The sequence below is a fragment of the Rhodovulum sp. BSW8 genome (assembly GCF_003314725.1).
Classification (GTDB): domain Bacteria; phylum Pseudomonadota; class Alphaproteobacteria; order Rhodobacterales; family Rhodobacteraceae; genus Rhodovulum; species Rhodovulum visakhapatnamense.
Window position 1 is genome coordinate 112,215 of sequence record NZ_QNVX01000049.1, and the last position, 41,965, is coordinate 154,179.

The window sequence follows — 41,965 nt, forward strand, 5'->3', positions numbered from 1 at the left end:
ATCGCCGCGCGCCGGCGTCTGAAGGCCTAGGGGCATGTCCGATATCCTGATGCAGGACCGCGCCGGGCCGGAGGGCGCCGCGCTTGACGCGATCGACCCCCGTGCGCGGCTGATCGGGGCGGCGGGGTTTGCCTGTGTGACCGTCGCCTGTTCCTGGTTGCCGCTGCTGCTGGCCGCGCTGATCCTTGCCATTGCCGTGATGGTGCTGTCGGGGCGGGCTGTCGGCCCGACGCTTCGACGGATGGCGGCGATGGACGGGTTCATCTTCCTGCTGATCGCCATGCTGCCCTTCACCACGCCCGGCGATCCTGTCTTCACGCTTTGGGGATTTGCCGCCTCGCGCGAGGGGATTGTCCATTCGGCCGAGATCCTCTTGACCGCCAACGCCGTGGTGCTGGCGCTCCTGTCGCTGGCGGGCACGCTGGAACCGGCGGTGATGGGGCAGGCGCTGCACCGGCTGGGCACGCCAGAGAGGCTGGTGCATCTGCTGCTGTTCACCATCCGCTATATCGAGGTGCTGCGCGCCGAACACCTGCGGCTGCGCCGGGCGATGAAGGTCCGGGGCTTCCGGCCGGGCACGTCCTGGCACACCTATCGCAGCTTGGGCTATCTGGTCGGCATGTTGCTGGTCCGCGCGGTCGAACGGTCCGAACGGGTGCTGGCGGCGATGAAATGCCGGGGCTTTTCAGGCCGGATGCCGGTCCTGTCCGCCTTCGCCTACGGCCCCCGCGATGCGGTCTTCGGCGCGGGGCTGGGGGCGGTGCTGATCGCGATGATTGCCGCCGAGGTCGCCCATGGCGCTTTTTGAACTCGACGGGCTCGTCTTCGGCTATTCCGGCCGGCCCGCGATTCTGCAGGGCGCCAGCCTGACGCTTGAGGCGGGCCAGCGGCTGTCGATCACGGGCGCGAACGGGTCGGGCAAGTCGACGCTTCTGCAGCTGATGGTGGGGCTTCTCGTCCCGCAATCGGGGCAGATCCGCGCCTTCGGGCAGGCGCGCCGGGCCGAGCCCGACTTCCACGAGGTGCGCCGCCGGGCGGGGCTGGTGTTCCAGGACCCCGACGACCAGCTGTTCTGCCCGACCGTGGCCGAGGACGTGGCTTTCGGCCCGCTCAATCTGGGGCTCGGGCGCGCGGCGGCGATGGAGCAGGTCGAGGCGGTGCTGACCCGGCTTGACCTCATGCACCTGAAGGACCGGGTCACCCACCGGCTGTCGGGCGGCGAAAAGCGGCTGGTGAGCCTTGCCGCCGTGCTGGCGATGGAGCCCGAGGTGCTGCTGCTCGACGAGCCGACCAATGCGCTGGATGAAGAGAATGCCGGGCGGCTGGTCGCGATCCTGCAAGGGTTGCCGCAGGCGATCCTGCTGGTGACGCATGACGCCGAGATGCGCGCGCAGGTCGCGCCTCAGGGGCTGGGGATGACGGCCGGGCGGCTGGTGCCCGCGTAAGCCGCCGGACCCCGCATCAGCGCTCCGCTCGCGCGTCAGCGGTCCGCCCCGGTGTCAGCCCTGCTTTTGACGTCGGCGCATCAGGTAGATGTCCATCAGCCAGCCATGCCGGGCGCGGGCCGCCTCGCGGGCTGTCAGGATCTCGGGTCCCGCCTCGGCCAGCGGCCCTGACAGGGCGATTTCCTCGGCCATGCCCAGATAGGCGCCCCACCAGATCCGGATACCCTCGGGGGCCAGGGTCTGGAAGGCGCAGCCGCCATCGAGCATCGCGACCACGGTATCGGCCCCTTCGGGCCAGCCATGGTCGCGGATCTGCCGCCCGGTGGTGATGACGACCGGCGCCCCGATCTCGTTCAGCGGAATGCGATGGGCGGCACAGAGCGCCTGGATCGCGGTGATGCCCGGAATGACGGTGATCCTTGGCGCAGGGACGAGCCGTGACGCGATCCTCAGCGAGCTGTCGTAAAGCGAGGGATCGCCCCAGATCAGCAGCGCCACCTTCTGCGGCGCGGGGCTGGCGGCGGCGACCGTCTCGGTCCAGACCCCGGCAATGGCATCGTGCCAGTCCAGAACGCCGGCGCGGTAATCGCCCGAGGCGTCACGGACGGGCAGGTCGAACTCGGCGATCCTGTCGCCTGCGTCCTCGCCCAGGACGCGCGCGCAGATCTGGCGGCGCAGGTCGGCGAGGTCGGCCTTGTCGGCCCCCTTGCGCGGGATCAGGATCAGATCGGCGCCCCGGATCGCCTCGGCGGCCTGAAAGGTGATGTGATCGGGGTTGCCGGTGCCGATGCCGATCAGGAACAGCTCATGCATCGGGGGCCTCCTCGACCAGCGGCCCGAACAGGATCAGCCCCGGCGCGGCCGAACCCGGGGCCTCGGCCAGACGTGCCGCCAGCGCCGCGACCGTGGTCCGGGTCAGCGCCTGATCGGGGGTGCCCACGCCCTCGGCCAGCAGCGCGGGCGTGGTTTCGGGCAGGCCGCGCGCGATCAGCGCCCCGGCCAGTGCGGGGAAGGTGCGCTTGCCCATGTAGACCACCGTCGTGGCATGTTCGTCGGCCAGCGCGGCCAGGTCGATGTCGCGGGGCAGATCGCCGGTCACGTCATGGCCGGTGACGAACTGCACCCGCCGCGCGGTCAGCCGCCGGGTCAGCGGAATGCCCGCCGCCGCCGCCGCCGCACAGGCCGAGGTGACGCCGGGGATGACCTCGTAGCCGATGCCCGCCGCCCGCAGCGCGGTGATTTCCTCTTCGAGCCGTCCGAAAAGGCCCGAGTCGCCCGATTTCAGCCGGACGACCCGTTGCCCCGAGGCGGCATAGTCCACCAGCAGGCGGCTGACATGGTCCTGTTTCGGCGAGGCCCGGCCCGCGCGCTTGCCGACGCCGACCAGATCGGCGCCCGGCCGCACGTGGCCGAGGATCGGCCCTGACGAGAGATCGTCGAAGAGAACCGCATCGGCCTTGGACAGCCGGTCGACCGCCTTCAGGGTCAGAAGCTCGGGATCGCCGGGGCCGGAACTGACGAAGCTCACGAAACCGCTCATCTTGGGTCCTCCGCGATCAGGTGAAAGAAGCTGCCCGTGACCGGGCCGCGCCGCGATCCGGTCTCGGCCACATCCGCGCCATTGGCATCGGTGACGCGGGCCAGCGCCGCGTCGGGCTGGGAAAGGATCGTCGAATAATGGAACTCATGGCCCCGCAGCCGGGTGCCGGGGGCATGGCCCGGCATCGGCGCCAGCAGTTCTGCCCGGCGATAACCCAGATGCAGGCGGCGGCTCTCGAAGCTGGTGACAAGGCCCAGAAGCCCCGCCATTGCGTGCGCCGTGCCGTCCTTGTCGATCAGGGTCTCGCCCAGCACCATGTAGCCGCCGCATTCGCCATGGATGGGGCCGGTTCTGGCATGGGCGCGGAGGCCCGCCAGAAACCGCGTGGCCCCGGCGATCCGGCCCGCATGCAGCTCGGGATAGCCGCCGGGCAGCCAGACCAGATCGGCGCCCTCGTCAGGCGCCTCGTCGGCCAGCGGCGAGAAGGGCAGGATCTCGGCCCCCGCGCGGCGCCAGCCCTCCAGCAGATGCGGATAGGCGAAGGAGAACGCCGCGTCGCGGGCAATGGCGATGCGCTGGGCCGGGGGGGCGGGCCAATTCCCGGCTGTGCCCGGAGCCCCGGGCCGGGCGGCGGCGCGGAGCGCGTCAAGGTCCACATGCCCGGCCACGAACCTGCCGATGGCGTCGATCCGCGCCTCCAGATCGGCCTGCTCGCCCGCCTGCACGAGGCCCAGATGGCGTTCGGGCAGCGTGAGGTCGGGGCGGCGGGGCAGGGCGCCGAGGGTCGCGATGCCGAGCCGGTCCATTTCGGGGCGGATCATCGCCGCGTGCCGCGCGCCCGCGACGCGGTTCAGGATCACGCCCGCAAGGGGGGGCGCGTCGGGATGGCTGGCAAAGCCATGGGCCACGGCCGCCGCCGATTGCGCCTGGCCCGAGACGTCGATCACCAGCACCACCGGCCAGCCGAAGCGCCGCGCCAGTTCGGCGCTGGTGCCGTGGCCCGCCACGCCACGCGTGAGGGTGCCGTCATAAAGCCCCATCGCGCCCTCGGCGATCACCAGATCTGCGCCTTGGGCCTCGGCCGCCAGCGTCGCCAGCAGGCCCTCGTCCATCGCCCAGGGGTCGAGATTGTAGGAGGCCCGTCCCGAGGCACGGGCATGGAAGGCCGGGTCGATGTAATCGGGGCCGTTCTTGAAAGGCTGCACGGCAACACCCGCCGCGCGGAAGGCCCGCAGGAGCCCCAGCGTGACGGTGGTCTTGCCGCTGCCCGAGGCGGGCGCCGCGATCACCAGACCCGGCGGTCTCTCAGCCATCGCTGCCCGACCGGGCAGAGCGCGGCCGGAACCGGCGGTCGTAATCGGGATCGTAAAGGCAGCTTTCGTCGAAGCCTTCGGCGCCGAGGCTGCGGCCGACAAGAATCAGCGCGGTGCGCTCGATCTCGTCGGGCAGGGCGGCTTCCAGCGTGGCAAGCGTGCCGCGCAGGATCTGCTGGTCGGGCCAGCTGGCGCGGTAGACGATGGCGGCGGGGCAGTCCGCGCCGTAATGCGGGGCAAGATCGGCGACCACCTTCGCGAGGTTGTGGATCGAGAGATGGATGGCCAGCGTCGCGCCGGTGGCGGCGAAATTGGCAAGGCTCTCGCCCTCGGGCATCGACGAGGCACGGCCGGGCGTCCGGGTCAGCACCACCGACTGCGCCAGGCCCGGCAGGGTCAGCTCGGTGCCGAGCGCCGCGGCGGCGGCGGCAAAGGAGGGCACGCCCGGGGTCACGCTGACCGGGATGCCTTCGGCCTTCAGGCGGCGGATCTGCTCGCCCATGGCCGACCAGACCGAAAGATCGCCCGAATGCAGCCGCGCCACGTCCTGCCCGGCCTCATGGGCGCGCTTGCATTCGGCGATGATGGCATCGAGATCCAGCGGCGCGGTGTTCACGATCCGCGCGCCCTCGGGGCAATGGCCGAGGATCTCTTCGGGGACCAGCGATCCGGCATAGAGACAGACCGGGCAGGCGGCGATCAGGTCGCGGCCGCGCAGGGTCAGAAGATCGGGGGCGCCGGGCCCGGCGCCGATGAAATGGACGGTCATGGCAGGTCTTTCGTTGCGATGGCGCAGGTGGACATCCGGTCGTTCGATACCCTGCGCGGGGTCAGAAGGCGAGCCCCCTCGCCGCAGGCGGCAAGGGCCGCGGCCTCGGCGACCGATCCGGTGCCGCGATGGGTAAGGCTTTGCGCCGATCGGGTCGCCGTGTCGGGGCGGTGCAGCGCGTCCGCGGTGACCGGGCATATGGGCAGGGCCAGCCGCGCGGCCAGTGCCGTCAGGCCGGGGGCAGAGGCCTTGTCGGCGGGGGCGGCCAGCGCCGTCAGCCCGGCCGGGCCTCCCGCGCGGTCCAGCGCGTCCGTCAGGCTCGCCTCGGTCGCGGCGGCGCGAAAGCCAAAGCCCGCGACCCTCACCGCCGGACTGTCCATTGCACGACCGGGAAGGCTGCGCGCCAGCCGCGCCTGCGGCCAAGCGGGCGGGCCTCGGCCAGTTCGATCCGGAGCAGCTCGCCACCATGGGCGGCGTGCCAGAGGGCCAGCAGCGATTCCGATTCGAGCGTGACCGCATTGGCGACGATCCGCGTGCCGGGGGCGAGCCGGTCCCACAGCGTCTGCAGCAGCTCTTGCGAGAGCCCGCCGCCGACGAAGACCGCATCGGGGGCGGCAAGCCCCTCCAGCGCCTCGGGCGCGCGGCCGGTGACGACGCGCAGCCGCTCGACCCCGAGGGCGGCGGCATTGGCGGCGATGCGTTCGGCGCGGACGGGCTCGGCCTCGATCACGCTGGCCTGCATTCTCGGATGACGGGCGAGCCATTCGATGGAAATCGAGCCCGACCCCCCGCCGATATCCCACAGATGCTCGCCCGGCAGCGGCGCCAGCGCCGAAAGCGTCAGCGCGCGGACGGGCCGCTTGGTGATCTGCCCGTCATTGTCGAAGTGGCTGTCGGGCCAGCCCGAGGCGGCGGGGATCGCGGGGCCGTCGCCTGCGGCCTCCAGCGCCACGGCGACGGGATGGGCGATGCCCTTCAGATCCATGGCGCGGGCGGTTGTTGCCCGGATGCGCTCGCGCGGCCCGCCAAGCGCCTCAAGCACGTGCAGGCGGCTGTCGCCGAAGCCCGCCCCGGTCAGGAAGGCCGCGAAATCCGCGACCGCGGCGCCGTCCCGAAGGGTCACGAGGGCGGTGAAGCCCGGCGCCAGCAGGGGACGCAGCCGGGCGAAGGGGGCGGCATGAAGCCCCGCGCAATGGGTGGCCTCCAGCGGCCAGCCGAGCCGCGCGGCGGCCAGCGAAAAGACCGAAGGGCCGGGCAGGGCACGCCACTCATGCGCGGCGAAGCTCCGAGCGATCACGCTGCCCGCGCCGAACCAGAACGGATCGCCCGAGGCCAGCACCGCGACCCGGCGCCCGCGCAAGCCCTGCAGGAGCGGCAGCCCGTCGGCGAAGGGCACGGGCCAGTCGATCTTGTCTGCCACCAGATCCGGCAGAAGCGCCAGATGCCGGGCCGGACCCATGACGATTTCGGCCTCTTCCAGCGCGGCACGGCTTGCGGGCGGCAGCCCGTCCGGGCCATCTTCGCCGAGCCCCACGATGGTCAGCCACGGAGTCTCAGCCATGCGTCCCACCCTTCTGATCCTTGGCGGCACCACCGAGGCCACGGCGCTGGCCGCGCGGCTGGCCGGCACCGGCCTCAAGGCCACGCTGTCGCTGGCAGGCCGGGTCGAGACGCCGAAGGCCCAGCCCATTCCGATGCGGGTCGGCGGCTTTGGCGGCGTGCCGGGCCTGATCGCCTATCTGCGCGCCGAGGGCGTGACCCATGTGATCGACGCGACCCATCCCTTTGCCGCGCAGATGAGCCGGAACGCGGTCGAGGCCTGCACGGCCCTCGGCCTGCCGCTGGTCGCGCTGACCCGTCCGGCCTGGATGGCCGGGCTGCTCGACACCTGGCGGCATGTGCCCGACATCGCGGCCGCGGTCGCGGCACTGTCCGGGCCGCCCCGGCGGGTGTTCCTGGCGGTGGGGCGGATGCATCTGGAGGCCTTCGCGGCCCAGCCCCAGCACCGCTATCTGCTGCGTCTGGTGGATGCGCCGAAGGGGCCTCTGCCCTTGCCGCAGGCCGATGTCGTCGTCTCGCGCGGGCCGTTCACCGAAGCGGGCGACCGGGCGCTGATGGAGGGGCATGGCACCGAGCTCGTCGTGTCGAAGAACGCGGGCGGGACGGGCGCGCGGGCCAAGATCGATGCGGCCCGGGCGCTGGGCCTGCCGGTCCTGATGATCGACCGTCCCGTCCTGCCCGCGCGGCGGGAACTGGCGCATCCCGACGGGGTTCTGGACTGGCTTGCTCATTCCGGGGCGGATCTGGGGGTGTAGACCAGCGGCCGGTCGCCCGCGCGCAGCACCCGGGTCAGCGAGGACCCGACCAGCACCACGGTGCGCATGTCGGCCATCTCGGGGCGGGCTTCGGTCAGGGGCACCACGGTCAGCTTTTCCTCGGGCGTCGAGACCGCGCGGGCGAAGATCACCGGGCGGTCGTCGCCGCAGGCCGCGCGCAGGACCTCCAGCACCCTGGCGAAGCCCTCGGGGCGGGCTTTCGAGCGCGGGTTGTAGAAGGCCATGGCGAAATCGGCCTCGGCCGCCAGCCTGAGGCGCTTCTCGATAAGGGCCCAGGGCTTGAGATTGTCCGACAGGTTGATCGCGCAGAAATCATGGCCCAGCGGCGCACCCGCGCGCGCGGCGGCGGCCAGCATCGCGGTGATGCCGGGCAGGACCCGGATGTCGAGATCGCGCCAGTCGGGCGCGCCGGCCTCCAGCGCCTCGAAGACCGCGGCGGCCATGGCGAAGACGCCCGGATCGCCGGACGAGACCACGACGACGCGGCGGCCCTCGGCGGCCATCTGCAATGCATGGCGGGCGCGGTCGACCTCGACCCGGTTATCCGAGGCATGGAGCGTCAGCCCCGGCCGGTCCGCGACCCGCGCCACATAGGGGATGTAGCCCACCACGTCGGTGGCGTCGGCGAGCGTCGCGGTGACCTCGGGTGTGACCAGAGCCTCGGCGCCCGGACCAAGGCCTGCGATGGCGACCCAGCCGGTCACGGCCGCCGCCCCCGCCCGTGGATCAGGGCAATCGAGAAATAGGGGGCCGAGGTGCCGGGATAGTCCTTGAGCCGGGTCACCGTCTGGCCTTTCATCGAGGCATATTCGACGATCCAGGCCTCGTCGGCCCGGCCCGCCATCAGCAGCGCGCGGCGGAGCTTGCCCAGATGGCGGCCCATCTTCATCACCACGACCGCATCGGCGGCGCGCAGGCCCCGGATCAGGTCCTCCTCGGGCAGGGTGCCGGGCAGCACCGACAGCACGTCGTCGCCCCAGGTGATCGGCGCGCCGGTCGCGGTCCAGGCCGCCGACATGCCGGTGATGCCGGGCACGACCTCGACCGGGACATCGTCCTTGAGGCGGGTGTAGAGATGCATGAAGGAGCCGTAGAAGAACGGGTCGCCCTCGCACAGCACGACCACGTCCTCGCCGGTCTCGGCCAGCGCCTTCAGATGCGCGGTGCAGTCGGCGTAGAAGCTTGCGAGGATCTCGTTGTAGCGCGGATTGTCGAAGGGGATCTCGGTCGTGACCGGGTATTCCATCGGGTGCTCGGCGGCGCCCTCGGGGATCAGGTCGGCGACGATGGACCGGGCCTGGCCCTCGCAGCCCGCCTTGCGGAAGAAGGCCACATGGCGCGCGCCCCGCAACAGTCGGTCGGCGCGGACGGTCATCAGATCGGGGTCGCCGGGGCCGAGGCCCAGGCCGTAGACGGTGCCCATGGTCATTCCTTGCGGCTGGCCATCGCGTTGATGGCGGCGACGGTGATGGCGCTGCCGCCCAGACGCCCCTCGACGATGCAGCAGGGCACCGGCTGGTCGGCCCAGAGCGCCTCCTTCGATTCGGCCGCGCCGACAAAGCCCACCGGGCAGCCGATGATGGCAGCGGGGCGCGGGCAGGCGGGGTCTTCGAGCATGTTCAGCAGATGGAACAGCGCGGTCGGCGCGTTGCCGATGGCGACCAGCGCGCCTGCGAGATGCGGGCGCCACAGTTCCAGCGCGGCGGCCGAGCGGGTATTGCCCATGGCGGCGGCGCGCTCGGCGATGCCCTCGGCCTGCAGGGTGCACAGGATCTCGTTCCCGGCGGGCAGGCGCTTGCGGGTGATCCCTTCGGACACCATCCGCGCATCGCAGAGGATCGGCGCGCCGCCTTCGAGGGCCGCGCGGGCGGTGGCCACCATGCCGGGCGAGAACCGGATATGCGGCGCCAGCTCGACCATGCCCGCGGCGTGGATCATCCGGACGGCCACCTGCTCCTCGTCGGCATCGAAACGTGCCAGATCGGCCTCGGCCCGGATCGTGGCGAAGGAGTGCAGGTAGATCGCCGCGCCGTCCTTTTCGTAGTCATGAGGCATTCGGTGTCTCCAGATCTGTCAGCGCGGCGGCGATCGAGTTGCGGCGGGTCTGCCAGAGCCCGTCCCGCGCCAGCGCCGCGAATTCGGCCCGCATCGCCGCGAGCGCCTGCGGGTTGGCCTCTTCGAGGAAGGCCGTCAAGCCCGGATCGGCCAGGGTGGCCTCGAAATAGAGGTCGAAAAGGTGATCGGGCACGACCCCCGCCAATCGGGCGAAGGCCGCCATGTGGTCGAGCGTCGCGGCGATCTCGGCCGCGCCGCGAAAGCCGTGCCTTTGCATCCCCGCCAGCCAGGCCGGGTGGGTGGCCCGGGCGCGGACGACGCGGGCGATCTCTTCGGTCAGGGTCCGGGTGCGGGGCCGGGCGGGGTCGGTATTGTCCAGATGGTAGATCGCGGCGCGGCCTCCGGTGACATCTTGCGCCGCGGCAAACCCCGCCTCGTGGCGGGCATAATCGGCCGCCAGAAGCAGGTCGGTCTCGGGCAGGTCCTGGGCATGAACGAAGGCCTCGGCCCCGGCCACGCGGTCGCGGATGCCTTGCGCATCGCGCCGTGCCTCGGCCCCGTCCAGCGCCCAGGCGCTGGCGGCAAGCCAGGCGGCCCCGGCCGCCTGACGGCCCGCCTCGGGTGTTTCCATGCCGATCCCGTAAAGCCCCGGCGCGGGGCCGTAGACGCGCGGGGTTTCGGGGCGGCCCGCATAGGGGTTCCAGTCGGGGGCTTCGTCGCGCTGGGACAGCGCGCGGATGGCCTTCTGATAAAGCGCCGAGAGCGCGGGGAAGACATCGCGGAAGAGCCCCGAGACGCGCAGGGTCACATCGAGCCGGGGCCGGTCGAGCAGCGCGACGGGCAGCACTTCGATGCCCGAGACGCGGCCCGAGCCCTCGTCCCAGACGGGTTTCACGCCCAGAAGGTGCAGCGCCATGGCGAAATCCTCGCCCGCCGTGCGCATGGTGGCCGAGCCCCAGAGATCGACGACCAGCTGCCGGGGCCAGTCGCCATGGTCCTGCAGGTGGCGGCGCACCAGATCCTCGGCCAGCCGCACGCCCTGGGCATGGGCGGACCGTGTCGGCACCGCGCGCGGATCGGTGGTGAAGAGGTTCCGCCCCGTCGGCAGCACGTCGCGCCGCCCGCGCCAGGGCGAGCCAGAGGGGCCGGGGGCGACCGGGGCGCCCTGCAGCGCGCCGAGAAGGGCGGCGCTCTCGGCCGCGACGGAGGGAGCGGTGTCGAAGTCCGAGGCGGCCTCGGGGGGACGGCCGAAGACATGCAGCCCGTCGCCGAACTGGCTTTCCTTGACGTCGCAGACGAAGCGGTCGATGCGGGTGATGGCCTCGGCGGGCGAGAGCCCCGGGGCCAGCCCCAGATCGGCCTCGACACCCAGCGCCTGCGCCTCGGCGCGGATATCGGCCATCAGCCGGTCGCGGCGGCGCGGGTCGAGCCCGTCGGCATTGGAAAACTCGTCGAGCAGCGTCTCGAGCCGGGCCAGCCGTTCCGGGCTGCCCGCCTGCCGTTGTGGCGGCGGCAGATGGCCGATCGTGACGGCACCGATCCGGCGCTTGGCCTGCGCCGCCTCGCCGGGATCGTTGACGATGAAGGGATAGATCACCGGCAGATCGCCGATCAGCGCCTCGGGCCAGCAGGCATCGGACAGCGCCACCGCCTTGCCGGGCAGCCATTCCAGCGTGCCATGCGCGCCCATATGGATCAGCGCATCGCAGCCCATGGCGCGGCGCAGCCACAGATAGAAGGCGACATAGCCATGGCGCGGCACCCGCGACAGGTCGTGATAGTCGCCCTCGCGGGCCTCGGGCGTGCCGCGCTCGGGCTGAAGTGCCACCAGCGCCGCGCCGCGCCGGGTCGCCGCGAACTGAAAGGCACCGTCGCGGCAGGCGGGATCGGCCTCGGGCGCGCCCCAGACATCCGACAGGGCGTCACGCAGGGGGGCGGGCAGGGCGGCCAGCGCGGTCTGGTAATCCGCGAGAGGCCAGCTCAGGGTCTCGCGGCCGAGGGTGTCGGCCAGATCGCCGGTCGGTTCTTCCGCAGGGGCGCCGGGCAGCCCGGCCTGGGCCAGATCCTCCAGCACCGCCTCGGCCGAGGCCAGCGCGTCGAGCCCGACCGCATGCGCCATCTGCCAGGGGCGTCCGGGATAGGTCGACAGCACCAGCGCCGGGCGGCGCCCGGCCAGCGGCGCCCGGGCGAGGCCCACCCAGGCCATCACCCGGTCGGCGATGGCCGCGATCCGCGCCGGATGGGGCCGGTGGGCGATGCGGGCGAATTGCAGGCCGGGGTCGCGCGCGCCCGCCTCCTTGAAGGACGCCACGCCGGCGAAGATCCGGCCATCGACCTCGGGCAGGACCACATGCATGGCAAGATCGGCCGGCGAGAGCCCGCGCTCGGCCTCGGCCCAGGCGGTTTCGGGGGCAGAGGACAGCGCCACCTGGAAGACCGGCGCCCCGGCGGCATCGAGCGGCGATGTGCCATCCTCGCCCTTGCCGGAAAAGGCGGTGGCGTTGACGATGGCGGCGGGGGCGAGGGCTGCGATCTGCCCGGCCAGCCAGCGCGCCGCCTCGGGCGCCTTGAGCGAGGGCACGAACAGCCCGGTGACGGTGCAGCCGCGGGCCCGGAACGCGTCGAAAAGCGCCTCGACGGGGCCGAGATCGGCGGCGGTGACATAGGCCCGGTAGAAGGTCAGGACGATCCGGGGGGCGTCTGTCGGCGACAGGTCGGGCGCGGGCACGGCGCCGCCCTCGGGGCTCCAGGCGCCCATCTCGGGCACGGTCTTGGTGCCGATCACCGGGGCCGCGTAAAGCCCCGCCGCCAGCGCAAGCTGCGCAAGCGCTGCCTGGGCCGCGACCGCGCCGCCCTCGTCGCACAGCTCGGACAGGCGCCTGAGCGTCGAGACCGGCAGGGTCGAGGCGGCGTCGAGCCGGGGATCGGGGCGGCCGTCGGCGGGCAGGACGGCCAGCGCGATGCCGCGCGCGCGGGCCAGCGCCTCGATCTGGGTCAGCCCGTACTCCCAATAGGCGCGCCCGCCGATCAGCCGGATCAGGATGCCCTTCGCGCCCGACAGCGTGCGTTCGGCATAGGTATCGACCGAGAGCGGATGGAGCAGCGCCGCCAGATTGGCAAGCCGCAGCGTCGGCATCCGGCCTTCGGAGCCGCCGCCCCGATGCCAGCCCGCCGCGAAGGCCCCGAGATCGCTGTCGGAAAAGGACAGCACCGCCAGATCGGCCGGATCCTGACCCAGATCCGTCGGAACGGCGGTTTCCTCGAGCCCGTGGCTTTCGCGGAAGACGACATGCATGGGCGCGGCCTCAGGCGCTCAGAGCCGCACGGATCGCGCCCTCGTCGATATCGTCATGCTCGGCGATCACCACAAGCCGGGTGGAACGGGTCTCGTCCGGGGCCCAGGGGCGGTCGAACTGATGCCGCACCCGCGCGCCCACCGCCTGCACCAGCAAACGCATCGGCTTGCCCGCGACCGCGACATGACCCTTCACCCGCAGGATGTTCCGGCTGCGCGCCAAGGCCTCGATCCGGGCGGCCAGCGCCTCGGGGTCGTCCTGTTCGGGCAGGTCGATCACCACGCTTTCGAAGTCGTCATGGTCGTGATCGGCGGCACTGTCGTGATGGCTGGGCCGCGCGTCGAGATCGTCTTCGGCGGCCGCGCCAAGCCCCAGGATCACACGCGGATCGACCGCGCCCTCGGTCACCTCGACCACCGGCAGCTTGCGCGGCGCCTCGGCCTCGATCGCGGCGCGGGCGGCAGCCACGCCTTCGGGGCCGGCCAGATCGGGCTTGGTCAGGAGCACGATATCGGCGCAGGCGATCTGGTCCTCGAAGACCTCCGACAGCGGGGTTTCGTGATCGATGCTGTCATCGGCCGCGCGCTGGGCATCGACGGCGGCGATATTCGGCGCGAAGCGGCCCGCGGCCACGGCCTCGGCATCGGCGACGGCGATCACCCCGTCGACGGTGATGCGCGAGCGGATCGCGGGCCAGTCGAAGGCCTTCAGCAGAGGTTTCGGCAGCGCCAGCCCCGAGGTCTCGATCAGGATATGGTCGGGGCGCGGATCAAGCTGCAAGAGCGCCTCCATGGTCGGGATGAACTCGTCGGCGACGGTGCAGCAGATGCAGCCATTGGCAAGCTCGACCACGTTCTCGGCCGGGCAGTCGGGCAGGGCGCAGCCCTTCAGGATCTCGCCATCGACGCCGACATCGCCGAATTCATTGACGAGGACGGCCAGCCTGCGGCCGCCCGCATTCTGCATCAGGTGGCGGATCAGCGTGGTCTTGCCCGAACCGAGAAACCCGGTGACGACGGTGACGGGAAGTTTGGCGAGATCGGTCATTTCAGGGCCTCCATGGGCGGGATACGGGCGATACAGTTCTTGCGGAAATGCTCGGGGCGCTCGCGCCAGGGCACAAGCCCGTCCGGCGCGTCGCGATAGGCGCGGGCGCCCTCGGCGAGGATGGGCGCGCCGGTCGTCTCGTCGAGATTGCCATAGACATAGGTCCAGCGGCCGGGACCCCGCAGCGCCACGGAGCAGCCCGAGGAACAGGCCGAGAGGCATTCGACGGGCACAAGGCGCACGCCTTCGGGCAGGCCATGGGCGCGGACGGCCTCGTGAAGCAGGCTGCCCGGGCGGGGGGCATCGGGATCGGCGGGCTGGCGGCGCTTGCAGGTGGTGCAGACCAGCAGCTCGACCGGGGCGGGTTCGGGCGCGCTCAAGCCGGACAGGCCCGGCGGCAGAAGGAAACGGAAACACTCATCGTCGGGCCTCACGGGGTCGGGGGACAAGGGCGAAGCGCGGGCAGAGCCGAAGCCGGACCCGACACCGGAACACCCCGTCCGGTTCACGTCGTTCGGGCTGGCAGGTCTCCCGGCTTGCGGATGTCAGAGGCGGGGCCTCTGGCGGCGGCCCTGCCTTCCCGGCCTCATCGGGCCAGTGGCAGCGGGCGGCCTCTCCGGTCACGGTCGCGGGGGCGGCTGCGCTTGAAGGCCCGATGCATCGACTCCGGCCTCTGGCGCATTCCCTTTTCACCCGTCCTGAGGCGGGCACCAGCGCCGCGTGTCATGCCTGCCCCGCGCGGGTCTTGTCAAGCGCGATGGTCGGGGCCGGGGCGGCGGGCGGCCTCTTCGCCCGCATGGCGGATCAGCGCGAGGCTGCGAAACCCGCCATGGCCGAGCTTGCCGAAAGGCAGCGCCAGCACCAGCCCCAGCACCGCGCCCAGATGCAGTGCCAGCATCAGCCCCATGGCGGCGCCGTCGCGCAAGGCCAGAAGCGCAAGGCCCGAGGCGGCGACGATGGCAAGCTGCGCCCGAAGCCCGCGATTGGCGGCCTGCATGCGTGCCGCGGCCGGGCGGCGGTCGGCGGTCCGGTGCCAGCGTTCGAACCCGGCGAGCCCCGCCAGCATGGCGATGCCGCCGAGGCTGCCCAGCAGCACGGGCGCGCTGGCCACCGGATAGGGCGCCAGCGCGCCGCCCAGATGCAGGACGGCTCCGGCAAGGGTTGCGAGCGCGGTCAGCGCGGTGCCTGTGACCAGCAGGTGGTGGCTCCAGCGCCGCGCCCGCCCGACCGGGCCGTGCGCCCCGTCGCAGGCGCGCGCGGCCCCGAGATTGGCGAGCGTCAGCGCATCGCGACACCCTTGCCAGAGGCTTTCAAGCGACGGCCGGGCGGTCGGGCCGCCGGTTGCGCGCCAGAACCGCCAGAGCCGCAGCCCGAGGCCAAGACCGGCCCCGGTGAAGGCCAGGGCCGCGCCGCCCGCCATCGCCGCGTGTGGGATCACCGCGTAGAAGGCGCCCGGCCCGGTTTGGGTGGAAAAAAGAACCCCGGGCGGGAGCAGGGTCAGGGCGGCCAGCGGCAGGCCGATCAGGCATAGCAGGAAGATCAGGTCGGGCAGGCGCGGGGGCAGCCCGGCCGCGTGATCGGCGGCGCGCGCGGCGGCCAGCGCCGCGGGCAGGTTGACGGCCAGCGCATGGGGCGGCGCGTATTGGCAGTCGTAATGGCAGGACCGGCAGTCATGGCAGAGATGGGCCAGATGGCGCAGATCGCCCGCCGCGAGGTTTGGCCTCCGCTGGGCCGCCGGAAAGACCGCGCAAAGCCCGGTGCAGAAGCCGCAGGTATTGCAGATGTTCAGCGCGCGGGCGGCCTCGGCCCAGGGTTCGGGCGCTGGAGGAACGGGCTCGGTCGCCGCCGGGGCCGGAACGGCGGCGGGGCGCGGGCGGTTGGCGGCGGGGCCTGCGCACGCGGCCGCGCCCGCCCCGGCGATGCGGCCGAAGACGCCGCCGACGGTCAGCCCGGTGCCCGAGAGATAGCCCTCGCCCAGCACCGCGCCGGTCATCGCGGCGCCTGCGGCAAAGACCCGGTGCGCGGTGCCGCCGCCCGCGAGCCGGACCCGGGCGGTCGCGTCGACCGCGACCCCGTGGCGGGTGAAGCCGAGCCCGGGCACCAGCGGGATCGCCGCGACGGGCGACCCGGTGAGCGGCACGCCGTCGGAGCGGCTTCGGGGCGGGTCGAGCGGGGCGTCTTCCGTTGCTGCCTGCAGCGTCCGGGTCAGCCCCTCGGCATCGATGCCACAAAGCCGGGCGAGTTCGGCGGGGCTGTCGGCGGCCAGCGGCGGATATAGGAGCGGTGGCAGCCGCCCGGTGCCCTCGGCATCGAGGATCAGCCAGGCGCGCGGATCGGCGCGCTCTGCCAGCGCCCGGCCCCAGACCGAGTAGCGCGCGGATCCGGTCTCGGCGCCCTCGTCGCGGAACCGCCGCCCGGTGGCGTCGACGACAAGGCCGACCTGCATCCCGTCTGCGCGGCTGACGATGCCCGCGTCGTCCCGGGGCGCGCGCGCATCGACGGCGACGAGATGCCCGTCGCCGGGCCGCCCGGCCGTCTCGGCGCCATGGGCCATCAGCCACAGAAGCGGTGCGCCCTGCTGATACGGCGTGCCGCGATTGGCGAAGACGGCCGCGCCGGGGCCGAGGTGGCGGATCAGTTCGGCCCGGTTGGCCCCGTAGCCGCCTGAGGCGAGGATCAGCGCTTCGGCCTCGATGGGGTGGGGGCCATCGGGGGTGTCGGCGGTCAGCGCCAGCGCGCGATCCTTCGCCCAGCCTTGGGGAAGCACGTCGATCCGCCAGCCGCAAAGGATCTCGACCCCCAGCCCTTCGGCGCAACGGACAAGCGTGTTGGTCAGCGCCTGCCCGCCGCCCCGGAAGAAGGCGGTGCGGCGCGAGAAGGGCAGGTTGCCCTCGGCCCAGGGCTCGAAGGCGACGGCCCGGGCGGCCAGCCAGGGACCGAGCCCGGCCGAGCCCTCGGCCAGAACGGCCCCGAGCCCGGTTTCGGGCGGGGAAAGCCGCGCCAGATCGGTGGCGAACTCGGCCGCCGGATAGCTGCCCCGCTGCCAGGGCGTCTCGCGGTCATGAACCAGGCGGATGTTTCGGCAATGGCGGGTATTGCCGCCCAGAAGGGGCGGCGGGGCCGGGTCGATCAGCGTCACCGCCGCGCCGTGCAGACGCGCCTCGATGGCCGCGACGAGGCCCGCAAAGCCCGCGCCCGCGACCAGCACCCCGGTCGCGAGCGGGGCGGGGCGGGCGCCCGCGATCGGGGCGGCGGGGTCGGGGTCGGGCATGGCGGAACCTTCGCGGGGCCGGGTCGGACCCCGTTGAACCCGCCCGGGGCCGCAAGATCAAGCCGGAAGATCGGGCGCGCCCGCCGGGCGGGGCATCGTGACCGGACGGGCGAGGCGGGCGGCGCAGGGCGCGCCGCCCGGGCCGGGTCACTCGGTGGCGATGCGCCCGTCGAGACGGGGCGTATAGGGCGCCTGGGCGGCCAGATAGTCGGCCGTCACATCGGCCAGATCGGGGCCGAAATCATAAACCTCGCGCGCGTCGAGGAACATGGAATAGCCGTCGCCGCCGTTCCGGACATAGTTGTTCGACACCAGCCCGTAGGACCTGTCGGGATCGAGCGGCAGCCACGCGCCGCCCTCCTGCACCTCGACCTTGCGCAGCCGCTGGCCGGGCTCGGCCTCGGGGTTCCAGGTAAAGCGCAGACCCGCGACCTGCGGGAAACGGCCCGCGCCCTCCTCGACCTGGCTCAGCCCGTGTTCGAGCGCCGCGCGCACCGCCGCGCCGGGCACGTGGAACGTGGACAGCGTGTTCTGGAAGGGCAGCACGGTCAGCACCTCGCCCATGGTCACCGGGCCTTCGTCGATCGAGGCGCGCACGCCCCCGCCATTCTGAAGCGCGATCTGGATGCCCTGGCTGCGCACCCGGTCGAGCATCGCCTCGGCCACCAGATTGCCCATCGCGCATTCGCCCGCGCGGCAGGAGCCGCGTTCGCCGTCGATAGGGGCGGCGGTTTCGGCGACGACCTTCTGGCGGATCTCTTCCAGCGGCTGCGCCAGTTCGGCCACCCGGGCCTTGACGCCCGCGTCCTCGGCGACCGAGGCGTCGAGCAGGATCGGCGCACCCTCGGCCGAAACCAGCTTGCCCGCGTCGTCGAAGACCACGTCCAGCCGGCCCAGATACTTGCCGTAGCCATAGGCCTGCACGATGGCGGTGTCGCCCACCATGGTCGGGTAGGGGCCTGCAGCCGTGTCATCGGTATTCGACAGAAGTGTGTGGCTGTGGCCGCCGACGATCACGTCGACGCCCGTGGTCCCGGCGGCGATCCGCTTGTCGGCCTCATAGCCCGAATGGCTGAGCAGGACGATCTTGTCGATGCCTTCGGCGGCCAGGCGGTCGACCTCGGCCTGCACCGCGTCGAGGGGATCGGTGAAGACGATATTGGGGCCGGGGCTGGCCAGTTCGGGATTGTCGCGGGGGGTGAGGCCGATCACGCCGATCCGTTCGCCCGCTTCCTCGATCACCACCGATTTCCGGATCTTGTCCTTCAGCTGGGGCTCGGCCGAGAGATCTGCATTGGCCATCAGAAGCGGCATCGTCAGCCGGGCCGCAAACCCGGCCAGCACCTCGGGGCCGTCGTCGAATTCGTGGTTGCCGACAGCCATCGCGTCATAGCCCAGCCGGTTGACCATCTCGGAGGCGGCCTTGCCCTTGTAATAGGTGTAGAACAGCGTGCCCTGGAACTGATCGCCCGCATCGAGCAGCAGGCTCGGCCCGCCCTCGGCCCGGGCTGCGGCGATGGCGGTGGCCAGCCGGGCCGCGCCCCCGAAGCAGTCCCCGGCCCGGTTGTCCTCTTCGGGGCAGCCCGAATCGTATTTCGAGATCGGTTCCAGCCGGGCATGCACATCGTTGGTGTGCAGCAGGGTCAGCGCGAACTCGGCCTGTGCCGCGGCGCCGGACAGCAGCGCCAGCACCGCCGCCGAGGAGAGGATGCGCATGGTCATCGGTCAGGGTCTCCATCTGGGTTGACGCGGGCCAGAGTGGCGCGGTTCGAGGGGGCTGTCAAAGCCCGCCGCGCTTGACCCGGGGCGCGGCAGGGGGCATGTCGGGCACATGCTGATCTACAAGATTTTCCGCCGCGCCGAATGGGACGCGCTCCGCGAGCGGGGCGCCAGCCGCGGCGCGCCGGTCGATCTGGCCGATGGCTTCATTCACCTGTCGACCGCCGAGCAGGTGACCGGCACCGCAGAAAAGCATTTCGCCGGGGAAAGCGATCTGGTGCTGGTCGCGGTCGAGGCCGAACGGCTGGGGGCCGACCTGAAATGGGAACCCTCGCGCGGTGGCGCGCTGTTTCCGCATCTTTACCGCGAACTGCGGCTTGCCGATCTGGTCTGGGACAAGTCGCTGCCGCTGGGCGCGACGGGCCATATCTTTCCCGAGGGGGTGGTATGACGCCGCTCGAACGTGCGGGTCTTGCGGTGTTTCACCGGATGGACCCCGAACGGGCCCATGCGTTGTCGCTGACGGCGCTGCAAAGCGGGCTCGTGCCGTTGCCGGGGCGGCTGACCGGCCCGCGGCTGGCCACCGATCTGGCCGGGCTTGCGCTGCCCAATCCGGTGGGACTGGCGGCGGGCTATGACAAGAACGCGGTGGCGCTGGGCCCGCTGATGCGCGCGGGCTTCGGCTTTCTCGAAGTGGGGGCCGCGACGCCCCGCCCGCAGCCCGGCAATCCGCGGCCGCGGCTGTTCCGGCTGGTCGAGGACCGGGCCGCGATCAACCGCTTCGGCTTCAACAATGACGGGATGGAGGCGATCCGCGCCCGGCTGGCGGCGCGCCCCGAGGGCGTGCCGGTGGGGCTGAACCTCGGCGCCAACAAGGACAGCGCCGACCGTGCGGCCGATTTCGCCCGGGTGCTGGCGGCCTGCGGCGCGCATGTCGATTTCGCGACCGTGAATGTGTCCTCGCCCAATACCGAAAAGTTGCGCGATCTGCAGGGGCGCGAGGCGCTGTCGGCGCTGCTGGCAGGCGTGATGGCGGCGCGGGCGGAACTTTCCCGCCCGATCCCGGTTTTCCTCAAGATCGCGCCGGATCTGACCGACGCCGAGATCGACGATATCGCTCAGGTGGCGCTGGAAGCCGGGGTTTCCGGCATCGTCGCCACCAACACGACGCTGGCCCGGGCCGGGCTGAAAAGCCCGGAGGCCGGGCAGGCCGGCGGGCTTTCCGGCGCGCCGCTTTTCGCCCGGTCGACCCGGGTGCTGGCGCGGCTGTCCGCCGCGACCGGCGGCCGTCTTCCCCTGATCGGGGTGGGCGGCGTGGGCTCGGCCGAAGAGGCCTATGCCAAGATCCGCGCGGGCGCCTCTGCGGTGCAGCTTTACACCGCGCTCGTCTATGGCGGCATGAGCCTCGTGCGCGACATCGTCGACGGGCTCGACCGGCTGCTGGCGCGGGACGGCTTTGCGCATGTCGCCGAGGCCGTGGGCTCTGGACGAGAGGATTGGGAATGACCGGCATCGTTATCTGGCACAACCCGCGCTGTTCGAAATCGCGCGAGGCGCTGCGGCTTCTGGAAGAGACGGGCGCCGAGCCGACCGTGCGGCGCTATCTGGACGTGCCGCCGACCGAAAAGGAACTGCGCGAAACGCTGGACATGCTGGGCGGGTGTGCCATCGGCATGATGCGCACCGGCGAGGATCTCTTTTCGGAACTCGACCTCACCAAGGACGCGCCCGACGAGGTGCTGATCGCCGCGATGGCGGCCCATCCCAGGCTGATCGAGCGGCCGATCGCGATGGCCGATGGCCGTGCCGTTGTGGGACGCCCGCCCGAACGGGTGCTGGAGCTTCTGGAAGACTGAACCCGGAGGCGGGTGGGGACGGGGCCGAGGTGGGACGGGGGCCGAAGCCCCCTGTGAAGTCCCCAGTCCGGTCAGGCTTGCTTGCGCTCGACCATGGCGTCCGCGAAGCGTTCGAACAGGTAATAGCTGTCCTGCGGGCCCGGGCTTGCTTCGGGGTGATACTGCACCGAGAAGACCGGGCGGTCGCTCATCCGGATGCCGCAGTTGGACCCGTCGAACAGCGACACATGGGTTTCCTTGACGCCCTCGGGCAGGGTCTGGCTGTCCACGGTGAAGCCGTGGTTCATCGAGGTGATCTCGACCTTGCCGGTTTCCAGGTCCTTGACCGGATGGTTCGCGCCGTGATGGCCGTGGTTCATCTTGACGGTCTTGGCGCCCAGCGCCAGCGCCAGCATCTGGTGGCCGAGGCAGATCCCGAAGAGCGGCACGTCCTTTTCCAGGACCTTGCGGATCATCGGCACCGCATAATCCCCGGTCGCCGCCGGATCGCCCGGGCCGTTCGACAGGAACACGCCTTGCGGGTCAAGCGCCAGCACGTCCTCGGCGGTCGCGGTCGCGGGCAGGACGGTCACGTCGCAGCCCGCCGAGGCGAGGCAGCGCAGGATGTTACGCTTGGCGCCATAGTCGATGGCCACGACCCGGTGGCCGGGCTCGGTCCGTTTGGCGTGACCGTCGGGCCAGGCCCAGCGCATTTCGTCCCAGCGATAGCTCTGGGCGCAGGTCACGTCCTTGGCGAGGTCAAGCCCGACAAGTCCGGACCAGCCGCGCGCCTTGGCGACCAGCTTCTCGATGTCGAACCTGCCCTCGGGGTCATGGGCGATGGCCACATGCGGCGCGCCCTGCTGGCGGATCGCCCGGGTCAGCCGCCGGGTGTCGAGCCCGCCGATGCCGATCCGGCCGCGCCGGGCCAGCCAGGTCTTCAACTCTTCGGCGGCGCGCCAGTTCGAGGGCTCGGTCGGGTCCCATTTCACCACCATGCCCTCGGCGACCGGCTCGGCGGTCTCGTCGTCCTCGTCATTGACGCCGACATTGCCGACATGGGGGAAGGTGAAGGTCACCACCTGGCCGGCATAGGAGGGATCGGTCATGATCTCCTGATAGCCGGTCATCGCCGTGTTGAAGCAGAGCTCGGCCACCGTTTCTCCCACGGCACCGAAGCCCTGGCCGTAGAAGACGGTGCCATCTGCAAGGGTCAGGCAGGCGGTCGGGCGGGGCATGGCGGCGGGCATCGGGATCTCCTGGGCGCTGGTCGCGCGGACACTAGGTCGGTGCCAAGGAAGAATCAAGAGCCAGCGGCAAATTGTAGAACCGCGCGATTTCAAGGACTTGACGCGGGTCTTCCCGGGTTGTCACGGCAAGATCCTGCCCTTATCTTGCCCAACTTGACCTGGGCAATGACACGAGGCACCCGATGGACCTGCGCACCCGCATCTCGGCGGCGCTGAAGGCGGCGATGAAGGACAGGGAGGCCGACCGGCTGGGAACGCTGCGGCTGATCAATGCCGCGATCAAGGATCGCGACATCGCGGCGCGCACCGAAGGCGGCGAGGACGGCGTCGGCGATGCCGAGGTCCTGGCGATCCTCGCGCGGATGGTCAAGCAGCGTCAGGAAAGCGCGCGGGCCTATGAAGAGGGCGGGCGGCTCGACCTGGCGGAACGCGAACGCGACGAGATCGGGGTGATCGAGGACTTCCTGCCCCGCCAGCTGACCGAGGACGAGGTCGACGAGGCGATCGGCGCCGCCATCGTCGAGACCCAGGCCAATTCGATCCGCGACATGGGCCGGGTCATGGCGCTGCTGAAAGCCGAATATGCCGGGCGGATGGATTTCGCGGCCGTGGGCCCTGCGGTGCGGCAGCGCCTGGCCTGACCGAGGTGACGCGGACGGCCCTGCGGCAACCTGTGCCCGTTTTTTCGGCGGAGCCTGTCCTGTAAGTCTTGTGTCGCGCGCCTGCGGGGCCATCTGGAAAGCGATTTGGTAACGGATCGGCGGATAGGAAGGATCTGCGGGCACTTCCTCCCGGACCCGAGGGGAGATAACGTGGACGCTTACACGGAGGCGGGGACCAGCTCATGTTCACTTACCTGAAGAAAGTCAGACCGGAAGACTGGCCAGCTCTGGCGTTGCGCGCCGGAGCGCTCCTGCTGATCACGGTGCATCTGATCGTCTTCCTCTTCATCTATCAGCACCCGCTGTTCATCCTGTCCGCGCTGGTGATGGGGCTTTTGCTGGCGCGCGAGATGTACGAGGATCTGTCGCAGCGGTTCTTCCGCCTGAAGGCCGAGGAATACGAAAAGGAACTGCATGGCGCCCAGGAGGACGCTCCGCAGACCGAGCGCCATCCGCTGCTGATCGAAGGCGCGGCCTCGCTGAAAGACATCTCGACCCGCTCGACGCGGCACTGACCGGTCGCCGAAACAGGATATGCTGCGGAGGGGCCTCGGATCCGGGGCCCGTCCGCTTGCGAAGAGGCGGCTATCCCGTCGCCGTCTGGCGCGAGGGCAGCGGGCCGAACACCCTGGCGAAGCTGCGCTTCAGCGCCACGTCGACATCGCCCATCGTCACCGGAAGCCCCAGATCGACCAGACTGGTGACGCCATGGTCGCGGATGCCGCAGGGCACGATGCCGTCGAAATGGCCGAGATCGGGATCGACATTGATTGCCAGCCCGTGAAAGCTGACCCAGCGACGCAGCCTCACGCCGATGGCCGCGATCTTGTCCTCGCGCGGGGCGCCGTCGGGGCCGGGGGGCAGTTCGGGCCGCACCACCCAGACCCCGACCCGGCCCGGGCGCCGTTCGCCCCGGACGTTGAATTCGGCCAGGGTCTCGATCACCCACTCCTCGAGCTGCCAGACGAAGCGGCGGACGTCATGGCCGCGCTGGCCGACATCGAGCATCGCATAGACCACCCGCTGGCCCGGCCCGTGATAGGTGTATTGCCCGCCCCGGCGCGTCTCGAAGACCGGAAACCGGCCGGGATCGGTCAGATCGGCGGGCCGGGCCGAGGTGCCCGCGGTGTAAAGCGGAGGATGTTCGATCAGCCAGATCGCCTCGCCCGCGCGACCGGCAGCGATGGCATCGGCGCGCGTTTCCATCGCGGCAACAGTTTCCAGATACGGAGAAAGCTGTTCGAATTCAATCCATTCCGGCTCCATCTTGAGGCCTTCCTTGCTTTACAGGTATCGCGGTGCGCCCGGACAGTGGAGGGCATTCTGGTGCCTTCCGGGTGGGGCGGGTGCCTTCACGGCATTGCAGGAGAGACATGTCGGCATGAAGACGAAAGTTGCAATGGCCTGCCTCGCGGCCAGCCTCGCCCTCACCCCCGCCACCCGGGCCGCCGCCGATGGCGGCGATGTCGTCGGCGGACTGATCGCCGGGATCATCGGCGGCGCCATCCTCAACGAGGCCAGCAAGGGGCGGCAGCACCGTACCGGCCAGCACCGGACCTATGCCGACCCGGCCACGGTGGCGCAGAATCGCGAGGTCCAGACCTCGCTGAACTATTTCGGCTTCCCGGTCGGCGCCGTCGACGGCGTTCTGGGCAGCCGGTCGCGCACGGCCATTTCCGAGTATCAGGCGACCATGGGGTACCCGGTCACGGGACGGCTCCAGCCCTATGAGCGCGATTTCCTGACCGGTTCCTATCGCCGCGCCATCGCGGGCGGCCCGGCCACCGCGCAGATGATCGCCGGCGACCCGATGGGGCCGCGCGGTCTGCTGCGCACCTATCAGAAGCAGGCCGCCGGCATTGCGCCGCCGCCTGCGGTGCAGCCGGTGCCGAACACCACCGTCGTCATCGCGCCCGCCGCGCCTGCGCCAGCCCCGGTCCCCGCGACGATCCCGGTGATGAATGCCGCGCGCGCTCCGGGCCCGGGCGGCACGGCGCTGCCCAATTTCCTCGGGACGGGCACCGGCAAGTCGCTGGCCTCGCATTGCAACAAGGTCAGCCTGCTGACCAGCACCAATGGCGGTTTCGTCACCTCGGCGGCGATGACCGACCCCTCGGTCGCGCTGAACGAACAGTTCTGCCTCGCGCGCACCTATGCCATCGCCTCGGGCGAGGACATGGCGGGCCGGGTCTCGACCCTGTCGCAGGATCAGATCGCCGCGCAATGCGACCGCCTCGGGCCGGTGCTCAAGCCCTATGTGTCGGCGCTGTCCTTCCGGCCGCGTGCCGAGGTGATGTCCGATCTCGGCGGCTTCGTGCAGGGCTCGGGCATGTCGCCCGAACAGCTCGCGGGCACCGCGCGGATCTGCCTGTCGGTCGGCTATCGCACCGACAACATGGATGTGGCGCTGGGCTCGGCGCTGCTGTTGAACGTGCTGGGCGAGGCCGTTTATGGCGAACTGCTGGGCCACCATCTGAGCCAGGGATTCGGCACCGCGACCCGGGCCGATCTGGCGCTGGACTGGTACGATGCGGGGCTCGATGCCGTGGCGCGGGGCGCCGCGCCGGTCTTTGCCCCCGGCCAGCCCGAGCGGTCGGAACTGATCCGCCAGGCCGCCTACCGGATCGGCGGGCGCAGCGACGGGACCGCGTTTGCGGCGCCCGCGCCCGTTGTCTCGGGGCAGGTGGCCATGCCTGCGCTGCCGGCGTTTTCGGTCGCGGACTAGGTGTCCGCGAGGCCGGGTGTCGCACGTCTGCGGGACCCGGCCGTTGCGCCGCACCCGATGGGGCGAAAAAGGCAAGAATCCCCCTTCACATCCCCGAACCGACTCGCTATGAACCCCGGCACTACCAGACACGTGCGGTCGTGGCGGAATTGGTAGACGCGCAGCGTTGAGGTCGCTGTGGGGTAACTCCCGTGGAAGTTCGAGTCTTCTCGACCGCACCATAGTCCAAGCAAAATCAAAGGCTTGGCGCTATTTTTCCGGTTAGTCCCCCATCTTGTCCCCCAAGGGCGCTGCGGAAATCAGGGCGACCTGAGCATAACGACTTCATGCGTCGCCCCTTTCGAGCCAGGCTTGGACATCCTCGAATCTCGCGAGCCTCACGTTCCCGCGTTTGATGGTGCGCCACTCGTCTCCCGCACGGTTCATCCATCGGTGAAACGTCGATGTGCTGACCCCGAGCAAAGCAGGGGCATCCTTCGGACGAATGTAGATCGGTGCGGCTTGCGACGGATTCTCAAACATCGGTCTTTCCTTCCTTCATGACAGAATAAACCAGCTCGGCGACGGCCTCGCGGAACGTTTCGGCCGCGGGCTCTTCCACCGAATTGAGCATGGCGCCTGGTGCGGAGCAGCTGCGGCCGCAGGCGCTCTTGTCGTTCACCGGCGCGCCGCAGTCTTGTGAGAGCGGCGTCTCGCCCTGGGACCGCCCGGCGTCCATATCCCCAAGCAGAAGCCGCTCGGCGCGCCTCGGATCCCCGGCCAGGCGAAGGCGCGAGATGAGATCGCATGCGGCCATCACACCGGCGCGGAAGCGGAGATCCTCGCCGAGCCTGGCCTCGATCCGTTGGAGGCCCCAGCGGAGGGCGCGCTGCATGTCAGGGCACCAGCTGCCGCCCAGAAGCGTGCTGCGAACCAGATCGCGGCCGAAGAGCCGGATCACGGTCGCACCGTCCCTGCTGATTGTCAGGCGGGCTTCGGTCGGGACGGTTTCGGCCTCGAACCGGCCGAAGCTGGCGCGGAGCGTGTCAGCCATTGCCCCGGTCCCCGTGGTGGCGGGCGGCATCAATCGCCGCATCGAGATCTTCCAGGTTCAGCACGAGGTTTTCGGGCGTCCTGCCCGCGAAGATGCCCTCGGACTGGATCGTGTCGAGATCCCGGGCGCGCAGCCACCGATACCGTCCTGCGTCCTCCCGCAGCCGCTCGAGCTCGGTGCGGAGCCGGTCGCGTTCGGCCTCTGCGGCGTTGGCCCGGGCGCGCGAGGCGATCAGCATTTCGCGGTGGTAGCGATCCGCGCTGTCGACGATGTCGCCGTCGACATAGCGGTGGAACGCGCAATCGCGCTCGCTGTCGCCTTCGAAGCGCGGGACGGTGGCGTGTTCCGAAAAGACATGTCTGCCCTCTGCATCGTCCGGGTCGGGTTGGGCGGCCCAGATCTCGCGGGGCCATTTGGTCTCTTCCATCACGCGGCCTCCCGTCTTGCGTCGCCGCCCCATTGGGCGGCCGCGGCGGCGGCGAGGCCCTCGAAGGTGCGGGATCTGATCTTCCAGCGGTCGGGGCCGGGCGGCGCCCGGTGGACCGCGCTCCAGCGCTTGTGCGCCTCGGTGCCGGGCGCGGGCGGGGTCAGGCGGTCGGTGGCGCTCAGCGGCGCGAGACCGCGCAAATAGAGCCCGGTCGCCTTGAAGAAGGGCTCGCCGAACCACCAGGGCTGCACGATCTGGGGTTTGGGCAGATCGCCGGGCAGGCGGGCGCGGCCATGGGGGTGCATCACCGGGTTCTCGACCGCGACGCGCGGGATCGGCGCCCGCCAGCAGGCCGAGAAGAGCGCGGCACCTTCGTCGAGCAGCCGCCACATGATCGCGCGGCGGGCCTCTTCGGGCAGGTCGGGCCAGGCGGCCTTTTCGGCCGGGTGCGCCTCGGCTGGGGCGTTGGTCGGCGGCACATGCAGCCAGCGGACGCCCGAGTTGCAGAGCCGGGTGCAGGGCGGGTGCATCACCGCCAGCAGATCCCAGCCCAGATCCAGCACGTCGCGGATATCGCAGATCATGTGCCGGTTGGTGGCGTCCTCTGCGGGCAGCAGGTCGCAGGACCAGACATCGTGCCCGCGCGCGGCGAAGGCCCGGCGCATCACGCCTGAGGTCTCGCAGCCGATCAGGATCCGGAGGGGCGTCTTCATGCCCGCCCCCCGAAGAGCGGCAGGGCCGGGTCGCGGTTCATCCACAGCACCTCGGTCCGCGGGCGCGCGCCATCGGCGAAGGTCGACCGCTCGATCCGGTGCCAGCCCGCCAGCGCGCGGTCGTAGAGGGGCGCGGCATAGCCCGACAGCACCACCGCGCCTTGCAGCGATCCCAGAACGGCCAGCAGATCGGCATGGTCGGTCTCGGTCATTTCGTGGGTGTAATCGGCGCCAGCATCGCGGGTTTCGGGCAGATAGGGCGGATCGAGATAGAAGAGCGTCGACGGCCCGTCCTGCGCCGCGATCAGGTCGAGCGCCGGCCGGCATTCGATGACGACGCCGCGCAGCCGCTCGGCCACCTCGCGCAGCACCGGCGGGAACCGGCGCCAGTTTTCGGGCGGGGTGGTCCCGGCGCGGATGCCGCGACCGCGAAAGCCCGTCTTCTGGTGTCCGCCGCGGCCGCAGGCCCCAGCGTTGGAAAAGCCCATGTGCGAGCGCAGGAGCAGGCGAAGGCTGAGGTCAATCTCGTCCTTCGGTATCATGCCCGGGTCCTGGGCGGCATCGAACTCGGCCCGGGCGAAGGGCATCAACTCGACCCGGCGGATCAACTCGTCAGGGTGATCGCGCAGGATGCGGAAAAGGGCGACCACGGCGCCGTCGAGGTCGTTATAGACATCGAGCGCGGCGCGCGGCTTGCGCAGCAGCACCGAGGCGCCGCCTCCGAAGGGCTCGACATAGCAGTCATGCGGGGGAAACTGGGCGACGATCCAGGGCGCGAGGCGCCATTTGCCGCCGTGCCAGCGCAGCAGGGGGCGGGAGACGGTCACGCGTTCAGATCCACGTCAGGCGCGCCCGCGACGCGGTGTCCGACGGGCTCGGGGCGGCCGAGATCATCTGAACGTCGCTCAGATTGACCACCAGCCCGGGAAGGAAGAACCATCCCTCCAGATCGCGGTCGTCGTCCCGGTCCTGCAGGGCACGCAGGGCGCCAAGGGCTCTCGACTCCGTCAGGCTGAAATCGACGGTCTCGCGCCCCCTCAGGGAAATGCTCAAGGTCCATTTCGGCTCGGTGTCGGGCGCGGTGGTGTCGGTTTCGGGCGCGTCAACGCGGGTTTGAGCAGTCATCGACGGTCTCCTTTTCAAGGTCAGGCGAAGGGGCAGCGGCGGGCGGCCGCGTCCATCCAGGTGCGGGCGGCGTCGGCCTCGTCGCGACCGAGGGCCGCAAGGCCGAAAAGCTGGATCTCGTATCCAGCCCGCGCGGGATCGTCGGTCGCGGGCTGGGCGATGCCCTGGCGGCGGAGCGCGCCGCGGATCGCGGCGAGTTGCACCTCGGGGGCGGCGCTCTGCCATTCGGCGACGAAATCGGCCAGCGCGTCGGGCGGCGGGGCGGCGGCGAGGGTCGTGTCCATCAGAGGCTTCCGTGGGCGATTCCGGCCAGCGTGATGCCGCCCCAGGCCGAGCCGACGAAGAGCGCGCCGATCAGGGCGCCCAGCAGCGCATCGCGCCAGGTCCCGAAGCCGTAATTTGCGGGAAGGTCGGGGATTCTGGGCATGCGGGGCATGGGGTCCTCCGGAGAGCGAACGGGGTCTGGGCATGGGATGAGGGCCGACGCGCGGCCCGCACCGATGCTCAGAGACCGGCGTTCTCGCTGTCGTCGCCCTCGGCCTCGCCCGGATCGCCGGGCTCGGGATCGGCGGCCTCGACCTCCTTCGGGTCGGTGCCGGTGGGAGCGCGGTAATAGATGCAGCCCGGGGCGTGGGTGCGTTCGAAGGCGTTGGTGCCCGCGATGGCGGCAAAGCAGCCCGCGCCGTCGACCGAGGGCTGGCGGATCGCCGACAGGTCCTCGGTGGCGTTGACAGCGGCAAACAGCGGCGCGCCCAGCAGGGCCAGCGCGGCGGTGGCGGTCAGGATCGGTTTCATGGGTGTCCCCTTTCTGTTGTCGGTAAGGGGATGATGGTGGGAATTTATGCCCACGTCAAGAAGAATGTGGGCAAAAATTCCCACGCCACGCTAGCGCCGCCCCTAAGGCCGCGCTATTCTGCCCCCATCAGCGCCGGGCTGAGTGCACGAAAAACCCCGCGCGAGGCGGGGTCAGGACGGGGTCATCTGTTTTTTGGCGGAAGGGGCGGTCAGCTTGCGCCTATGGAAGAGACCCATGACGCGATCTCCGACCGCATGATCACGGCGATGATGCCGAGGACATAGACGGTCAGCCATTTGTAGTCGATCTTGCTGTCGAGCTTGGCCTCGATGCGAGCAAGCGCGGCCTTCACGTCAGTCATATCGCTTTGGAGCCTGTCCACCTGGGCCTGCCTCAAGGTAGCGGCGGGAACAGGCGAGACGCCGCGAGGAGCGCGCTGCCGATCCCCGCCATCAAGACGGCAAGGCCGGGATAGCCTGGGAGCATGGAGATCTTGCCCTTCATCTCGGCAACATCGTCCCGAAGGGCGCGCACGTCGCCGCGCATCTCCTTCACTTCATCCTCTAGGTGCTTGACGCGTTGTTCGAGCATTTCAGTTCCACCTCCGTCGCCACCATATGGGGCAACGGCACTGTCTTTCAATGCCTGAGCATTTTCGCCGAAAAGCGGCAAGACGTTGCTACTCACTGACGAACCCAATCTTTGACTGAATTTCTTGCACCGCGTCCAGATGTGCGTCGATCTCCTTCATCATCTCTGCGCGGCGTTCTGGGTCGGTCGTGCTCTTCATGGCTAGCGCCAACATCAGCATGTTGGTGCTTCTACCAAGGGCATAGTTCAACCGTTTGATGTCCCTAGTCAGTATCTGATGTCTGTAATCATAAGCAGTGCCTAGGGCCTTGACCACCTCAAGGACTGCCTTCGTCTGCTCATTCAATTCTGGAAATAGAGATTCGTAGTCAGGCTCGCCTTCACTCATCCGTCCACCTTCCTCGCCAGTTCCGCAGGCCAGTGCAGCTTGATCTGGGCCGCCCACTTGAGCCGGACCCCGTACATCGGCGGGGTCTGGTCGTTGAAGCTGTGCAGGTCGAAAAGCCCGGGCTCACGCCCTTCGCGGATCAGCTTCACCCAGCCCAAGCCTTCCTCGCATTCGCACACGCAGCGCTTGCCGACGACATCGCTTGGCACGCTCTCGGCTGACCAGCGGGTGTAGAACAGAAGGTCGCCCGCCGAGTAGACCGGCTCCATGCTGTCGCCCTCGATCTCGACGGCGACAACGCCATGTGGAGAGAGGCCTGGAGGGCACTCGACCTGCGGGCCGTCGCCCTTCTCGTAGGCGTCGAAGACCGGCACGCGGGCGCCAGCGCCGACCTTGCCAGCGATGGCTACAGTCCGGCCGCCCGACGCAGTGGCCGTACCGTTGACAATTTCCTCAATGCTCAAACCGAGCGCGTCGGCAATCTTCAATGATGTCGCTCGCCTCGGGGACTGGATTGCGCCCTCGAACATTCTGCGAATAGTTGACTTATCCAAGCCAGCCTTGGCGCTCACTGTCGCCGGGCGCAGCTCAGGATCGGCCTCAAAGACCGCGCGCAAGCCCGCAATGAATGGGTCCTCTGTCATGGGGATATATTCCCACGGCCGGGCGGCGCGCGCGATGGGCAAAAATTCCCTTGCCATCATGGGAATAAATACCCATCATGGCGTGCATGGAAGAGTTCCTCGCAGAAATCGAAGCCTACGCGGCGGCGTGCTCGAAAACCCCACAGAAGGTCCTGCGCGATGCAATCGGGGCCGGGTGGGGCCAGTGGGGGTCGTGGAAGTCCCGCGAGAGCAGCCCGACGATGCTTACCGCAGACAAGCTGCGCGACTACATGCGCGACCACCCTGCGCCCACGCCCGCCGGGGACGCCGCCTGATGCCGCGCGTCCCGTCCCTCGTGGGCCCCACGCTGCCCGGCTCCGTTCTCTCATTTTCCGCTCCGGAGGACGCCGCATGCTGACGGCGTCCTCTCCATCGATTTCGACCCCGAGTCATTTTGCACGAAGCCACCATAGGGATGTCGCTATGCAAAAGTCCTTCCAGAATTTGCGCGACCCGCAGGAGCGGGAGCGGAAGTGGTTCGCCTCGCTTCTGTGGCGGTCGTTCCCCGAGGCAACCAGCGAGGCCGAACTGGCCGATCTGGTGGCCGAGGCGCTGACCACGGCGCAGCGGTCGGTGAACCCGCGCACGGTGCGGAACTGGCTGCGATCCGAGAACGCGCCGGGGCTGCATTACGTCCTGGCGGTGCTGGCGCTCGCGGGCGCCGAGACCGTCTTCGAACTCTTCGACCCGGAGCAAACGGCATGACACTGGCAATTCGGATCTACTGGCGCGTCGCCGGACGCTTCAACCAGGTGCGCGCGGGCAGAGCCCGCGCCGCGGCCCGGGTCTTCGAGGCGCGGGCGGAAAAGTTTTTGGCGCGGTTCAAGGGGGGCCGGGCGTGACCGGCCCGACCGTCTCGCTCACCGGCCCGACCGGGGCGACGACCGGCCCGATCCCGCTCGACAGCTTTACCGCCGGGCTGCGGCCCCCGATGAAGGAGACCGCCGAGGATGAGGCGGTGCGCGACCGGACGTACCGCGTCGCGGCCGATGAACTGCGGGGCTTCATCGAACGGTTCGAGGCGCTGGCCGAAGAGAAGGCCCAGATCGGCGATCAGCAGAAAGAGGTGATGGCCGCCGCCAAGGCGCGTGGCTACGACACCAAGGCCCTGCGCCGGATCATCGCGCTCCGCAAGCGCCACGCGGACGACATCGCCGAGGAAGAGGCGGTCTTGCAGCTTTATCGCGAGGCCCTGGGGATGTGATGGCCACGCGGATTTACACCGACCTCACGATCCGCGGCACGACCTATCCCGATGCGGCCAGCGCCGCCCGGGCTCTGGGGGTGACCCCCGAAGCGGTGCGCTCGGCCGCGCGCAAGGGTCGGCTCGACCGGGTCGGCGCGGGCCGCAAGGGGGTCGAGCCGATGCCGGTCAGGATCCGGGGCGAGCTTTTTGCCGATGCCCATGCCGCCGCCGCCCGCTTCGGCGTGACGCCGCAGGCGGTCTGGAAGGCGCTCTCCGATGGCGATCCCGACCGGATCGGACGGCCGCAGCGCCGCCCCGGCCGGGACCCGCATCCCGTCGAGATCGGGGGCCTGCGCTTTGCCTCGCAGCGCAAGGCCAGCCGGGCGCTGGGTTTCTCGGACGACTATCTCTCCCATGCCCTGACCCGGGGCGGCCGCGCCGCCCGGGAACGCATTCTGGCCGCGGCGATGGCGCTGGCGGCGAAAGGGGTAACGCCATGACACTTGCCGCCTCCCGTCTTCGCCCGGTCGATGCCGCCGATCTGCCCGACTATCCGCTCGGCCCCGAGGACGACCTGAACGGCCATTACTTCATGACCTGGTATCACCGCGAATGGCTCAACAGCGAGATGCGGCTGAAGGGCACCGAGGAATGCCGGGCGCTGTATTTCGACCTGATCTGCCTGTCGCAGGACCAGAAGCCGGTCGGCACGCTGCCCGACGATCCCGAGCAGCTGGCCAAGCTGCTGGCGGTCGACGTGGCGCGGCTGCGGCGGCTGAGCGAGATGGAATACGGGCCGCTTCACCATTGGCAGCCCTGCCGCTGCGGCGATCAGATCCGGCTGATGCACGGCCGGGTGACCGCCATGGTGCTGGAAGCGCTCTCGCGCAAGCATGACAACCGGGCGCGGAACGAGGCGGCGAACGCCGCCAAGCGGCGCCAGCGGCTGCGCTCGGCCGTGGCCGGGATCCACCCCGACCTGGCGCAGAACGACGCGGCCGTCCTCTGGATGGATGACTGGCTGGTCGAGCAGGGCTGCGGCTATCGCGGCTCGGCCTGGGTCGAGCGGGCGATCACGGCCTGGTCCAACCACATGTTCGACATGACCCGGGCCGCGCGCCCCCGCGAGTAATTCCCAGACTGTCCCGAGACTGTCCGCAACTGTCCCGAGGACAGTTCAGGGACAGTCTCGGACAGTTTCAGACTGTCCTGCACGACAGGGACAAAGACAGAGAAAAGGACAGAAACATGGACGGTTCGCGTCGGTCTGACAGGGCAGGGCCTGTGGATAACCCCGCAAGGGCAGAGAAAGGGGCAGGACTGTCCCGACTGTCCCGAACTGTCCGCAAGTGTCCCGCAAATGTCCGCCGGACAGTTGCAGGACAGTCCTGAAACGGTTGGCAAGGCAGAGAGAAAGGAGCCGAGGATGGACGCGAGGGAACAGGCCGAGGGCGAAAAGCGGGTGCGGGCGCTGCTGATCGAGCCGCTGCTGCGGCGCGGGCTGGTGAAGCCGGGCGCGATGACCAAGGCGCAGTTCGACGAGATGCTGGCGGATCTCGCCAAGCGGCTGGCCTACATGACCCCGCCGAACCTCGCCGCGCTGGAAGAGATGGCGGCGGCCCAGCCCGGCGGCAAGGACCGCGACCGCTTCCCCATCGCCAATGCGATCCTGAAGGCGGCGGCGCAGATCCAGCCGCCCGCCGACGATGCCTCGCCGCTGATCCGGGCGGTCTTTGCCCATGCGGTGGGGCGGCAGGCGCTGGCCGAGGGCTGGGCGCCGGAGCTGCTGGACGATCTGCGCCGGACCCGTCGCTGGCCGGGTGGCTATGCGCTGGGGCAGATCCGCCAGGCGGCGGGCGAGGCGCTGCGCCGCCACGCGCATCTGGCGGGGGCCGATCCGGCCTTCCTCGATCCGGCCGAGGCGGCGTGGCTGCGCGACCGCGAGGCCCAGCTGGCCCGCTGCCGCCGCATCGCCGATCTGGCGGGGGCGGCGGCATGACCGCCGCGATCCGCCCCCCGGCGCAGACTGCCTCCCGGACCCGGCGCGCGATGCCGGTGCGCGCGGCGCTGGAATGGGCCTTCGGCACCGAATGCGCGCGGCTCGACCATGACGAGATCGAGGCGGTCGGCGGCACCGGCTGGCGGTCCTATGGCATGGAATATGTCGCGCTCGAACGTGCCCAGCTGGGCACCCGGGTCGACACCAGCCGCGGCCGGTCGAGCCCGCATGACGATGCCGAGCTGATCGCGACGGTGGTCCGGAACACGCTGCCCTGGTACGCGGCAACGCTGGTCGCCGACCTCGCCCGCGCGGGCCGCACGCCCGACTGGATGCCCGACGCCCGCCCGCGGCTGAAGCCGGACGACTGGACGGTGAACCGCTGGGGCCGCCACGCGAAGACGGCGGATGCGGCGATGCTCGGGGTCGAGGGCTGGCAAGCGATCCCGCGTCGCAACCGCAAGGGTGTGATCGTCCACGACGCGGTACGCTTCACGCCCTGCCACTGGGATCCGACCCCCGCGCAGATCGCGGCCGCGCGCCGGGCCTATCTCGACTGGTGGGGCTATCTGCTGGAGGTGCAGGCGGCGCTGAAGGGCGCGGACCTGACACGGATCGAGATCACCCGGGACATGCCGCCGATGCGGCCGTGGAAAGGCGCGCCTCAGCGCCTTTAGGCTTCTTTCTTACTCCTAGAGAAGGTTCATAATATCAGCGGCCTGGCCGTGGTTCATCGACAGGCCTTCCTTGGCGGTGACGACCTTGAAGCCATGGCTTCTAAAAAACTGGCTCAGATCTTTGATCGACATGCTGTCCCAGTTTCTGGGCAGGAAGCCCGCGATTGAACTCTCGGCCGTAAACCCACCGGCCATGAACCCGACCATCTGGCCGCCTTTATAGACGGCAAGCTCGACAGGCTGCGCATCCTGTTTTGCACGTTGCTCCGCCCGCCAGGCCTTGCCCTCGGCGGAGTCCATCCACGCCGCCTCGGCCTTCGATCTCGCCAGGATGGCCGTGAACTCACCGGAGCCCTTGGTGAGCTCGATGCCCAGCTCTTCCGGGGTTACCGGTCGAGCGTTCGCGAGCTTGAGCCTGAAATCGGCCTGAGTGGCTGTCTGCTGTTCTGTTTGTTCCTTGCGAACCGTCATCACGCTGGTCGCCGTTACGGGGCCGATCATGGGAGTCTCCTCATTGACACGACAGGGTGGTCCAGTGATGGCGGCGGCCGGTTAATAGAAGATTGCGCCACGTGTCGCTGGGCTTCAGCGCTTTTTGTCCGCTTTCCGAAAGCTAGGAACGGTTCAAGATATTGGCGGCCTGGCCGTGGTTCATCGACAGGCCATCCTTTGCGGTGACGACCTTGAAACCATGGCTTTGAAACACCTTCTTCAGGTCTTCGGTGCGCATGCTGCCCCAATTGTCGGGCAGGATGGCTCCCATGGAACCCAGGCCTGAAAACCCGCCCGCCATGAACCCGACCATCTGGCCGCCTTTGTAGACGGCAAGCTCGACAGGCTGCGCATTCTGCTTTGCCAGTTGCTCCGCCTGCCAGGCCTTGCCCTCGGCGGAGTCCATCCACGCCGCCTCCGCCTCGGATTTCGCCATCATGGCCATGAATTCGGCTGGGGCTTTGTATGGCTTGAAACCGGCCTCTTCCCCAGTTCCCGGTCGAAAGTTCGCGAGCTCGGGCCTGAACTTGGGCTGAGTGGCCGCCTGCTGTTCTGTTTGTTCCTTGCGAACCGGCATCACGCTGGTCGCCGTTACGGGGCCGATCATGGGAGTCTCCTCATTGACACGACAGGGTGGTCCAGTGATGGCGGCGGCCGGTTAATAGAAGATTGCGCCACGTGTCGCTGGGCTTCAGCGCTTTTTGTCCGCTTTCCGAAAGCTAGGAACGGTTCAAGATATTGGCGGCCTGGCCGTGGTTCATCGACAAGCCATCCTTTGCGGTGACCACCTTGAAACCATGGCTTTGAAACACCTTCTTCAGGTCTTCGGTGCGCATGCTGTCCCAATTGTCGGGCAGGATGGCTCCCATGGAACCCAGGCCTGAAAACCCGCCCGCCATGAACCCGACCATCTGGCCGCCTTTGTAGACGGCAAGCTCGACAGGCTGGGCATTCTGCTTTGCCAGTTGCTCCGCCTGCCAGGCCTTGCCCTCGGCGGATTCCATCCACTCCAAACGTGCATTGGATTCCGCCAGGATGGCCGTGAACTCACCGGAGCCCTTGGTGAGCTCGATGCCCAGCTCTTCCGGGGTTACCGGTCGAGCGTTCGCGAGCTTGAGCCTGAAATCGGCCTGAGTGGCAGTCTGCTGTTCTGTTTGTTCCTTGCGAACCGGCATCACGCTGGTCGCCGTTACGGGGCCGATCATGAGAGTCTCCTCATTGACACGACAGGGTGGTCCAGTCATGACGGCGGCCGGTTAATGGAAGATTGCGCCATCCACTATTGTGCGGTGCGATTTCGTCGCAACGTTGCGTTCTTCAGTTCGATGGGATTGAAACCTGCAATGCGGGGCGAGATCGGCGTTGCGGTTTTCTTGTAATTCCCTCGGAAACGGCGCGGCTATTGCGACGTGAGACGCGGCCCCGGAAACATTTTTCTTGACGGGATTCCAGCCCGGTTGACATAGTGCCGTCACCCAAGCTGCGCCCGGAGCGGATCACCCCGCTGCGGGCGTTCTGCGTTCCGGGAGGCCTCCTCCATGACGATCCGCAAGCTCTGCGCGGCCTCGGGCTGCGACGACCTCGCTGTGCCTGGCGCGGCGCTCTGCGAAGAGCATGAGGCCGAGCGGATCGCGCGGAACGGCGCGCGGCGGGCGAAGATCAAGACGGCCGAAGAGATCCGCCGCCGCGCGAAGCTTTATGCGAGCCCCGCTTGGAAGACCGCGCGGGCGGCGTTTCTTGAGGTCCACCCGCTTTGTGCCGATTGCGCGGGGCTGGGGCTCGTGACCCCGGCCACCGAGGTCGATCACATCGCGCGGCATGAGGGCGACCGGGCGAAGTTCTGGGACCGCTCGAACTGGCAGGCGCTCTGCAAGAGCTGCCACAGCCGCAAGACCGCCCGCGAGGTTCTCGGGCGCAACTGACACCGGGGGGTGTCCAAAAATCCGGGGCCCCCCTCGGGAACCGCGCATGGGAGCTTTCCTGTTGCGCGGGCCGAATTGGCAAAAAAAGCCCACGAACATAAGCCCATAAGGGAGGTCCGATGCGCGGTCAGAAGCCGAAGCTCGACAATGTCGTGCCGATGAAGGCCGACCAGACGGCGCCCGTGCCCGAGGCGCCCGACTGGATGAGCGCCGAGGGGCGCGATGTCTGGGACCGGCTCGCGCCGGTGCTGGTGGCGAAGCGGCGGCTCGATCCGGCCTATGAGGATCCGTTCGCGATGTATTGCGAATCCGTGGCCGATGTCATCCGCTTCACCGGCGACATCGCGGCCTTCGGCAGCTGGTACGAGGTCGAGACCCGGAACGGGCGGCAGCAGAAGAAGCGCGCGGTCTGGGGCCAGCGCCAGGACGCCATTGCCACCATGAACCAGCTCGCGGCGCGGTTCGGCATGACGCCGGTCGACGAGGCGCGGATGAGCGCGGGCGGCCAGGGCGATCTCTTCGGCGAGATCCTGAGGACCCTCGATGGAACCGATTGATCACCCGGTGTCGCGCTATGCGCTCGACGTGATCGAGGGCCGCGAGGTGGCGGGCGCGCTGGTGCGGCTGGCCTGCGAACGCCATCTGATGGATCTGGAAACGGGCGCCGACCGCGGGCTCTGGTTCGACTGCAAGGCGGCCTCGCGCGTGCTGAACTTCGCCCGGCTGATCCAGCACACGACGGGTCCGGCGGCGGGCCGCCCGCTGGACCTGACGCCCTGGCAGGTCTTCCGGCATGGCTCCGTCTTCGGCTGGAAGCAGGCGGACGGGCTGCGCCGGTTCCGCACCACCTATCACCAGGTCGCGAAGAAGAACGGCAAGACGACCGACACGGCGGTGCCGATGCTCTACACCCAGCTCTTCGACGGCGAGGCGGCGCCGCAGGGCTTCTGCACCGCGACGACGCGCGATCAGGCGGGGCTCTTGTTCCGCGAGCTCCGGCGGATGATCAAGGCCGCGCCCGCGCTCTCGGCCTTCATGGACACGGGCAACAAGCACCTGATCTCGACCGCGATCACCAATGGCACGATCCGGACGCTGAGCCGCGACGGCAATTCGGCGGACGGCATCAACCCCAGCTTCGTCGCCCGCGACGAGGTGCACCGCTGGACCGACCGGGAACTGGCCGAGGTGGTGGTCAATTCGATGATCGCCCGCGCCCAGCCCATCGACTGGGCGATCACCACGGCGGGGGCCGACATGGCCTCGATCTGCGGCGAACTGAGGGAGTATTCCGCGACCGTCCTGCGCGGCGATGTCGAGGATGACAGCTTCTTTGCCTATGTCGCCGAGCCGCCTGCCGATTGCGACGTGGGCGATCCGGTGGCCTGGAAGATGGCCAATCCCAATCTGGGCGTGGCCTTCAGCGAGGATCGGTTCGCGGAACTTTACCGCGAGGCGACGGTGATCTCGGGCAAGATGCCGAACTTCCGGCGGCTGCACATGAACCTCTGGACGGAAGGCGCGCAGTCCTGGATCGAGCGCGAGATCTGGGACAAGGGCGCCGAGCCCTTCGCGCCCGAGGCGCTCTACGGCCGCCCCGCCTGGGTGGGGCTCGATCTGTCGAAGACGACCGACCTCACCTCGATCTGCGTCGCGATCCCGAAGGATGGGCAGGTGTTCCTGATCAGCTATTCCTTCCTGCCCTCGGGGCCGAAGGGCTTCATCGCGCGGGCGCAATCGGAAAAGCGGGAATACGTGGCCTGGCGCGATCAGGGCTGGCTGGAGGTGCATGGCGGCGGCGTGATCGACGAGGACCGGGTGATCGAGCGGCTGGAGTGGATCCGGGCGCGCTTCGATCTGCGCGAGCTGTCCTATGACCGCTGGGGGATGCGTTACGTGGCGAAGGAGCTGGTCAAGCGGCGGTTCCCGCTGGTCGAGCACGGCCAGGGCTATGCCTCGATGTCCTCGCCGATGAAGCGCTTCGAACGCGCGGTGGCGCAGGGGCGGATCCGGCATGGCGGCAATCCGGTGCTGGCCTGGGCGGTGGGCAATGTGCATCGCGACGAGGATGCGGCCGAGAACATCAAGCCCAACAAGGCGCGCTCGAAGGGGCGGATCGATCCGGCGGTGGCCGCGATCATGGCGCTCGGCCGCGCCGAGGCCGAGGCGGGCAAACGCAAGGCACGGGACGTGGCAACGGTATGATCGGACTTCCTTTCCTCACGCGCGGCCGGAAGGCCGATGCCCCCCGGCCCGAACCCCGGCGCGAGCCGCCGGTCACCGCCGCCATGGCTGCGGTCGAACCTTCGGGCACGCGCGATCCCGCGCCGTGGCTCAGTGATCTCTGGGCGGGCGGGCAATCCCGCGTGCGCTCGCTGCCGGTGGTGACGCCGCTGGCGGCCCAACGCCATGCCACGGTCTTTGCCTGCTGCAACGTGATCGCGGGAGATCTCGCCAAGGTGCCGCTCCGGCTCTACCAGCGGCTTGGCCCCAGCCGCGCCGAACCGGTGGTCGAGCATGCCGCCACGTACCTCCTGAACACGGAATCCGCGCCGGGCGTGGCCGCGAGGGTCGCGCGGTTCGCCCTCGTCTATGCCTTCGCGCTGCGCGGCCGGGCCTATGCCTATGCGCCGCGCGACGGGGCGGGCGAGCTGACGCTTCTCGATGTGATCCGCCCCGATCTCTGCGCCGAGCTCCGCGACGGCCGGGCGCGGTTCTATGCCTTCGAGGACGGGGCGGGCATCCAGCGCCGGGCGCCGTCGCGCGCCATGGTGCATCTGCGCTACATGGCCGAGGACGGCTGGACCGGCCGCAGCCCGCTTCAGGTCGCGGCCGAGTCCGTGGGCCTGGCGCTGGCCGGTCAGGAAGCCGCGGCGCGCGCCGCCTCGGGGGTGCAGATGCGCGCGGTCCTGAAGATGGAGGATGTCTACGAGGACGACGAGGCCTGGCACCGCAATGCCCGCCGGGTCCGCAATGCCCTGATCGACCCCGAGGCCAACGGCATCCCGATCATCGGGGCGACCGACGACATCAAGTCGCTCGATCTCTCGGCCGCCGATCAGCAGCTTCTGGAAAGCCGCAAGTTCGACCGCGAACAGATCGCCGCGATCTACCGGGTGCCGCCCTCGAAACTGCAGATGCTGGAACACGGGGTGAAGGCGAACGGCCAGCAGCAGGCCATCGACTACAAGACCGACTGCCTGTTGCACTGGGGCGGCTTCGTCGAGGCGCAGCTGGCGCTCGGCGTGCTGACCGAGGCCGAGCGGCGGGCCGGGCTGTTCTTCCGGCACGATTACGACGCGCTGATGCAGGCGACGACGAAGGAGCGGTACGACGCGCTGAAGGCGGCGGTGGGCGGCCCGTTCCTGACCGCGAACGAGGCCCGCGCCGAGGATGGCCGCGCGCCCGTCGACGGCGGCGACCGGCTGAACCCGGCCGCGAACATGACCCGCAAAGAGGATGCCGGGACCGGAACGGAAGAGGACAAGGACTGATGGAAACGACGATTGCCAGCCTTCTGGGCGCCGCCCCCCTGGCGCTTGACCGCAGCTTCGGGGCCGGGCTTCTGGGCCTGCCGTTGCCCGCAACCCCCGCCGCCGGGCCTGCCCTGGCCGGACCCGTCGAGGTGGCGCGCGGCGAGCGGTTCGCGGTCGCGCGGGGCGTGGCGGTGATGCCGGTGCGGGGGGTGCTGACGCCGAATGCCGAGATCCTCGAACGCTTCCTCGGCTGGGCGACCTTCGCCGGGATCGAGGCGTCCTGCGGGGCGCTGGCCTCGGCCGAGGATGTGGCGGCAGTGGTGATCGAGTTCGACACGCCGGGCGGGCTGGTGCTGGGCGGTGTGGCGGCGGCGGGGGCCATCGCGGCGCTGGCGGCGGTCAAGCCCGTGCATGCCCTGGTCAATCCGCTGGCGGCCTCGATGGGTTATCACCTGGCCAGCCAGTGTTCGGATATTGCGATGACGCCCGGCAGCCTCGCGGGCTCCATCGGCGTCATGCGCCAGGCGGGCTGGCCGGTCGGGCCCGATGGCGCGGGCAACCGGTGGCAGATCTTCACCTCGACCCATGCCCGGGCCAAGCTGCCGAACCCCGAGACCGAAGGCGGCCGGGCCGAGATCCTGCGCGATCTCGATGCCCATGAGGCGGCCTTCCATGCCGATGTGGCCCGCGGCCGGGGCATCGCCCCCGAGGATCTGGCCGCGCGGCTGTCGGTGACCGACGATCCGGCCGATGGCGGGGCGACCTTCGGGCCGGAAGCGGCCATCGCCCGCGGCCTCGCCGACCGCGCCGAGACCCGCGCGGCCTTCTATGACCGGATCTTTGCCACCCATGCGCCCAGGCCCGCCGCCCGCCGCAATTCCGGGCGGGGCCACCTGGCGCAAGCCGCCGCCGCGCAGGCCCGCGCCACGCTCTGAACTTCCCGACCTCGGGAACTTGCCGCCCCGTCCGGATCGCTCCGGGCGGGGCTTTTGCTTTTGCCAACCAGGAGACCGACATGCCCAAACCCCGTGACCTGAACGACCTGCGCCGCGAGCGCCGCGCGGCGGCCGAGCGGATGCAGGACCGCGCCGATGCGCTGGCCGCCCTCGAAGGCGCGGACACGCCCGATACCGAGGCCATCGCCGCGGCCGAGACCGCCTTTGCCGAGGCGCAGACGGGCTTCGAGACGCTGAATGCCCAGGTCGGCCGGGC

At 69.9% G+C, this 41,965-nt stretch carries 54 protein-coding genes, 1 tRNA gene, 1 pseudogene and 1 riboswitch (1 of these 57 running past the window's edge); of the genes and pseudogenes, 25 read left to right on the forward strand and 31 right to left on the reverse strand.

Going from position 1 to position 41,965, the window contains the following annotated elements; all coding sequences use genetic code 11:
* The 3 genes in view from DSD19_RS17535 to DSD19_RS17545 are tightly spaced (at most 4 nt apart) and all read left to right on the forward strand, a layout consistent with a single transcriptional unit that may run on beyond the window.
* Positions 1–30, forward strand: partial view of a cobalt ABC transporter permease gene (locus DSD19_RS17535; RefSeq protein WP_165828169.1) — the final stretch only. It extends 621 nt beyond the left edge of the window; 30 of the gene's 651 nt are visible here — the last part of the coding sequence; the start codon falls outside the window, past its left edge; its stop codon occupies positions 28–30.
* 4 nt (positions 31–34) lie between these two features.
* Positions 35–808: a cobalt ECF transporter T component CbiQ gene (cbiQ, locus tag DSD19_RS17540; protein ID WP_113670534.1), complete on the forward strand. Its 774-nt coding sequence runs from the start codon at positions 35–37 to the stop codon at positions 806–808.
* The gene (locus tag DSD19_RS17545; RefSeq protein ID WP_113670535.1) at positions 795–1,445 is read left to right on the forward strand and encodes an energy-coupling factor ABC transporter ATP-binding protein; all 651 of its coding nucleotides are present in this window, start codon (positions 795–797) and stop codon (positions 1,443–1,445) included. Before cbiQ ends, DSD19_RS17545 begins: the two co-directional genes overlap by 14 nt.
* 54 nt (positions 1,446–1,499) lie before the next feature.
* Here the strand turns inward: DSD19_RS17545 and cobF are convergent, their stop codons facing one another.
* From cobF to cbiE, 6 genes are read right to left on the reverse strand one after another with little or no spacing between them, the layout of a single operon-like run.
* Positions 1,500–2,258: a precorrin-6A synthase (deacetylating) gene (cobF, locus tag DSD19_RS17550; RefSeq protein WP_113670536.1), complete on the reverse strand. Its 759-nt coding sequence runs from the start codon at positions 2,256–2,258 to the stop codon at positions 1,500–1,502.
* Positions 2,251–2,985, reverse strand: coding sequence for a uroporphyrinogen-III C-methyltransferase (cobA, locus tag DSD19_RS17555; RefSeq protein ID WP_075785573.1), 735 nt, complete (start codon positions 2,983–2,985; stop codon positions 2,251–2,253). The genes cobF and cobA overlap by 8 nt, the downstream gene beginning before the upstream one ends.
* Positions 2,982–4,298: a cobyrinate a,c-diamide synthase gene (locus DSD19_RS17560; RefSeq protein ID WP_113670537.1), complete on the reverse strand. Its 1,317-nt coding sequence runs from the start codon at positions 4,296–4,298 to the stop codon at positions 2,982–2,984. Before DSD19_RS17560 ends, cobA begins: the two co-directional genes overlap by 4 nt.
* Entirely contained in the window at positions 4,291–5,067 is a 777-nt protein-coding gene (gene cobM, locus DSD19_RS17565) for a precorrin-4 C(11)-methyltransferase (protein ID WP_113670538.1), read from the reverse strand. The genes DSD19_RS17560 and cobM overlap by 8 nt, the downstream gene beginning before the upstream one ends.
* Positions 5,064–5,447 carry a cobalamin biosynthesis protein gene (locus tag DSD19_RS17570; protein WP_371412626.1) on the reverse strand — a complete coding sequence of 128 codons (384 nt, stop codon included), beginning with the start codon at positions 5,445–5,447 and terminating at the stop codon, positions 5,064–5,066. The genes cobM and DSD19_RS17570 overlap by 4 nt, the downstream gene beginning before the upstream one ends.
* Entirely contained in the window at positions 5,429–6,628 is a 1,200-nt protein-coding gene (gene cbiE / locus DSD19_RS17575) for a precorrin-6y C5,15-methyltransferase (decarboxylating) subunit CbiE (protein ID WP_113670539.1), read from the reverse strand. Before cbiE ends, DSD19_RS17570 begins: the two co-directional genes overlap by 19 nt.
* Between cbiE and DSD19_RS17580 the strand changes: the two genes are divergently transcribed.
* A complete protein-coding gene (locus DSD19_RS17580) occupies positions 6,627–7,382 on the forward strand; it encodes a cobalt-precorrin-6A reductase (protein ID WP_113670540.1) in 756 nt (251 codons plus the stop codon). The genes cbiE and DSD19_RS17580 overlap by 2 nt on opposite strands.
* Here DSD19_RS17580 and cobJ read toward each other — a convergent pair.
* The 8 genes from cobJ to DSD19_RS17620 all read right to left on the reverse strand — a co-directional run bounded on the left by cobJ (position 7,355) and on the right by DSD19_RS17620 (position 18,794).
* Positions 7,355–8,107: a precorrin-3B C(17)-methyltransferase gene (gene cobJ, locus DSD19_RS17585; protein WP_113670541.1), complete on the reverse strand. Its 753-nt coding sequence runs from the start codon at positions 8,105–8,107 to the stop codon at positions 7,355–7,357. The genes DSD19_RS17580 and cobJ overlap by 28 nt on opposite strands.
* Complete coding sequence (gene cobI / locus DSD19_RS17590) at positions 8,104–8,832, reverse strand: precorrin-2 C(20)-methyltransferase (protein WP_075785579.1); 729 nt, start codon at positions 8,830–8,832, stop codon at positions 8,104–8,106. Before cobI ends, cobJ begins: the two co-directional genes overlap by 4 nt.
* Positions 8,829–9,458: a precorrin-8X methylmutase gene (locus DSD19_RS17595; protein WP_075785580.1), complete on the reverse strand. Its 630-nt coding sequence runs from the start codon at positions 9,456–9,458 to the stop codon at positions 8,829–8,831. Before DSD19_RS17595 ends, cobI begins: the two co-directional genes overlap by 4 nt.
* Positions 9,448–12,753 carry a cobaltochelatase subunit CobN gene (cobN, locus tag DSD19_RS17600; RefSeq protein ID WP_113670542.1) on the reverse strand — a complete coding sequence of 1,102 codons (3,306 nt, stop codon included), beginning with the start codon at positions 12,751–12,753 and terminating at the stop codon, positions 9,448–9,450. Before cobN ends, DSD19_RS17595 begins: the two co-directional genes overlap by 11 nt.
* A gap of 10 nt (positions 12,754–12,763) precedes the next feature.
* On the reverse strand, positions 12,764–13,801 hold the full coding sequence (cobW, locus tag DSD19_RS17605; protein WP_113670543.1) for a cobalamin biosynthesis protein CobW: 1,038 nt from the start codon (positions 13,799–13,801) through the stop codon (positions 12,764–12,766).
* Complete coding sequence (locus DSD19_RS17610) at positions 13,798–14,181, reverse strand: DUF1636 domain-containing protein (RefSeq protein ID WP_075787548.1); 384 nt, start codon at positions 14,179–14,181, stop codon at positions 13,798–13,800. The genes cobW and DSD19_RS17610 overlap by 4 nt, the downstream gene beginning before the upstream one ends.
* A gap of 123 nt (positions 14,182–14,304) precedes the next feature.
* Positions 14,305–14,531: riboswitch (cobalamin riboswitch) on the reverse strand.
* A gap of 18 nt (positions 14,532–14,549) precedes the next feature.
* Positions 14,550–17,072: an FAD-dependent tricarballylate dehydrogenase TcuA gene (tcuA, locus tag DSD19_RS17615; protein ID WP_113670544.1), complete on the reverse strand. Its 2,523-nt coding sequence runs from the start codon at positions 17,070–17,072 to the stop codon at positions 14,550–14,552.
* 147 nt (positions 17,073–17,219) lie between these two features.
* A complete protein-coding gene (locus tag DSD19_RS17620) occupies positions 17,220–18,794 on the reverse strand; it encodes a bifunctional UDP-sugar hydrolase/5'-nucleotidase (protein ID WP_113670545.1) in 1,575 nt (524 codons plus the stop codon).
* Between the two features lie 109 nt (positions 18,795–18,903).
* Here DSD19_RS17620 and DSD19_RS17625 point away from each other — a divergent pair, with 109 nt between their 5' ends.
* The 3 genes from DSD19_RS17625 to arsC are packed head-to-tail and all read left to right on the forward strand — an operon-like array spanning position 18,904 to position 20,647.
* Complete coding sequence (locus tag DSD19_RS17625; protein WP_113670546.1) at positions 18,904–19,242, forward strand: DUF952 domain-containing protein; 339 nt, start codon at positions 18,904–18,906, stop codon at positions 19,240–19,242.
* Positions 19,239–20,297, forward strand: a complete 1,059-nt coding sequence (locus DSD19_RS17630) for a quinone-dependent dihydroorotate dehydrogenase (RefSeq protein ID WP_113670547.1) — start codon at positions 19,239–19,241, stop codon at positions 20,295–20,297. Before DSD19_RS17625 ends, DSD19_RS17630 begins: the two co-directional genes overlap by 4 nt.
* Positions 20,294–20,647 carry an arsenate reductase (glutaredoxin) gene (gene arsC / locus DSD19_RS17635; protein ID WP_113670548.1) on the forward strand — a complete coding sequence of 118 codons (354 nt, stop codon included), beginning with the start codon at positions 20,294–20,296 and terminating at the stop codon, positions 20,645–20,647. Before DSD19_RS17630 ends, arsC begins: the two co-directional genes overlap by 4 nt.
* A gap of 71 nt (positions 20,648–20,718) precedes the next feature.
* Here arsC and carA read toward each other — a convergent pair whose 3' ends face one another.
* Positions 20,719–21,876, reverse strand: a complete 1,158-nt coding sequence (carA, locus tag DSD19_RS17640) for a glutamine-hydrolyzing carbamoyl-phosphate synthase small subunit (protein WP_113670549.1) — start codon at positions 21,874–21,876, stop codon at positions 20,719–20,721.
* A 182-nt stretch (positions 21,877–22,058) separates the two neighbouring features.
* On the opposite strand from carA, the gene DSD19_RS17645 reads away from it, so the two are divergent.
* Both DSD19_RS17645 and DSD19_RS17650 read left to right on the forward strand, forming a co-directional pair.
* The gene (locus DSD19_RS17645; RefSeq protein WP_075785589.1) at positions 22,059–22,517 is read left to right on the forward strand and encodes a GatB/YqeY domain-containing protein; all 459 of its coding nucleotides are present in this window, start codon (positions 22,059–22,061) and stop codon (positions 22,515–22,517) included.
* A gap of 203 nt (positions 22,518–22,720) precedes the next feature.
* Complete coding sequence (locus DSD19_RS17650; protein WP_133260463.1) at positions 22,721–23,053, forward strand: hypothetical protein; 333 nt, start codon at positions 22,721–22,723, stop codon at positions 23,051–23,053.
* A 70-nt stretch (positions 23,054–23,123) separates the two neighbouring features.
* Here DSD19_RS17650 and lipB read toward each other — a convergent pair whose 3' ends face one another.
* Positions 23,124–23,804, reverse strand: a complete 681-nt coding sequence (lipB, locus tag DSD19_RS17655; RefSeq protein WP_113670576.1) for a lipoyl(octanoyl) transferase LipB — start codon at positions 23,802–23,804, stop codon at positions 23,124–23,126.
* A gap of 115 nt (positions 23,805–23,919) precedes the next feature.
* Between lipB and DSD19_RS17660 the strand changes: the two genes are divergently transcribed.
* Both DSD19_RS17660 and DSD19_RS17665 read left to right on the forward strand, forming a co-directional pair.
* Positions 23,920–25,263: a peptidoglycan-binding protein gene (locus DSD19_RS17660; RefSeq protein WP_165828170.1), complete on the forward strand. Its 1,344-nt coding sequence runs from the start codon at positions 23,920–23,922 to the stop codon at positions 25,261–25,263.
* Between the two features lie 134 nt (positions 25,264–25,397).
* Positions 25,398–25,484, forward strand: a tRNA-Leu gene (locus tag DSD19_RS17665).
* 293 nt (positions 25,485–25,777) lie between these two features.
* Here DSD19_RS17665 and DSD19_RS17670 read toward each other — a convergent pair.
* From DSD19_RS17670 to DSD19_RS17715, 12 genes are all read right to left on the reverse strand, one after another.
* On the reverse strand, positions 25,778–26,296 hold the full coding sequence (locus DSD19_RS17670; protein WP_113670551.1) for a hypothetical protein: 519 nt from the start codon (positions 26,294–26,296) through the stop codon (positions 25,778–25,780).
* Positions 26,289–26,723 carry a hypothetical protein gene (locus DSD19_RS17675; RefSeq protein ID WP_113670552.1) on the reverse strand — a complete coding sequence of 145 codons (435 nt, stop codon included), beginning with the start codon at positions 26,721–26,723 and terminating at the stop codon, positions 26,289–26,291. The genes DSD19_RS17670 and DSD19_RS17675 overlap by 8 nt, the downstream gene beginning before the upstream one ends.
* Positions 26,723–27,436 carry a hypothetical protein gene (locus DSD19_RS17680; RefSeq protein WP_113670553.1) on the reverse strand — a complete coding sequence of 238 codons (714 nt, stop codon included), beginning with the start codon at positions 27,434–27,436 and terminating at the stop codon, positions 26,723–26,725. Before DSD19_RS17680 ends, DSD19_RS17675 begins: the two co-directional genes overlap by 1 nt.
* Positions 27,433–28,263 (reverse strand): DNA adenine methylase, encoded by an 831-nt coding sequence (locus tag DSD19_RS17685; protein WP_113670554.1) that lies wholly within the window; start codon positions 28,261–28,263, stop codon positions 27,433–27,435. The genes DSD19_RS17680 and DSD19_RS17685 overlap by 4 nt, the downstream gene beginning before the upstream one ends.
* A 4-nt stretch (positions 28,264–28,267) precedes the next feature.
* Positions 28,268–28,561: a hypothetical protein gene (locus tag DSD19_RS17690; protein WP_075785596.1), complete on the reverse strand. Its 294-nt coding sequence runs from the start codon at positions 28,559–28,561 to the stop codon at positions 28,268–28,270.
* 20 nt (positions 28,562–28,581) lie between these two features.
* A complete protein-coding gene (locus tag DSD19_RS17695) occupies positions 28,582–28,845 on the reverse strand; it encodes a hypothetical protein (protein ID WP_113670555.1) in 264 nt (87 codons plus the stop codon).
* Positions 28,845–28,988: a hypothetical protein gene (locus DSD19_RS21895; protein WP_165828171.1), complete on the reverse strand. Its 144-nt coding sequence runs from the start codon at positions 28,986–28,988 to the stop codon at positions 28,845–28,847. Before DSD19_RS21895 ends, DSD19_RS17695 begins: the two co-directional genes overlap by 1 nt.
* Positions 28,989–29,065: 77 nt before the next feature.
* Positions 29,066–29,356, reverse strand: a complete 291-nt coding sequence (locus DSD19_RS17700) for a hypothetical protein (protein WP_113670556.1) — start codon at positions 29,354–29,356, stop codon at positions 29,066–29,068.
* 209 nt (positions 29,357–29,565) lie between these two features.
* Positions 29,566–29,718 (reverse strand): hypothetical protein, encoded by a 153-nt coding sequence (locus DSD19_RS21900; RefSeq protein ID WP_165828172.1) that lies wholly within the window; start codon positions 29,716–29,718, stop codon positions 29,566–29,568.
* Between the two features lie 32 nt (positions 29,719–29,750).
* Positions 29,751–30,044 (reverse strand): hypothetical protein, encoded by a 294-nt coding sequence (locus DSD19_RS17705; RefSeq protein ID WP_133260464.1) that lies wholly within the window; start codon positions 30,042–30,044, stop codon positions 29,751–29,753.
* On the reverse strand, positions 30,037–30,336 hold the full coding sequence (locus tag DSD19_RS17710) for a hypothetical protein (protein WP_113670558.1): 300 nt from the start codon (positions 30,334–30,336) through the stop codon (positions 30,037–30,039). Before DSD19_RS17710 ends, DSD19_RS17705 begins: the two co-directional genes overlap by 8 nt.
* A complete protein-coding gene (locus DSD19_RS17715) occupies positions 30,333–31,037 on the reverse strand; it encodes a S24 family peptidase (protein ID WP_243628100.1) in 705 nt (234 codons plus the stop codon). The genes DSD19_RS17710 and DSD19_RS17715 overlap by 4 nt, the downstream gene beginning before the upstream one ends.
* Before the next feature lie 29 nt (positions 31,038–31,066).
* On the opposite strand from DSD19_RS17715, the gene DSD19_RS17720 reads away from it, so the two are divergent.
* The 8 genes from DSD19_RS17720 (at position 31,067) to DSD19_RS17750 (ending at position 34,863) form a co-directional block, all read left to right on the forward strand.
* Positions 31,067–31,276 (forward strand): hypothetical protein, encoded by a 210-nt coding sequence (locus DSD19_RS17720; protein ID WP_113670578.1) that lies wholly within the window; start codon positions 31,067–31,069, stop codon positions 31,274–31,276.
* Positions 31,277–31,424: 148 nt separating this feature from the next.
* Positions 31,425–31,706 carry a hypothetical protein gene (locus tag DSD19_RS17725; protein WP_113670559.1) on the forward strand — a complete coding sequence of 94 codons (282 nt, stop codon included), beginning with the start codon at positions 31,425–31,427 and terminating at the stop codon, positions 31,704–31,706.
* A complete protein-coding gene (locus tag DSD19_RS21905; RefSeq protein ID WP_165828173.1) occupies positions 31,703–31,843 on the forward strand; it encodes a hypothetical protein in 141 nt (46 codons plus the stop codon). Before DSD19_RS17725 ends, DSD19_RS21905 begins: the two co-directional genes overlap by 4 nt.
* An 89-nt stretch (positions 31,844–31,932) precedes the next feature.
* Positions 31,933–32,205: a DUF2312 domain-containing protein gene (locus tag DSD19_RS17730; RefSeq protein ID WP_113670579.1), complete on the forward strand. Its 273-nt coding sequence runs from the start codon at positions 31,933–31,935 to the stop codon at positions 32,203–32,205.
* The gene (locus tag DSD19_RS17735) at positions 32,205–32,687 is read left to right on the forward strand and encodes a hypothetical protein (RefSeq protein WP_113670560.1); all 483 of its coding nucleotides are present in this window, start codon (positions 32,205–32,207) and stop codon (positions 32,685–32,687) included. The genes DSD19_RS17730 and DSD19_RS17735 overlap by 1 nt, the downstream gene beginning before the upstream one ends.
* Positions 32,684–33,319, forward strand: a complete 636-nt coding sequence (locus tag DSD19_RS17740; RefSeq protein WP_243628102.1) for a hypothetical protein — start codon at positions 32,684–32,686, stop codon at positions 33,317–33,319. The genes DSD19_RS17735 and DSD19_RS17740 overlap by 4 nt, the downstream gene beginning before the upstream one ends.
* Before the next feature lie 294 nt (positions 33,320–33,613).
* Positions 33,614–34,186, forward strand: coding sequence for a hypothetical protein (locus DSD19_RS17745; protein WP_113670561.1), 573 nt, complete (start codon positions 33,614–33,616; stop codon positions 34,184–34,186).
* Positions 34,183–34,863: a hypothetical protein gene (locus tag DSD19_RS17750; protein ID WP_113670562.1), complete on the forward strand. Its 681-nt coding sequence runs from the start codon at positions 34,183–34,185 to the stop codon at positions 34,861–34,863. The genes DSD19_RS17745 and DSD19_RS17750 overlap by 4 nt, the downstream gene beginning before the upstream one ends.
* A gap of 15 nt (positions 34,864–34,878) precedes the next feature.
* On the opposite strand, the gene DSD19_RS17755 is transcribed toward DSD19_RS17750, so the two are convergent.
* The 3 genes from DSD19_RS17755 to DSD19_RS17765 form a co-directional block, all read right to left on the reverse strand.
* Positions 34,879–35,364, reverse strand: a complete 486-nt coding sequence (locus tag DSD19_RS17755) for a hypothetical protein (RefSeq protein ID WP_113670563.1) — start codon at positions 35,362–35,364, stop codon at positions 34,879–34,881.
* A 112-nt stretch (positions 35,365–35,476) separates the two neighbouring features.
* The gene (locus DSD19_RS17760; RefSeq protein WP_133260465.1) at positions 35,477–35,962 is read right to left on the reverse strand and encodes a hypothetical protein; all 486 of its coding nucleotides are present in this window, start codon (positions 35,960–35,962) and stop codon (positions 35,477–35,479) included.
* Between the two features lie 112 nt (positions 35,963–36,074).
* Positions 36,075–36,560 carry a hypothetical protein gene (locus DSD19_RS17765; RefSeq protein WP_113670565.1) on the reverse strand — a complete coding sequence of 162 codons (486 nt, stop codon included), beginning with the start codon at positions 36,558–36,560 and terminating at the stop codon, positions 36,075–36,077.
* A 333-nt stretch (positions 36,561–36,893) separates the two neighbouring features.
* Here DSD19_RS17765 and DSD19_RS17770 point away from each other — a divergent pair, with 333 nt between their 5' ends.
* From DSD19_RS17770 to DSD19_RS17795, 6 genes and pseudogenes are all read left to right on the forward strand, one after another.
* On the forward strand, positions 36,894–37,277 hold the full coding sequence (locus DSD19_RS17770; protein ID WP_113670566.1) for an HNH endonuclease signature motif containing protein: 384 nt from the start codon (positions 36,894–36,896) through the stop codon (positions 37,275–37,277).
* Between the two features lie 119 nt (positions 37,278–37,396).
* Positions 37,397–37,834, forward strand: coding sequence for a P27 family phage terminase small subunit (locus DSD19_RS17775; RefSeq protein ID WP_113670567.1), 438 nt, complete (start codon positions 37,397–37,399; stop codon positions 37,832–37,834).
* Positions 37,821–39,482 (forward strand): terminase large subunit, encoded by a 1,662-nt coding sequence (locus DSD19_RS17780; RefSeq protein ID WP_113670568.1) that lies wholly within the window; start codon positions 37,821–37,823, stop codon positions 39,480–39,482. The genes DSD19_RS17775 and DSD19_RS17780 overlap by 14 nt, the downstream gene beginning before the upstream one ends.
* On the forward strand, positions 39,479–40,771 hold the full coding sequence (locus DSD19_RS17785; protein ID WP_113670569.1) for a phage portal protein: 1,293 nt from the start codon (positions 39,479–39,481) through the stop codon (positions 40,769–40,771). Before DSD19_RS17780 ends, DSD19_RS17785 begins: the two co-directional genes overlap by 4 nt.
* Positions 40,771–41,688: a S49 family peptidase gene (locus tag DSD19_RS17790; RefSeq protein ID WP_113670570.1), complete on the forward strand. Its 918-nt coding sequence runs from the start codon at positions 40,771–40,773 to the stop codon at positions 41,686–41,688. The genes DSD19_RS17785 and DSD19_RS17790 overlap by 1 nt, the downstream gene beginning before the upstream one ends.
* A gap of 80 nt (positions 41,689–41,768) precedes the next feature.
* A pseudogene (locus tag DSD19_RS17795) lies at positions 41,769–41,965 on the forward strand (phage major capsid protein); the annotation flags it as partial.

What these genes read in the sequence shown, in the direction of transcription:
- DSD19_RS17595 (WP_075785580.1), bottom strand. Translation starts at nt 9,458, where the DNA reads ATGCCTCATGACTACGAAAAGGACGGCGCGGCGATCTACCTGCACTCC.
- DSD19_RS17680 (WP_113670553.1), bottom strand. Translation starts at nt 27,436, where the DNA reads ATGAAGACGCCCCTCCGGATCCTGATCGGCTGCGAGACCTCAGGCGTG.
- DSD19_RS17695 (WP_113670555.1), bottom strand. Translation starts at nt 28,845, where the DNA reads ATGGACACGACCCTCGCCGCCGCCCCGCCGCCCGACGCGCTGGCCGAT.
- DSD19_RS21905 (WP_165828173.1), top strand. Translation starts at nt 31,703, where the DNA reads ATGACACTGGCAATTCGGATCTACTGGCGCGTCGCCGGACGCTTCAAC.
- DSD19_RS17765 (WP_113670565.1), bottom strand. Translation starts at nt 36,560, where the DNA reads ATGATCGGCCCCGTAACGGCGACCAGCGTGATGCCGGTTCGCAAGGAA.
- DSD19_RS17710 (WP_113670558.1), bottom strand. Translation starts at nt 30,336, where the DNA reads ATGAGTGAAGGCGAGCCTGACTACGAATCTCTATTTCCAGAATTGAAT.
- DSD19_RS17750 (WP_113670562.1), top strand. Translation starts at nt 34,183, where the DNA reads ATGACCGCCGCGATCCGCCCCCCGGCGCAGACTGCCTCCCGGACCCGG.
- DSD19_RS17675 (WP_113670552.1), bottom strand. Translation starts at nt 26,723, where the DNA reads ATGGAAGAGACCAAATGGCCCCGCGAGATCTGGGCCGCCCAACCCGAC.
- cobN (WP_113670542.1), bottom strand. Translation starts at nt 12,753, where the DNA reads ATGCATGTCGTCTTCCGCGAAAGCCACGGGCTCGAGGAAACCGCCGTT.
- DSD19_RS21900 (WP_165828172.1), bottom strand. Translation starts at nt 29,718, where the DNA reads ATGACTGACGTGAAGGCCGCGCTTGCTCGCATCGAGGCCAAGCTCGAC.
- DSD19_RS17770 (WP_113670566.1), top strand. Translation starts at nt 36,894, where the DNA reads ATGACGATCCGCAAGCTCTGCGCGGCCTCGGGCTGCGACGACCTCGCT.
- DSD19_RS17650 (WP_133260463.1), top strand. Translation starts at nt 22,721, where the DNA reads ATGTTCACTTACCTGAAGAAAGTCAGACCGGAAGACTGGCCAGCTCTG.
- arsC (WP_113670548.1), top strand. Translation starts at nt 20,294, where the DNA reads ATGACCGGCATCGTTATCTGGCACAACCCGCGCTGTTCGAAATCGCGC.
- DSD19_RS17670 (WP_113670551.1), bottom strand. Translation starts at nt 26,296, where the DNA reads ATGGCTGACACGCTCCGCGCCAGCTTCGGCCGGTTCGAGGCCGAAACC.
- DSD19_RS17735 (WP_113670560.1), top strand. Translation starts at nt 32,205, where the DNA reads ATGGCCACGCGGATTTACACCGACCTCACGATCCGCGGCACGACCTAT.
- DSD19_RS17625 (WP_113670546.1), top strand. Translation starts at nt 18,904, where the DNA reads ATGCTGATCTACAAGATTTTCCGCCGCGCCGAATGGGACGCGCTCCGC.
- cobF (WP_113670536.1), bottom strand. Translation starts at nt 2,258, where the DNA reads ATGCATGAGCTGTTCCTGATCGGCATCGGCACCGGCAACCCCGATCAC.
- DSD19_RS17570 (WP_371412626.1), bottom strand. Translation starts at nt 5,447, where the DNA reads ATGGACAGTCCGGCGGTGAGGGTCGCGGGCTTTGGCTTTCGCGCCGCC.
- cobM (WP_113670538.1), bottom strand. Translation starts at nt 5,067, where the DNA reads ATGACCGTCCATTTCATCGGCGCCGGGCCCGGCGCCCCCGATCTTCTG.
- DSD19_RS17755 (WP_113670563.1), bottom strand. Translation starts at nt 35,364, where the DNA reads ATGATCGGCCCCGTAACGGCGACCAGCGTGATGACGGTTCGCAAGGAA.
- DSD19_RS17745 (WP_113670561.1), top strand. Translation starts at nt 33,614, where the DNA reads ATGGACGCGAGGGAACAGGCCGAGGGCGAAAAGCGGGTGCGGGCGCTG.
- DSD19_RS17580 (WP_113670540.1), top strand. Translation starts at nt 6,627, where the DNA reads ATGCGTCCCACCCTTCTGATCCTTGGCGGCACCACCGAGGCCACGGCG.
- DSD19_RS17730 (WP_113670579.1), top strand. Translation starts at nt 31,933, where the DNA reads ATGAAGGAGACCGCCGAGGATGAGGCGGTGCGCGACCGGACGTACCGC.
- DSD19_RS17740 (WP_243628102.1), top strand. Translation starts at nt 32,684, where the DNA reads ATGACACTTGCCGCCTCCCGTCTTCGCCCGGTCGATGCCGCCGATCTG.
- DSD19_RS17620 (WP_113670545.1), bottom strand. Translation starts at nt 18,794, where the DNA reads ATGACCATGCGCATCCTCTCCTCGGCGGCGGTGCTGGCGCTGCTGTCC.
- cbiQ (WP_113670534.1), top strand. Translation starts at nt 35, where the DNA reads ATGTCCGATATCCTGATGCAGGACCGCGCCGGGCCGGAGGGCGCCGCG.
- DSD19_RS17700 (WP_113670556.1), bottom strand. Translation starts at nt 29,356, where the DNA reads ATGAAACCGATCCTGACCGCCACCGCCGCGCTGGCCCTGCTGGGCGCG.
- DSD19_RS17790 (WP_113670570.1), top strand. Translation starts at nt 40,771, where the DNA reads ATGGAAACGACGATTGCCAGCCTTCTGGGCGCCGCCCCCCTGGCGCTT.
- carA (WP_113670549.1), bottom strand. Translation starts at nt 21,876, where the DNA reads ATGCCCGCCGCCATGCCCCGCCCGACCGCCTGCCTGACCCTTGCAGAT.
- DSD19_RS17690 (WP_075785596.1), bottom strand. Translation starts at nt 28,561, where the DNA reads ATGACTGCTCAAACCCGCGTTGACGCGCCCGAAACCGACACCACCGCG.
- DSD19_RS17715 (WP_243628100.1), bottom strand. Translation starts at nt 31,037, where the DNA reads ATGGCAAGGGAATTTTTGCCCATCGCGCGCGCCGCCCGGCCGTGGGAA.
- DSD19_RS17720 (WP_113670578.1), top strand. Translation starts at nt 31,067, where the DNA reads ATGGAAGAGTTCCTCGCAGAAATCGAAGCCTACGCGGCGGCGTGCTCG.
- cobA (WP_075785573.1), bottom strand. Translation starts at nt 2,985, where the DNA reads ATGAGCGGTTTCGTGAGCTTCGTCAGTTCCGGCCCCGGCGATCCCGAG.
- DSD19_RS17645 (WP_075785589.1), top strand. Translation starts at nt 22,059, where the DNA reads ATGGACCTGCGCACCCGCATCTCGGCGGCGCTGAAGGCGGCGATGAAG.
- DSD19_RS17775 (WP_113670567.1), top strand. Translation starts at nt 37,397, where the DNA reads ATGCGCGGTCAGAAGCCGAAGCTCGACAATGTCGTGCCGATGAAGGCC.
- DSD19_RS17780 (WP_113670568.1), top strand. Translation starts at nt 37,821, where the DNA reads ATGGAACCGATTGATCACCCGGTGTCGCGCTATGCGCTCGACGTGATC.
- tcuA (WP_113670544.1), bottom strand. Translation starts at nt 17,072, where the DNA reads ATGCCCGACCCCGACCCCGCCGCCCCGATCGCGGGCGCCCGCCCCGCC.
- DSD19_RS17725 (WP_113670559.1), top strand. Translation starts at nt 31,425, where the DNA reads ATGCAAAAGTCCTTCCAGAATTTGCGCGACCCGCAGGAGCGGGAGCGG.
- DSD19_RS17560 (WP_113670537.1), bottom strand. Translation starts at nt 4,298, where the DNA reads ATGGCTGAGAGACCGCCGGGTCTGGTGATCGCGGCGCCCGCCTCGGGC.
- cbiE (WP_113670539.1), bottom strand. Translation starts at nt 6,628, where the DNA reads ATGGCTGAGACTCCGTGGCTGACCATCGTGGGGCTCGGCGAAGATGGC.
- cobI (WP_075785579.1), bottom strand. Translation starts at nt 8,832, where the DNA reads ATGACCATGGGCACCGTCTACGGCCTGGGCCTCGGCCCCGGCGACCCC.
- lipB (WP_113670576.1), bottom strand. Translation starts at nt 23,804, where the DNA reads ATGGAGCCGGAATGGATTGAATTCGAACAGCTTTCTCCGTATCTGGAA.
- cobW (WP_113670543.1), bottom strand. Translation starts at nt 13,801, where the DNA reads ATGACCGATCTCGCCAAACTTCCCGTCACCGTCGTCACCGGGTTTCTC.
- DSD19_RS17760 (WP_133260465.1), bottom strand. Translation starts at nt 35,962, where the DNA reads ATGATCGGCCCCGTAACGGCGACCAGCGTGATGCCGGTTCGCAAGGAA.
- DSD19_RS21895 (WP_165828171.1), bottom strand. Translation starts at nt 28,988, where the DNA reads ATGCCCAGAATCCCCGACCTTCCCGCAAATTACGGCTTCGGGACCTGG.
- DSD19_RS17660 (WP_165828170.1), top strand. Translation starts at nt 23,920, where the DNA reads ATGAAGACGAAAGTTGCAATGGCCTGCCTCGCGGCCAGCCTCGCCCTC.
- DSD19_RS17785 (WP_113670569.1), top strand. Translation starts at nt 39,479, where the DNA reads ATGATCGGACTTCCTTTCCTCACGCGCGGCCGGAAGGCCGATGCCCCC.
- DSD19_RS17630 (WP_113670547.1), top strand. Translation starts at nt 19,239, where the DNA reads ATGACGCCGCTCGAACGTGCGGGTCTTGCGGTGTTTCACCGGATGGAC.
- DSD19_RS17545 (WP_113670535.1), top strand. Translation starts at nt 795, where the DNA reads ATGGCGCTTTTTGAACTCGACGGGCTCGTCTTCGGCTATTCCGGCCGG.